46 protein-coding genes and 1 pseudogene (2 of these 47 running past the window's edge) are annotated in these 56,743 nt (G+C 74.1%); 25 read left to right on the top strand and 22 right to left on the bottom strand.

Annotated elements, in window-relative coordinates:
- Positions 1-269, bottom strand: partial view of a Uma2 family endonuclease gene (locus tag ACIP4O_RS03045; RefSeq protein WP_401570807.1) — the start only. It extends 340 nt beyond the left edge of the window; the window shows 269 of its 609 coding nt (coding positions 1-269); it begins with the start codon at positions 267-269; the stop codon falls past the left edge of the window.
- A gap of 216 nt (positions 270-485) precedes the next feature.
- On the opposite strand from ACIP4O_RS03045, the gene ACIP4O_RS03050 reads away from it, so the two are divergent.
- Positions 486-1,052 carry a DinB family protein gene (locus ACIP4O_RS03050; protein WP_401570810.1) on the top strand — a complete coding sequence of 189 codons (567 nt, stop codon included), beginning with the start codon at positions 486-488 and terminating at the stop codon, positions 1,050-1,052.
- Positions 1,053-1,094: 42 nt separating this feature from the next.
- On the opposite strand, the gene ACIP4O_RS03055 is transcribed toward ACIP4O_RS03050, so the two are convergent.
- The 4 genes from ACIP4O_RS03055 to ACIP4O_RS03070 all read right to left on the bottom strand — a co-directional run bounded on the left by ACIP4O_RS03055 (position 1,095) and on the right by ACIP4O_RS03070 (position 4,347).
- Positions 1,095-1,490 carry a hypothetical protein gene (locus ACIP4O_RS03055; protein WP_401570813.1) on the bottom strand — a complete coding sequence of 132 codons (396 nt, stop codon included), beginning with the start codon at positions 1,488-1,490 and terminating at the stop codon, positions 1,095-1,097.
- A 141-nt stretch (positions 1,491-1,631) separates the two neighbouring features.
- Complete coding sequence (locus tag ACIP4O_RS03060) at positions 1,632-2,453, bottom strand: TetR/AcrR family transcriptional regulator (protein WP_401573787.1); 822 nt, start codon at positions 2,451-2,453, stop codon at positions 1,632-1,634.
- Positions 2,454-2,795: 342 nt separating this feature from the next.
- On the bottom strand, positions 2,796-3,818 hold the full coding sequence (locus ACIP4O_RS03065) for an alcohol dehydrogenase catalytic domain-containing protein (RefSeq protein ID WP_361319819.1): 1,023 nt from the start codon (positions 3,816-3,818) through the stop codon (positions 2,796-2,798).
- Between the two features lie 160 nt (positions 3,819-3,978).
- Entirely contained in the window at positions 3,979-4,347 is a 369-nt protein-coding gene (locus tag ACIP4O_RS03070; RefSeq protein ID WP_401570816.1) for a VOC family protein, read from the bottom strand.
- Positions 4,348-4,750: 403 nt separating this feature from the next.
- Here ACIP4O_RS03070 and ACIP4O_RS03075 point away from each other — a divergent pair, with 403 nt between their 5' ends.
- Both ACIP4O_RS03075 and ACIP4O_RS03080 read left to right on the top strand, forming a co-directional pair.
- Positions 4,751-5,617: an alpha/beta fold hydrolase gene (locus ACIP4O_RS03075; RefSeq protein WP_401570819.1), complete on the top strand. Its 867-nt coding sequence runs from the start codon at positions 4,751-4,753 to the stop codon at positions 5,615-5,617.
- A complete protein-coding gene (locus tag ACIP4O_RS03080; RefSeq protein WP_401570822.1) occupies positions 5,614-6,306 on the top strand; it encodes a hypothetical protein in 693 nt (230 codons plus the stop codon). Before ACIP4O_RS03075 ends, ACIP4O_RS03080 begins: the two co-directional genes overlap by 4 nt.
- A 958-nt stretch (positions 6,307-7,264) precedes the next feature.
- On the opposite strand, the gene ACIP4O_RS03085 is transcribed toward ACIP4O_RS03080, so the two are convergent.
- Together ACIP4O_RS03085 and ACIP4O_RS03090 are read right to left on the bottom strand one after the other, a co-directional pair.
- Positions 7,265-7,558: a barstar family protein gene (locus ACIP4O_RS03085; RefSeq protein WP_401570825.1), complete on the bottom strand. Its 294-nt coding sequence runs from the start codon at positions 7,556-7,558 to the stop codon at positions 7,265-7,267.
- Positions 7,555-7,938 carry a hypothetical protein gene (locus ACIP4O_RS03090; protein ID WP_401570828.1) on the bottom strand — a complete coding sequence of 128 codons (384 nt, stop codon included), beginning with the start codon at positions 7,936-7,938 and terminating at the stop codon, positions 7,555-7,557. Before ACIP4O_RS03090 ends, ACIP4O_RS03085 begins: the two co-directional genes overlap by 4 nt.
- Positions 7,939-8,034: 96 nt before the next feature.
- On the opposite strand from ACIP4O_RS03090, the gene ACIP4O_RS03095 reads away from it, so the two are divergent.
- The 3 genes from ACIP4O_RS03095 to ACIP4O_RS03105 all read left to right on the top strand — a co-directional run bounded on the left by ACIP4O_RS03095 (position 8,035) and on the right by ACIP4O_RS03105 (position 11,853).
- Positions 8,035-9,018, top strand: a complete 984-nt coding sequence (locus tag ACIP4O_RS03095; protein ID WP_401570831.1) for an aldo/keto reductase — start codon at positions 8,035-8,037, stop codon at positions 9,016-9,018.
- 455 nt (positions 9,019-9,473) lie between these two features.
- Positions 9,474-10,523, top strand: coding sequence for an alpha/beta hydrolase (locus ACIP4O_RS03100; RefSeq protein ID WP_401570834.1), 1,050 nt, complete (start codon positions 9,474-9,476; stop codon positions 10,521-10,523).
- Between the two features lie 166 nt (positions 10,524-10,689).
- Positions 10,690-11,853 (top strand): helix-turn-helix domain-containing protein, encoded by a 1,164-nt coding sequence (locus ACIP4O_RS03105; RefSeq protein WP_401570836.1) that lies wholly within the window; start codon positions 10,690-10,692, stop codon positions 11,851-11,853.
- A gap of 148 nt (positions 11,854-12,001) precedes the next feature.
- Here ACIP4O_RS03105 and ACIP4O_RS03110 read toward each other — a convergent pair whose 3' ends face one another.
- Complete coding sequence (locus ACIP4O_RS03110) at positions 12,002-12,706, bottom strand: GDSL-type esterase/lipase family protein (RefSeq protein WP_401570839.1); 705 nt, start codon at positions 12,704-12,706, stop codon at positions 12,002-12,004.
- 143 nt (positions 12,707-12,849) lie between these two features.
- Here ACIP4O_RS03110 and ACIP4O_RS03115 point away from each other — a divergent pair, with 143 nt between their 5' ends.
- Positions 12,850-13,965: a WD40 repeat domain-containing protein gene (locus ACIP4O_RS03115; protein ID WP_401570842.1), complete on the top strand. Its 1,116-nt coding sequence runs from the start codon at positions 12,850-12,852 to the stop codon at positions 13,963-13,965.
- A gap of 286 nt (positions 13,966-14,251) precedes the next feature.
- Here ACIP4O_RS03115 and serC read toward each other — a convergent pair whose 3' ends face one another.
- Positions 14,252-15,370 carry a phosphoserine transaminase gene (serC, locus tag ACIP4O_RS03120; protein ID WP_401570844.1) on the bottom strand — a complete coding sequence of 373 codons (1,119 nt, stop codon included), beginning with the start codon at positions 15,368-15,370 and terminating at the stop codon, positions 14,252-14,254.
- A gap of 375 nt (positions 15,371-15,745) precedes the next feature.
- Between serC and ACIP4O_RS03125 the strand changes: the two genes are divergently transcribed.
- The 3 genes from ACIP4O_RS03125 (at position 15,746) to ACIP4O_RS03135 (ending at position 20,847) form a co-directional block, all read left to right on the top strand.
- Positions 15,746-18,760: an FAD-linked oxidase C-terminal domain-containing protein gene (locus ACIP4O_RS03125; protein WP_401570847.1), complete on the top strand. Its 3,015-nt coding sequence runs from the start codon at positions 15,746-15,748 to the stop codon at positions 18,758-18,760.
- A gap of 89 nt (positions 18,761-18,849) precedes the next feature.
- Positions 18,850-20,127 (top strand): phosphatidylserine/phosphatidylglycerophosphate/cardiolipin synthase family protein, encoded by a 1,278-nt coding sequence (locus tag ACIP4O_RS03130; protein ID WP_401570850.1) that lies wholly within the window; start codon positions 18,850-18,852, stop codon positions 20,125-20,127.
- A 135-nt stretch (positions 20,128-20,262) separates the two neighbouring features.
- On the top strand, positions 20,263-20,847 hold the full coding sequence (locus ACIP4O_RS03135; RefSeq protein ID WP_401570852.1) for a maltose acetyltransferase domain-containing protein: 585 nt from the start codon (positions 20,263-20,265) through the stop codon (positions 20,845-20,847).
- 27 nt (positions 20,848-20,874) lie between these two features.
- On the opposite strand, the gene ACIP4O_RS03140 is transcribed toward ACIP4O_RS03135, so the two are convergent.
- Positions 20,875-21,753 (bottom strand): LysR family transcriptional regulator, encoded by an 879-nt coding sequence (locus ACIP4O_RS03140; RefSeq protein ID WP_401570855.1) that lies wholly within the window; start codon positions 21,751-21,753, stop codon positions 20,875-20,877.
- Positions 21,754-22,796: 1,043 nt separating this feature from the next.
- On the opposite strand from ACIP4O_RS03140, the gene ACIP4O_RS03145 reads away from it, so the two are divergent.
- Positions 22,797-23,783, top strand: coding sequence for an EamA family transporter (locus tag ACIP4O_RS03145; RefSeq protein WP_401573789.1), 987 nt, complete (start codon positions 22,797-22,799; stop codon positions 23,781-23,783).
- Between the two features lie 372 nt (positions 23,784-24,155).
- On the opposite strand, the gene ACIP4O_RS03150 is transcribed toward ACIP4O_RS03145, so the two are convergent.
- Both ACIP4O_RS03150 and ACIP4O_RS03155 read right to left on the bottom strand, forming a co-directional pair.
- Positions 24,156-26,330, bottom strand: coding sequence for a glycoside hydrolase family 3 N-terminal domain-containing protein (locus tag ACIP4O_RS03150; protein WP_401570858.1), 2,175 nt, complete (start codon positions 26,328-26,330; stop codon positions 24,156-24,158).
- Between the two features lie 316 nt (positions 26,331-26,646).
- Positions 26,647-27,756 (bottom strand): citrate synthase 2, encoded by a 1,110-nt coding sequence (locus ACIP4O_RS03155; RefSeq protein ID WP_361319870.1) that lies wholly within the window; start codon positions 27,754-27,756, stop codon positions 26,647-26,649.
- Positions 27,757-28,029: 273 nt separating this feature from the next.
- Between ACIP4O_RS03155 and pdxH the strand changes: the two genes are divergently transcribed.
- Positions 28,030-28,776: a pyridoxamine 5'-phosphate oxidase gene (gene pdxH / locus ACIP4O_RS03160; RefSeq protein ID WP_401570861.1), complete on the top strand. Its 747-nt coding sequence runs from the start codon at positions 28,030-28,032 to the stop codon at positions 28,774-28,776.
- A gap of 1,399 nt (positions 28,777-30,175) precedes the next feature.
- Complete coding sequence (locus ACIP4O_RS03165; protein WP_401570864.1) at positions 30,176-31,528, top strand: PAS domain-containing protein; 1,353 nt, start codon at positions 30,176-30,178, stop codon at positions 31,526-31,528.
- A gap of 88 nt (positions 31,529-31,616) precedes the next feature.
- On the opposite strand, the gene ACIP4O_RS03170 is transcribed toward ACIP4O_RS03165, so the two are convergent.
- The gene (locus tag ACIP4O_RS03170) at positions 31,617-32,489 is read right to left on the bottom strand and encodes an SIS domain-containing protein (protein WP_401570867.1); all 873 of its coding nucleotides are present in this window, start codon (positions 32,487-32,489) and stop codon (positions 31,617-31,619) included.
- A 285-nt stretch (positions 32,490-32,774) separates the two neighbouring features.
- On the opposite strand from ACIP4O_RS03170, the gene ACIP4O_RS03175 reads away from it, so the two are divergent.
- Both ACIP4O_RS03175 and ACIP4O_RS03180 read left to right on the top strand, forming a co-directional pair.
- Complete coding sequence (locus ACIP4O_RS03175; protein ID WP_164283106.1) at positions 32,775-33,467, top strand: metal-dependent transcriptional regulator; 693 nt, start codon at positions 32,775-32,777, stop codon at positions 33,465-33,467.
- Between the two features lie 977 nt (positions 33,468-34,444).
- Entirely contained in the window at positions 34,445-35,299 is an 855-nt protein-coding gene (locus ACIP4O_RS03180; protein WP_361320898.1) for an alpha/beta hydrolase, read from the top strand.
- A 1,821-nt stretch (positions 35,300-37,120) separates the two neighbouring features.
- Here the strand turns inward: ACIP4O_RS03180 and ACIP4O_RS03185 are convergent.
- Positions 37,121-37,789 carry a bifunctional DNA primase/polymerase gene (locus tag ACIP4O_RS03185; RefSeq protein WP_401570869.1) on the bottom strand — a complete coding sequence of 223 codons (669 nt, stop codon included), beginning with the start codon at positions 37,787-37,789 and terminating at the stop codon, positions 37,121-37,123.
- Between the two features lie 1,011 nt (positions 37,790-38,800).
- On the opposite strand from ACIP4O_RS03185, the gene ACIP4O_RS03190 reads away from it, so the two are divergent.
- From ACIP4O_RS03190 to ACIP4O_RS03200, 3 genes are all read left to right on the top strand, one after another.
- Positions 38,801-40,186, top strand: a complete 1,386-nt coding sequence (locus ACIP4O_RS03190; RefSeq protein ID WP_361319886.1) for a transcriptional regulator — start codon at positions 38,801-38,803, stop codon at positions 40,184-40,186.
- Between the two features lie 421 nt (positions 40,187-40,607).
- Positions 40,608-42,053, top strand: a complete 1,446-nt coding sequence (locus ACIP4O_RS03195; protein WP_401570873.1) for a hypothetical protein — start codon at positions 40,608-40,610, stop codon at positions 42,051-42,053.
- A gap of 171 nt (positions 42,054-42,224) precedes the next feature.
- A complete protein-coding gene (locus ACIP4O_RS03200) occupies positions 42,225-42,791 on the top strand; it encodes a hypothetical protein (protein WP_401570876.1) in 567 nt (188 codons plus the stop codon).
- Between the two features lie 106 nt (positions 42,792-42,897).
- Here the strand turns inward: ACIP4O_RS03200 and ACIP4O_RS03205 are convergent.
- Positions 42,898-44,318 (bottom strand): annotated as a pseudogene (locus tag ACIP4O_RS03205) (ABC transporter substrate-binding protein).
- Between the two features lie 118 nt (positions 44,319-44,436).
- On the opposite strand from ACIP4O_RS03205, the gene ACIP4O_RS03210 reads away from it, so the two are divergent.
- Entirely contained in the window at positions 44,437-44,937 is a 501-nt protein-coding gene (locus tag ACIP4O_RS03210) for a hypothetical protein (RefSeq protein WP_361320900.1), read from the top strand.
- 200 nt (positions 44,938-45,137) lie between these two features.
- A complete protein-coding gene (gene purU / locus ACIP4O_RS03215; protein WP_361319898.1) occupies positions 45,138-46,055 on the top strand; it encodes a formyltetrahydrofolate deformylase in 918 nt (305 codons plus the stop codon).
- 36 nt (positions 46,056-46,091) lie between these two features.
- Here purU and ACIP4O_RS03220 read toward each other — a convergent pair whose 3' ends face one another.
- The 3 genes from ACIP4O_RS03220 to ACIP4O_RS03230 form a co-directional block, all read right to left on the bottom strand.
- Positions 46,092-46,481, bottom strand: a complete 390-nt coding sequence (locus ACIP4O_RS03220; RefSeq protein ID WP_361319902.1) for a hypothetical protein — start codon at positions 46,479-46,481, stop codon at positions 46,092-46,094.
- Between the two features lie 132 nt (positions 46,482-46,613).
- Complete coding sequence (locus ACIP4O_RS03225; RefSeq protein WP_401570880.1) at positions 46,614-47,798, bottom strand: maleylpyruvate isomerase N-terminal domain-containing protein; 1,185 nt, start codon at positions 47,796-47,798, stop codon at positions 46,614-46,616.
- 173 nt (positions 47,799-47,971) lie between these two features.
- Positions 47,972-48,553 carry a sigma-70 family RNA polymerase sigma factor gene (locus ACIP4O_RS03230; RefSeq protein WP_401570883.1) on the bottom strand — a complete coding sequence of 194 codons (582 nt, stop codon included), beginning with the start codon at positions 48,551-48,553 and terminating at the stop codon, positions 47,972-47,974.
- A 410-nt stretch (positions 48,554-48,963) separates the two neighbouring features.
- On the opposite strand from ACIP4O_RS03230, the gene ACIP4O_RS03235 reads away from it, so the two are divergent.
- Positions 48,964-49,338 carry an STAS domain-containing protein gene (locus ACIP4O_RS03235; protein WP_401570886.1) on the top strand — a complete coding sequence of 125 codons (375 nt, stop codon included), beginning with the start codon at positions 48,964-48,966 and terminating at the stop codon, positions 49,336-49,338.
- A gap of 399 nt (positions 49,339-49,737) precedes the next feature.
- Positions 49,738-50,205, top strand: coding sequence for an ATP-binding protein (locus tag ACIP4O_RS03240; protein WP_361319914.1), 468 nt, complete (start codon positions 49,738-49,740; stop codon positions 50,203-50,205).
- Here the strand turns inward: ACIP4O_RS03240 and ACIP4O_RS03245 are convergent.
- On the bottom strand, positions 50,136-51,206 hold the full coding sequence (locus ACIP4O_RS03245) for a GlxA family transcriptional regulator (protein WP_401570889.1): 1,071 nt from the start codon (positions 51,204-51,206) through the stop codon (positions 50,136-50,138). The genes ACIP4O_RS03240 and ACIP4O_RS03245 overlap by 70 nt on opposite strands.
- A gap of 70 nt (positions 51,207-51,276) precedes the next feature.
- Between ACIP4O_RS03245 and ACIP4O_RS03250 the strand changes: the two genes are divergently transcribed.
- The gene (locus tag ACIP4O_RS03250; RefSeq protein ID WP_401570892.1) at positions 51,277-52,557 is read left to right on the top strand and encodes an MFS transporter; all 1,281 of its coding nucleotides are present in this window, start codon (positions 51,277-51,279) and stop codon (positions 52,555-52,557) included.
- A 64-nt stretch (positions 52,558-52,621) separates the two neighbouring features.
- Here the strand turns inward: ACIP4O_RS03250 and ACIP4O_RS03255 are convergent, their stop codons facing one another.
- The 3 genes from ACIP4O_RS03255 to ACIP4O_RS03265 form a co-directional block, all read right to left on the bottom strand.
- Positions 52,622-53,776, bottom strand: coding sequence for a flavin-containing monooxygenase (locus tag ACIP4O_RS03255; RefSeq protein WP_401570894.1), 1,155 nt, complete (start codon positions 53,774-53,776; stop codon positions 52,622-52,624).
- A gap of 220 nt (positions 53,777-53,996) precedes the next feature.
- Positions 53,997-54,701, bottom strand: a complete 705-nt coding sequence (locus tag ACIP4O_RS03260) for a pyridoxal 5'-phosphate synthase (RefSeq protein ID WP_401570896.1) — start codon at positions 54,699-54,701, stop codon at positions 53,997-53,999.
- Between the two features lie 140 nt (positions 54,702-54,841).
- The gene (locus tag ACIP4O_RS03265; protein WP_401570899.1) at positions 54,842-55,489 is read right to left on the bottom strand and encodes a TetR family transcriptional regulator; all 648 of its coding nucleotides are present in this window, start codon (positions 55,487-55,489) and stop codon (positions 54,842-54,844) included.
- Positions 55,490-55,762: 273 nt separating this feature from the next.
- Here ACIP4O_RS03265 and ACIP4O_RS03270 point away from each other — a divergent pair, with 273 nt between their 5' ends.
- Together ACIP4O_RS03270 and ACIP4O_RS03275 are read left to right on the top strand one after the other, a co-directional pair.
- Positions 55,763-56,527 (top strand): VOC family protein, encoded by a 765-nt coding sequence (locus tag ACIP4O_RS03270; RefSeq protein WP_401570902.1) that lies wholly within the window; start codon positions 55,763-55,765, stop codon positions 56,525-56,527.
- Positions 56,528-56,729: 202 nt separating this feature from the next.
- Positions 56,730-56,743 carry the beginning of a PQQ-binding-like beta-propeller repeat protein gene (locus ACIP4O_RS03275; RefSeq protein WP_401570904.1) on the top strand. The gene runs 2,335 nt beyond the window's last position, so only the first 14 of its 2,349 coding nucleotides appear in the window; its start codon is at positions 56,730-56,732; its stop codon lies off the right edge, out of view.

Genomic DNA, 56,743 nt, shown 5'->3' on the forward strand with positions numbered 1-56,743 from the left:
CCGGGGAAATCGATCCGTACGTCCGAGGCGATGCGCGTCGGTGGGTAGTGGGCCGTCAGCTGCGTCACGAGCTTGAGGATGATCTCCCAATGCGTCTGGCGCTGCGGTGACATGAAGATGTACCCCTCGACGATCTCTACCCGAAATCCGTCAGGGGTGGCGCGCTCCACGCACTCGAAAAGTCCGTCGAGGTCACTGGTGTGATCGTCAGCGTGATCGCCGTCGTGGTCTGCCATCGTGATCCTGTCCTCGGTGTGTACGAGGGTCATCGTGGCGCTTCTTCCCGGCGGGGTGCTGGAGACCCCGCCGTGTCACCCAACGGTAGGACGAGCGGGCCCGACACGGTACGGGAACGAGCGTGCGGGGGCAGGAGGGGCGCGCCGGCGCGCGGGGCCGGGGCAGTGGGGGTGGCGCCGGGCGCACACGGGAGTGGCGGGGGCGCACGGACGGGGGCGGAGCGTGCGCGGGGAGCTAGCGTTTCTCGTATGAGTGACAACGTGCCTGCGAACCCGAGCCCTCAGGGGCCCCTCCCCGTCCCGCCCACCGAGCCCCCGTGGTCGCTCACCGACCCCGCCGAGCTGCTTCCCGCGTATCTCGACTACTACCGTGCCACCGTGCTCGCCAAGCTCGACGGGCTCTCGGAGGCGGAGTTGCGCGGCAGCAGGCTGCCCTCCGGCTGGTCGCCGCTCGAACTGCTCAAGCACCTCGCGTACGTCGAACGGCGTTGGCTGCGCTGGGGTTTCCTCGGTGAGGAGATGGACGAGCGTACGGCGTGGGGCGACGACGACCCGGAATCGGGCCGCTGGCGTGTGCGCGAGGACGAGTCCCCGGCGCGCGTCCGGGGCCTCTTCGCCGAGGAGTGCGAGTACTCGCGGCGGATCGTCGCGGCGGCCGGACTCCGCGACCGCGCGGCGAGCACGGGCCGTTTCCCGCCCCCGGCCGAGCCGCCCACGCTGTCGTGGATTCTCTTCCACGTACTCCAGGAGTACGCGCGCCACACGGGACACCTCGACGTGGTACGGGAGTTGACGGACGGGCGAGTCGGGGAGTGAGGGCGCGGCGGCGCACCGGCCGGGGGCTTCGCCGACGTGCCGTCAGCCGACCCCGCGTTTCTCCAGGGCCCCGAGGGTCACGACGAGCAGGACCACGGCGCCGCCCGCCCCCGCGAGCAGCATCTCCCACCACACGTCGATCCCGCCCAGGAACCGCAGCGCGAACCGGAACGGCGCCACGGGCAGCACCTCCAGCGCCCACCGCGCCACCGGCCCGAGGACCCACGCACCGACAGCCGCCCCCAGGACCGCCGCCCCGACGAGCAGCGTGAGGATCAGCTCGTCCGATGGTGTGGTCGTCTGCTTTTCCGCTTGGCCGACCGGGTGCGCTTTCCCTGGGTCGGCCGCGTGCGTTTCCCCTGGCCCGGCCGCTGGTGGTCCCGTCCGTCCCTCGCCGGGTGGTGGCGTCTTCTCCGGTTCCCCCGAGTCCTTCGTCATGCTCCGAGTCTTCCGCTTCCCCACGCCACCGCGCGAGACGCGTGGGTCTACGGTGCTTCGACTTTGGTAGGGGGAATCGCCCCCGACTCCGGCGCGGGGCGGACGGCACCGTCCGAGGACCGGCCGAGGGGCTGCCCCCGGTCAGTCCTGGGACGGACCGTGCGGGGGCACCGGGGTGTGCTCGATGCCGTGGAGGAGCGCGCGGAAGGACCACGTGAAGCGGGCGTCCGGGGTACCGGAGAGGAGTCGCGACGAGGCAGCGCGGATGTGCGGGTGGCGGTCGGGGTCGACGCCGTGGACGGCGTGCCGGACCGCCTGCCACTCCTCGTCGGCGACCGGTGAGGCATCGCGGTCGGTCTGTTCGGCGGCCGTCGCGGTGGCGTGCTGGAGAAGCAGGTCCACGCCCCAGGCGGCCCGGTCGGACGCCACACCCCCCTCGGCGAGGAGGGCGAGCATGCGCTCGACGAGGTCGAGGTAGTGCGGGCCGCTGGGGCGGGCCACGAGCGCGGAGCGCGCGAGGCCCGGGTAACGGAAGAGGAGGAGCGTGTACGAGTGAAGGAGGCCGATCAGCCGCTGCTCCCAGCCCGCTCCGTCCTCCTCGGGGAGGACCTCGGGGACGGCCTCGGCGGGCCCGGGGACCTCCACCTCGCCGAGGAGCTGGTCGAGGATCGCCGCGTGCAGCTCCGTCGTTCCCGCGACGTACACGTAGAGCGAGGCGGGCCCGGTGTCGAGCTCCTTCGCGAGGCGCCGCATCGTGACCTTGTCGAGGCCCTCGGCGGCCATGACCCGGATCGCCGCCGCGACGATGCCGGTACGGCTCAGCGCCGGTTTCGCGGGGCGGTCGCGACGGCTGCGCGGGGCGGCGGTACGGGGGGTGGCGTTACGGGGGGCGGCGGCGCGGCGCGGGGACGCGTCGGTCTGGCGTCCGGGCGGCGCGGGGTCCGTGGTCTCGTCGCCGTCCATGTCCCTCGCTCGCCTCGCCATGCCGTCACTGGCCCGGAGCTGCCCCGGGCCCGTTCACTGTAACGAACGGGTTCGGCGCGGGGCCTCGCGACGGCGGGTCGGTGCGACGGCGGGGCGGCGCGATTGCGGGGCGGTGCGACGGCGGGGCGGCGCGCTGCGCGTTACGGCGGGCTGTGCGGTGCGGGCCCCGCAGTACGGGCCTTCCGCGCGGGCGTGACGTCGCGCCCCCGGACGTGGGGCGTGCTCGCGGACCGGGGCAGCCGTCCCCGTATGTCCGCTCCGGCCCGTACCGCCGCCCCGTCCCGCACCCGCGCCGCCTCGCCCGCGCCCCCGGTCCCCGCCTCACACCGTCAGCACCATCCGGAACCGTGCCTCCCCGCGCCGCATGCGGGCGAAGGCCTCGTCCGCCTCCGCGAGCGGCCGTTCCTCCGTCCAGGGGCGGACGCCGGTCTCCGCCGCGAAGCGGAGCGTGTCCTGCGTGTCGACGGCGATCCCGGAGGCGTGACCGTAGACGCGGCGGGCCCTGTCCACGAACTGCGCGGCGGTGAGGTCGAGGTGTTCGGGGGCGACGCCGACGATGACGAGTTCGCCGCGACGGCCCAGCCCCTCGAAGGCGTCGGCCATGGCCTGCGCCTGGGTGACGGTCGCCAGCACGACCTTCGCGCCGCCGAGCGCCTGGAGCTCGGCAGCGACGTCCTGCGTAGTGCTGTCGATGTAGTGCGCCGCGCCCAACTCCGTCGCGAGAGAGCCCTTCTCCGTCCCTCGGGCGATGGCCACCGTGCGGAAACCCATCTTCGCGGCGAACTGCACGCCGAGGTGCCCGAGCCCGCCGAGCCCCAGGATCGCGACCGTGTCCCCGGCCCGCGCCGCGCTGCGCCGCAAGGCGTTGTACACGGTGACCCCGGCGCAGGCGAGCGGTGCGGCGTCGACCGGGCTGAGCCCGTCGGGGACGGCGGCGAGCGCGACGGCGGGCACGATCACGGACTCCGCGTACCCGCCCGGGTAGGCGACGCCGGGGATCTCCGCCTCGGGGCAGAGCACTCCGTCTCCGGTACGACAGGCGTCGCAGTGCCCACAACTCCCGCCGTACCACCCGACGGCGACCCTGTCCCCGACCGCCCAGCCGCCGACCCCCGCGCCGAGCGCGTCGATCCGGCCGGCGATCTCGTGCCCGGTGGTGACAGGGAAGGGATTGCCCATGGCGCCGCTCACGACGGCCGTGTCCGAGTGGCACACCCCGCACGCCTCCACGGCGATCCGCACCTGCCCGGGTCCCGGCTCCCCGGTCTCGACCCGCGCCTCGGTGAAGGCCCCGCCGGCCGCCTCGACCCGCATCGCGCGGTGCGTGCGCTGCTCCTGGCTCATCTCGTACGTCCCTGTGTCTCGGCTGAGTTGTCCTCCTCACTCCTACCGCGTCGTCCTCGCGGCCTACCACCGAGGAGGGACCCGTCCGCCGACCGGCCCGCGCACCCGCACGCCGTGACGGCCCTTCGCCGTCCGGCCGCTTCCGCCGTGCGGCGGCTCCTCACCGCTCGGCCGCGCTCCGTTCCACGCACACCTCGTTCCCCTCGGGGTCCCGCAGCGTGACCCAGCCCCCGTCGTCCGCGCGCCGGTGGTCCTCGTGGAGCGTGGCGCCGAGGGCGAGCAGTCGCTCCACCTCCTCGTCGCGTGTGCGGTCCTGCGGCTGGAGGTCGACGTGCCAGCGGTTCTTGGTGGTCTTGGGCTCGTCGACGCGTACGAAGAGCAGCGCCGTGCCCGTCGAGAGCACCGTCGCCTCGGGGTCGCCGGGGAAGTCGTCCTCGGCGAGCGAGCCGTCGAGGACGGTGGCCCAGAAGGTGGCGAGCGCGTGGGGGTCGGCGCAGTCGATGGTCAGGTGCCTGATGAGAGATGCCATGGGGGGAGGGGAACACGGTGCGGGGGCAGCGGCCAGCGAATTGCCAGGCGTGCGAGGGGCGTTGGCGGGAGAAGGGGTGCGAAGTGCGGGGCGCGGGGCGGGCTGCCGCTGGGGTGGGCGGAGGGCGGGGAGCGGGGAGCGGGGAGCGGGCGGAGTGTCGGGCGGGATCTCGGGCGGGGGTCGTTCCGTCAAGGCGATGAAGTTCCCGTTCGCCCGTGTTTCACTCGATCGGGGGCTTGTGTGTGACGTGGGGGTTTGGTGGTGCGGGAGCGGGCATGACGTCCGGCGAGGGGCCGGGCGGCGGTCGACGGGAGGCGCGGGGTGAGGTCGAGGGTGAGGGTGCGGGTGGGTGCGGGCGAAAAGGGTTCGCGGGCGCGGGGGCGGGTCCGTAGCCTCGCGGCTCATGGAGACGAAGGAGTACGGAGCGGGAGGGGACGGCCAGGACGGCGGGGTGGGTGACCCCGCGCGTCCGCGGGTCGGGGTGCTGCCCGTGCCGGGCGCGCGCATCCACTACGAAGTACGGGGCAGCGGTCCGTTGTTGGTTCTGCTTCCCGGCGGCGGGGGAGACGCCGGGGTGTACGACGCGTTCGCGCCGCTGCTGGCCGAGGTCTACATGGTCGTCGCGCTCGACCCGCGTGGGTACTCGCGCAGCGTGCTCGACGGGCCGCCCGTGACACAGACCGTGGAGCGGCAGGCCGACGACGTGGCAGCGCTCGTCGCGCACCTCGGGGGCGGGCCCGCCGACGTCATCGGCGGCAGCGACGGAGCGCTCGTCGGCCTGGACCTGCTCGCCAGGCACCCCACCCTCGTACGGCGTGTCCTCGCTCAGGAACCCCCGGCCTTCGGCCTGTTGCCGGATGCCGAGGAGCACAGGGCGTTCATCGCGTCGGTGCACGAGACGTTCGTTCGGGAGGGGCTGGGCCCCGCAGGGGCGCGGTTCGCCGCGTGGGCGGGGGCGGGCGGCGACCCGTGGGAGCCGACACCGGAGCTGGCGGCACGCCTGTTCGCGAACGGCCCGCGTTTCCTGGAGCACGAACTGCGTTCCTTCACCTCGTGGGTGCCCGACGTCGAGGCGCTGCGCGGACCGGCCGCCGCGGGCCGGCTCGTGCTCGCCGTCGGGCGCGAGACGAGGGGCGCGCTGTGCCGCGAGCCCGCCGTCACGCTCGCCTCCCGCCTCGGCCTGGACCCCGTACCGCTGCCGGGCGGGCACGGGGGCTGGCTCGCTGCGGCGGAGGAATCGGTGTCAGTCATCCGGGAGTTGATGAAGTGAGCGGGGCGACCGCCGAGGACGAAGGGGCCCGCTGGGCCGACGACGTACGGGAGATGGTCGCCTGCGCCGTCGCGGCGCTCGCACCCGCGGCCGCCCCCGAAAGCACCGCCCTGTGGTCGGTCCCCGCGGGGCCGTTGACCTGGAGCTGCTGGGAGACGGGAGAGCACCTCGCCGACGACCTCTTCGCCTACGCGGCCCAACTCGCCCCCGCGAGTCCGCCCGGCGACGACGACGTGCCCTTCCGCTGGGAGAGTACGACGCCCGGCGGCCCCGCGAACACGATCCGCGCCGACCCGGCACACGGCCCCGCCGGACTGCTGCGCGTGATCGACGCGTGCGGCGGACTGCTCGCGGCGATCGTCCAGGTCACGCCGCCCCACGCCCGCGCCCATCACGTCTTCGGGCGGTCGGACGCGGCCGGGTTCGCGGCGATGGGCATCGTGGAGACACTGGTGCACACCGACGACCTCGCACACGGCCTCGCCCTGGACTGGACCCCGCCCGAGCCACTCGTCGCCCGGTCGCTGGACCGCCTCTTCCCCGACGCCCCACGCGACCTCGCACCCCCGTGGCCCACCCTCCGCTGGGCCACGGGCCGCGCCTCCCTACCGGGCCAGCCGGACCGCTCGAACGGCTGGCGCTGGGACGGGAGACCGGTGTTGGAGCGGGGGGAGCGCGGGGCGGGGTAGCGGGCGGGGAGAACGGGAGGGGAGGCGGCGGGGGCGCGGGACGGTGGGGGGCATGGGTGCGAGCGTTCGGGGTCGATTGGGGCGGACGCACTGGCGAGGGGGGGCGGAGCCCGAGCGGGGCGCGAGCGGAGCCCGAGCGGGCGGGCTCGGGGCGGGCTGAGGTGTGGGCTCGGGGCGGGCTGAAGCCGACGCGTTGGGGACGGTGAGGTGTGGGAGTTCGGGGCGCGCTGGGGCGGACGTTTGGCGGGCCGGGGCGGTGCGCGGGCGGGGGTGTTCCGAGGGGGCGCGGGGCGGGCTGAGGCAGAGCGGCGGGAGAGGTTGGGGTGCGCTTCGGAGTGGGGTGAAGTGGCGCGCGTGGGGTGGCTGAGTAGTCGGGGACGAGTCGGGGCTGATGCTCTGGCGAGGCCCGAGCGGCACGAGTGTGGGGCGGGCTGAAGCGGTGCGCTGGGGACGTGAGCTGCGGGAGTTCGGGGCGCGCTGGGGCGGGCTCGCGGAGGCCGGGGCGGTGCGCGGGCGGGGTGTTCCGAGGGGGTGCGGGGCGGGCTGAGGCGCGGGTGCTCGGGGCGCGCGGGGGGCGGACGCCTGGCGAGGCCGGTGCGATGCGCGGGCGCGAATGTTTTGAGGGGGCGCGGGGAAGGGGCGCGGCCGGTGGGCCGGGCCGGGCTACGGGGTGCTGCGCCGTAGCGGGGTGGGTGGCGCCCGGCACCGGGTGCGACGACTGATGACGGGCGGCGAACCCGCTCGCGGAGAAGGGAGGCGCCAATGGCGTACGCAGGCCACGGTTTTGGGCACTCCAGCGCCCGCCCCACCCCCGCTCGGGCCGCCCGGCCCTGAACGAACCGGTCGGGACAGGTTCCGGGTGCGGTGCCTCGGGGTGACGCCGGGGCGCGGGCGCTCCTGGGGCGGCGGGCCCGTGGTGCGGGAGCGTCCGGGCGGGGGAGTCCGCCGCCGAGGGGTGTCAGGGGTGGAGGACGAGGCGGTTGCGTACGCCGTCGAATGTCGCCGCCAGTGCGCGCGCCTTCGGGTCGTCGGTGCTGGCGAAGAGGCCCTGGCGGTCGGCGTGCACGGTCAGGGTGGCGTGGCGGTCGATCACCTCGGAGACTCCGCGCGCGTCGATCGCGTCCGCCCAGGCGTCGAGGTTGCGGCCGAACCAGGCGGGCAGGCCGCAGGGTTCCCGTACGGCCTCCCAGAAGTCGTCGAGCGTCGCGATCGGCCGCCCGCGCAGGTCGACGAGCAGCTCGGTGACCGTCATCGCGCGGACTCCCCGCGCGCGGTGACGTCGGGCAGGTGCCGCAGCGCGGCCTCCACGCTGTCGCCGCCGCTCGTGTTGAAGGCGATCGCCGCTTGCGGGGCGTGGCGGCGCACGAGGTTGACGGCCGCCTCGAAGAGGGGCAGCAGCGGCTCCGCCTTGCGCAGCCCGCCGCCGATGACGACGACGTCCCACGCGCGGCTCGCGAGCGCCCTCGCCAGGGTGGGCTCGGCGCGCTCGTCGTACTCCACGAGGACCATGCCGGCGGTGACGCCGTACGTGGCGAAGCGGGCGAGTTCGGCGTCGAGGAGCGCACGCAGAGCGGGACCGTCCGCGCCGGGGATTCCCTCGGGGTCGTAACCGACGACGAGTGTGTGGGGCATCCAGGCACACTAATGACGTCCGCGCCGCGCGCCAAGGGGGCCGCGTCCGCGCCGGTCAGCGGCCGTGGCCGCCCCACCGAGTGCCACACTGGCCCCATGGAATCGCGTGAATTCAGCAGGCTCGGCCGTTCCGTCTCCGTCGTCGGCCTCGGTACGTGGCAGCTCGGCGCGGACTGGGGCGACGTGGACGAGAAGGACGCCCATGCCGTCCTGGAGGCCGCCGCCGACTCCGGCGTCACCTTCTTCGACACCGCCGACGTGTACGGGGACGGCCGCAGCGAGCAGACCATCGCCGCCTTCCTCAAGGACCACCCCGGCTCCGGGATCACGGTCGCGACGAAGATGGGCCGCCGCGTCGACCAGCTCCCCGAGAACTACGTACTCGACAACTTCCGTGCCTGGAACGATCGTTCGCGCCGCAACCTCGGTGTCGACCGCCTCGACCTCGTACAGCTGCACTGCCCGCCGACGCCCGTCTACTCCTCCGACGAGGTCTACGACGCGCTCGACACGCTCGTCGCGGAGGACCGCGTCGCCGGGTACGGCGTGAGCGTCGAGACGTGCGCGGAGGCGCTCACCGCGATCGCCAGGCCCGGCATCACGAGCGTGCAGATCATCCTCAATCCCTTCCGTATGAAGCCGCTCGACGAGGTGCTGCCCGCCGCGCGGGCCGCCGGGGTCGCGATCATCGCGCGCGTGCCGCTCGCCTCGGGTCTGCTGAGCGGCAAGTACACGGAGGACACGACCTTCGCGGCCAACGACCACCGCACCTTCAACCGCCACGGCGAGGCGTTCGACCAGGGCGAGACCTTCGCCGGGGTCGACTTCGCGACCGGCGTCGCCGCCGCGCGCGAGTTCGCCGCGCTCGCCCCCGAGGGTGCGACCCCGGCCCAGGCCGCGCTGCGCTGGATCGTCCAGCAGCCCGGCGTCACCACCGTCATCCCCGGCGCCCGCAGCCCCGAGCAGGCCCGCGCCAACTCGGCGGCGGGCGAACTGCCGCCGCTCAGCGAGGAGACACTGACGGCGATCCACGAGCTGTACGCACGGAAGATCGAACCGCAGGTCGCGGGGCGCTGGTAGGCGGGGTGGCGCGGGGCGCGGCGTGGTGCGGGGTGCGCGGCGTGTCGGCGGACGGCGGGCGGCGGGTGCGGAGGCGCGCGTAGGCCCAGGTCCGCGCGGGGCTTCCGTCATCAGCCGAGAGCCGCAGGGCGTCCCGCCGTCTGGCCGTAGGTGGCGAGGCGCGCGCCGTCCGGCCGAAGGCTGCGAAACGTAAGCCGACCGCCCGGCGTCTGCCGGGCGTCCCGCCGTCCGGCCGAAGGCCGTGTCCTCGCACCCCGCCGTCCGGCGGGTCATCCCCGCCGGACGGCGCCTGCGCTCCCGCCCTCCGTCCCGGCAATCTGGCTCAGGCCCGGAAGGGTTCCGGCCGTCCGCGTGGGACAGAAGGCGGTCGGGTCCCCGCCGGTCCCGCGCGCGGCGCCACGCACCGTGCGCCGATCCTTCCGCTGTCGCCGTACGTCGTAGGGAGAGCCGTTCGTATGACCGCACACCCCGAGCCCACTCCGGCCGCCACCCCGGACGCCGGGCCCGTCACGCCGTCGCCGCTCACCGCTCCGGCCCCGCTCGGACCCCCGCCGCCCTTCGACCCCGAACTCGCGGCGGCACTTGAGGCCCTCGGCCCGGTGCGGATACCGCCGCTGGAGGAACTGGCGAACTCGCGCGAGTCCGTCCTGAACTTCCCCTCGCCCACGCTGGAAGAGCTGCGCGCGGGCGGCGCCTACGAGGTCGAGAAGCGGACCGTGCCCGGCCCCGCGGGCAACCCCGACATCACCCTCTACGTCTGCCGTCCCGCCGGTCTCACCGGCGAGATCCCCGTGCTGTACCACACGCACGGCGGCGGCATGATCCTCGGCGACGCGCTCATCGGCCTGCCGCAGCTGCTCGACGAGTGGGGACGCGGCCTCGGTATCGGGGTCGTCTCGGTGGAGTACCGGCTCGCTCCCGAACACCCCGACCCCGCACCGGTCGAGGACTGCTACGCGGGCCTCGTGTGGACCGCCCGGCACGCCCGGGAACTCGGCTTCGACCCGGAGCGGATCATCATCGCCGGCGGCAGCGCGGGCGGTGGCCTCGCGGCCGGCGTCGCACTCCTCGCGAGGGACCGGGGCGGCCCGGCGCTCCTCGGCCAGCTCCTCATGTGCCCGATGCTGGACGACCGCAACGACACGCCGTCCGCCGCGCAGATGGCCGGGACCGGGGTGTGGGACCGCGAGGCGAACCACACCGGCTGGACGGCGCTGCTCGGCGAGCGACGCGGCGGCCCGGACGTCTCCCCGTACGCGGCCCCGGCCCGCGCCGTCGACCTCTCGGGGCTCCCGCCCGCCTTCGTGGACGTCGGCTCGGCGGAGACCTTCCGCGACGAGGACGTCGCCTACGCGAGCCGCCTGTGGGCCTGCGGCGTCCAAGCCGAACTGCACGTCTGGCCGGGCGGCTTCCACGGCTTCGACGGCATGGCACCGCAGGCCGCACTCTCCCAGTCGGCCCGCGCCGCCCGCACGGACTGGCTGCGGAGGCTGCTGGCGGCATGAGCGCCCGGCAGTGGCCGGGAACGGAAACCTCCCCGCCACTGCCGCCCACCTCCTCCCCGCCCGCACGCGACCGGCCCGCCCGCCGCATACGACCGAGCCCACCCCCTTGCCGCGGGGCCCCGGGCGAGGGCTTCCCCAAGACCGGCCAAACAGGGACGATGGCCGCATGAGAGAACTCGCCGGGCGGCTCGCCGCTCTCGACCCGGACGCCGGTGAAGCCGTCCGGGTCATCGCCTATTTCGACCGGCTCACCGCCGAGCGCGCCGGCCTTGAGGCGCTCGTGCGCGGTGCCGCCGTGCTCGGGGGCAGCGCCGCGCGACTCGCGGACCCCGTGCACGGCGTGCGGATACGGGTCGAGCCCGACGGCCGCCGCGTCGACGGCCCCGCCCTCACCCCCGTACCGCCCGGAGCCGACTGGCCCGGCGTCCCCATCAGCCCCGGCGGGGCGCGCGTCCTGTGGCTGGAACGGCCCGGGGAGCCCGGTCCCGTCGGCGCGATGGTCCTGGAGCGCGCCGCGACCGCCGTACGCGCCGCACTCGACCGCACCCGGGGCCGGGCCCCCACCCCCGGCCCGCCCGCCCCCGACGCCGCCTCCGTCGAGGTGCTGCTCGACGCCGACGCCCCGCCCCGCGCCCGCGAACTCGCCGCCCGCCGCCTGGGCCTCGGCCCCCTGGCCCGCGCGCTCGCCCGCGCGGACGGCACCGCCGACATCGCCGACGCCACCAACGAACACGCCGCACCTCCCCAGGCCCCGGTCCACGAAGGCCCGGCCCCGATCCACGAGCGCGCGGCGCGACGGGACGCCGTCCACGAGCGCGCGGCGCGCCAAGGCGCCGTCCACGGGCGCGCGGCGCGCGAAGCCACCACTCCCGAGAGCGCCCCGGACGTCCCCCGCACCGGGATCGGCCCCGCCGTCGCCCCGCTCGACCTCCCGCACTCCTACGCGCAGGCCCGCGTCGCGCTGCGGTTCACGGCCGAGGGAACGGCCGCAGACCCGGGCCAACGCTGGGTCCGGGCCGAGGAACTGGGCGGCCTGAGCGTGCTCGCGGCCGCCGTGGGTCCGCGTACCGTCCCCGTCCCCGACGTGATCGCGCTGCGCCGCGCCCACGCCGCCGCGCCCTGGGCCCTCCTCACCCTGCACGCCGTCGCGGCGCACGCGAGCCTGCGCACGGCCGCCGCCGCGCTCAACGTGCACCACTCGACGCTCCAGGAACGCCTCGCCCACGCCGAGCGCCTCCTCGGCTGGAACGTCCGCGAGCCCGCAGGCCGCCTGCGCCTCCAACTCGCGCTCGCCCTCGACCGGCTGCACCGCTCGGCGACCAGCACCTGAGGTCGGGGTCCGTCGCGCGGCGCCCAGCGTCCGTCGCCCGACGCCCGACGCCCGACGCCCGACGCCCGTCGCCCGACGCCCGACGCCCGAGGACCGACGCCCATCGCCCGACGGCGTCGCGCACCACCGGCCCTGCGCGCGGCTCCCCTCACACCCCCGTATACGGCCCCCCGATTCCCCAGCCCTGGTGGAGCGCCGTGGCGAACGCGGCCGCGAGCTTGTGCTCCCCCGCCGGTCCCGGGTGCGTCCCGTCGTAGGTGTCGCGCTCAAGGTCCCAGTCCGCCGGAGCCGTCGCGAGGAGCAGCGGCGACGCGGGCGAGTCGAGGTCCGCGACGAGCTTGGCGAGCAACTCGTTGAACCGCTCCACCTGCACCCCGAACTCCGGCTCCCGCACGGCCCGTACGTTTGCCACCACGGGCAGCACCACGGCCCGCACCCCCGGCCTCGCCTCCCGCGCCGCCGTCAGGAAACGGCGGGCGTTCTCCGCCGTCTGCTCCGGGTCGGTGTAGAAGCCGAGGTCGATCAGGCCGAGCGCGACGAGCAGCACGTCCGCCCCGCTCTCGCGCACCGCCGGCCCGACGAGCGGCGCCATGTGCTGCCAGCCCTCACCCCAGCCGGCGAGGTGCCGCCGGGCGTGCGGCGGGAAATCCGCGTCCGGGTACGCGTACGAGACGGCCGCGTCGGCTTCGGCGTCGTACAAGGCCTCGCGCGGGCCGACGAAAGCGAAACCGTCCTCGCCGAGACAGCGGCCCAGGTGCCGCCACAGCCGGTACCTCCAGGTGTGGTCACCGGCCTTGCCGATGGTCTGGCTGTCGCCGACGAGGAGGAAACGCGGGGGGACCGAGACACGCATGGAGCCCATCATCGGGCAGCCCCGCACCGGCCGTGCCCGCCGGTGACCGCCTTGTGACCCCGGGTCCGCGTGAGACGCGCCACGTACCGGCGGTCGCGGGGCGGCCCGCTCCTCCCCGTCACGGATCTTGCGAGACTGGCCCCATGACAGGTCCCCGGCGCCGCCACCCGCTCCCGCCCGTCCGGCGCCCCCGCGCGCGCTCCCTCGCACCGCTCGCCGCGATCACCGCCTTGTGCGGCGCACTGCTCCTCGGCCCCGGAGCGCCCGCGTACGCCACCGACCACCCGGCGTTCACGATCCAGGACGCGCGCGTCACCGAGTCCTCCGGCCTCGCGGCGAGCCGCCTGCACCCCGGCGTCTACTGGACGCACAACGACAGCGACGACGGCCCCTACCTCTACGCGATCGACGGCCGCTCGGGCCGCACCCTGGCCCGGATCACCCTCAGCGGCATCGGCTCGCCCCGGGACGTCGAGGCGATCTCGCTCGGCCCCGACGGCCGCCTCTACGTCGGCGACATCGGCGACAACCTCGACGGCACCTGGCCGCACGTGTGGATCTACGCGCTGCCGGAGCCGAAGCGACTGCGGGACCAGACCGTGCGCGCGACGCAGTACACCGTCCAGTACGAGGGCGGCCCGCGCAACGCCGAGGCGCTCATGGTGCACCCGAAGACCGGGCGGGTGTACATCGCGTCCAAGCGGGAGAGCGGCGGAAACCTCTACGAGGGCCCCGCGAAGCTCTCCCCGACGGGCACCAACGTCTTCCGCAAGATCGCCCCCGTCGACCTGTGGGTCACGGACGGCAGCTTCTCGCCGGACGGCCGCACGCTCGCCCTGCGCGGCTACTTCGGCGGCACGTACTACGACTGGAACGACGGGCGCCCCAAGGCGGCCGGCCGGCTCTCGGTGCCGCTCCAGCGCCAGGGCGAATCGCTCACGTGGACCACGGACGGCACGACGCTCATGTACGGCTCCGAGGGAGCCCGCAGCGAGGTACGCCCCGAAGAGGCCCCCGTACAACCCTCGCCGAGCCCCGGCGCGACGGAGCCCACGCCGGGACAGGGCAAGGGGCAAGGACAACAGCAGGGCGACGGCGCGGACTCGGGCCGGTCCGGCGCGGGCCAGGAGGACGGCGACGAGCACGGCGCGGGCAAGGACGGCGGCGGCACGACGGGCAAGGCCGTCCTCGTCGTGGTGCTCGCCGGAGCCGTGCTGTACGGGCTGCGGCGCCTGCGCGGGAAGCGGGCCCGGAAGTGAGGCGCTGACTGCTTGTGTCTTCATGGTTGCGAACGGTAGTCGACGCCACTGACAATCACTGATTCGCGCGGTTCACCGACCGACGCACGACCGAGGCACCGACCGACGCACCGACCGATTCGGCCGCGCGGTCGGCCCGCGGCCCGGCACGGCGAAGGGGCGCCCCGGCAAGGCGGGGCGCCCCTTCGTGCGTAGCGAGGTGGGTACGTGGCGAAGCCCGGTGTGTACCGGACCGTACGTGCCGTTCCGCGCGTACCGGACCGCGGTCGCTGCCGCGGTCAGTCGCTCAGAGGTGGTCGATGACGTAGTCCACGCAGGCCGTCAGCGCCTCGACGTCCGCCGGGTCGATGGCCGGGAACATCGCGACGCGGAGCTGGTTGCGGCCCAGCTTGCGGTACGGCTCGGTGTCCACGATGCCGTTGGCGCGCAGCACCTTCGCCACCGCCGCCGCGTCGATCGACTCGTCGAAGTCGATCGTGCCGATCACCGCGGAGCGCTGCGCCGGGTCCGTGACGAAGGGGCTCGCGTACGAGGCCTTCTCCGCCCAGCCGTAGAGCGCCTGCGCCGAGGCGGCGGTACGCCCCGTCGTCCACGCGAGGCCGCCCTGGCCGTTGAACCAGTCGAGCTGCTCGGCGAGGAGGAACAGCGTCGCGAGCGACGGGGTGTTGTACGTCTGGTTCTTGCGCGAGTTGTCGATCGCGGTCGGAAGGCTGAAGAACTCGGGCACGTGCCGGCCGGAAGCGTGCACGCGCTCGGCGCGCTCCAGCGCGGCCGGGGAGAACAGGCCGATCCACAGCCCGCCGTCGGAACCGATGTTCTTCTGCGGTGCGAAGTAGTAGACGTCCGTCTCGGAGACGTCGACCGGGAGACCGCCCGCGCCCGAGGTGGCGTCCACGAGGACGAGCGCGCCCTCGTCGGCACCGTCGACGCGGCGCACGGGCGCGGCGACACCGGTGGAGGTCTCGTTGTGGGTGAGGGCGTAGACGTCGACGCCGGGCTCGCCCTTCGGCTCGGGGTGCGTACCGGGCTCGGAGGAGATCACGCTCGGCTCGGCGAGCCACGGCGCGAGCTTCGCCGCCTTCGCGAACTTGGAGGAGAACTCGCCGAAGCTGAGGTGCTGGGACTTGTTCTCGATGAGCCCGTGGGTCGCGACGTCCCAGAAGGCGGTGGAGCCGCCGTTGCCGAGGACGACCTCGTACCCCTCGGGGAGGGAGAAGAGCGAGGAGAGTCCCTCGCGGACCCTGCCCACGAGGTTCTTCACGGGAGCCTGGCGGTGAGAGGTCCCGAGGAGAGAGGTGCCGGTCGCGGCCAGCGCGTCCAGCGCCTCCTTCCGCACCTTGGAGGGACCCGCGCCGAACCGGCCGTCGGCGGGCTTGATGTCAGCGGGAATCTGGATATCGGCCACGGGCCGAGCGTAACCCGCGCGGAAGCGGGGCGGGGCGGGGGTTCGTTGGGTGAGACGGGAGGGGGTGGGGGTGGGTCGGGTGGGGCGCAGGGGGTGCGGGTGAGGGCGTGGTGCGGGGTGGACGGGCGGGGCGCGGGCGGACTCGCGGGGCCTCGGCGAACCCGCCCCCGGACAGTCCCCTCCCTCCCGGGGGCTCCCCTTCATACATTCTTCCGCAAATCCACCACCCCCCACCCCCACCCCAGCAAATCTGTGGATAACTCCCGAAAATAAAAAATCCGCTCACTCATCCCGGTGAACTCAAGCCCCTCCGGTAGACGGCGCTCGCTCTTTCCCCCGCGTACTTCCTACTCCGCCCGGGAAAGATGACACCCCATGAGCCCGCACCCCCGCCCCGCCCCCGACGCCCTCGCCGCCCTCCACCGCACCCTGACCCGCACCGTGCGCGGCACCGTCGACTTCTCGCCCGGGGCCCGCGCGCTCACCACGATGGACGCCTCCAACTACCGCCGCGTCCCGCTCGGCGTCGTCGCCCCGTACGACAGCGACGACATCGCGGCGACCCTCGCCGCCTGCCGCGAGCACGGCGTCCCGCTCGTGCCGCGCGGCGGCGGCACCTCGATCGCCGGACAGGCCACGGGCACCGGCATCGTCCTCGACCTCACGCGCCACATGAACCAGCTGCTCGACCTCGACCCGGGCACCCGCACCGCCCGCGTCCAGCCCGGTCTCGTCCTCGACACGCTCCGTGCCGCGGCCGCCCCCCACGGCCTCACCTTCGGGCCCGACCCCTCCACGCACGCCCGCTGCACCCTCGGCGGCATGATCGGCAACAACTCCTGCGGCGCCCACTCCGTCGCCTGGGGCACGACCGCCGACAACACCGAGACCCTCGATGTCCTCGCCGCCGACGGCACCCCCCACCACCTCACGCGCGGCTGGGACACGCGCCCGCCGACCGGGCCGGACCATACGCCCCCCGAATCCGCCCGTACGCCCCCCGAATCCGCCCGATCCGCCCGTACGCCCCCCGGCCCGGCCGGACCGGCAGAGACGCCACCCGTCCCCGACGCCCTCCGCTCCCTCGTCGACACCCACCTCGCCCTCCTGCGCACCGCCTACCCCACCCTCCCGCGCCGCATCTCGGGCTACGCGCTCGACGCCCTCCTCCCCGAGCACGGCACCGACCTCGCCCGTGCCTGGTGCGGCAGCGAGGGCACGCTCGGGGTGCTCACCGAGGCGCGCGTACGACTTGTCGAAGCGCCCCCGGCGCGCGCCCTCGCGGTCCTCGGGTACGCGGACGAGAGCGAGGCCGCCGAGGCCGCCGCCGGACTCCTGTCCTTCTCCCCGCTCACCGTCGAGGGCATGGCCGCCGACCTCGTACCGGACAGCACGTCGCTGCCGCGCGGCGGCGCGTGGCTCTTCGCCGAGACCGGCGGCGCCGACCGGGCCGAAGCCGCCCACCACGCCCGTCTCCTCGCGGGCGCGGCAGGCGCACTCGACGCACGCGTCGTCACCGACCCAGCCGCCCAACGCGCCCTGTGGCGGGTCCGCGAGGACGCCGCGGGCACCGCGACACGCGGCCCGGACGGCGCCGAGGCGTGGCCGGGCTGGGAAGACGTCGCCGTTCCGCCCGCCCGGCTCGGCCCGTACCTCCGCGAGTTCCGCGCACTCCTCGCCGGCCACGGCCTGCACGGCACGCCCTACGGACACTTCGGCGAGGGCTGCGTCCACGCCCGTATCGACTTCGACCTGCTCAGCGCGCCAGGCATCGCCGTCTTCCGGCGTTTCTCCGAAGAACTCGCGCACCTCGTCGTCGCGCACGGCGGCTCCCTCTCCGGCGAGCACGGCGACGGCCAGGCACGCGCCGAACTCCTCCCCGTCATGTACGGGCCCGAGCTGACCGCGCTGTTCGCGCAGGTCAAGGCCGTGTGGGACCCCGACGACCTCCTCAACCCCGGCATCCTCGTCCGCCCCGCCAAGCTGGATGAGAACCTCCGCTTCGCCGTCCTGCCCCGCGAACCCGTCGACGTCGCCTTCGGATACCCGCAGGACGGCGGCGACTTCTCCGCCGCCGTACGCCGCTGCGTCGGCGTCGCCAAGTGCCGCGAACCCGGCGGCACTCACGGCACCTCCGTCATGTGCCCCTCCTTCCGCGCCACCGGCGCCGAGGAGCACTCCACGCGCGGTCGCGCCCGCCTGCTCCACGAGATGCTCGCGGGCGAGGTCGTCACAGGCGGCTGGCGCGCGCCCGAGGTCCGCGACGCCCTCGACCTGTGCCTCTCGTGCAAGGGCTGCCGCAGCGACTGCCCCGTCGGCGTCGACATGGCCACGTACAAAGCCGAGTTCCTCCACCACCACTACGCCGGACGCCTCCGCCCCGCGAGTCACTACGCCCTCGGTCGGCTGCCCGCCTGGCTCCGCGCCGCCGCGCCCCTCGCCCGCCCCCTCAACGCCGTCGCCCGCCTGCGCCCCCTCACCTCACTCGCCCTCCGCCTCGCGGGCCTCACCCCCGAGCGCCCCCTTCCCGCCCTCGCCACGCGCCCCCTGCGCCCCGGCGAAGAAGGCGCGCCGCCACCCGGCACCCGCCCCCTCCTCCTCTGGCCCGACACCTTCGGCCGCCACCTCGCCCCCCACATCCCGCGTGCCGCCCGCCGCGTTCTCGCGGACGCGGGACTCCACGCGACGACCCCGCCCTCCTGGCTCAGCGGCGCGGGCGTCTGCTGCGGTCTCACGTACGTCTCCACAGGCCAACTCGACGCGGCGCGCCGGGTGATGCGACGGACACTGGACGCGGTGGACGGCATGACGGCCGCGGGCGGCACGACGGCCGCAGGCGGCAGCCCGAGCGCGGGTACGGGTACGACGCCGAGCCCGGCCTCCGCCTCCACCCCGGTCCTCGTCCTCGAACCCAGCTGCGCCGCCGCCCTCCGCACCGACCTGCCCGAACTGCTCCCCGACGACCCGCGCGCCGCCCGGCTCGCCGCCCGCGTCCGCACCTTCGCCCAGGTCCTGGAGGAGGAGGCCGCGCCCGGCTGGGAGCCGCCCCGTATCGCGGCCTCCGCCGTCGGCCAGACGCACTGCCACCAGCACGCCGTACTCGGCGACGCCGCCGAACGGCGCCTGCGCGCGCGGGCCGGCCTCACCGGCGAACTCAGCGGCGGTTGCTGCGGACTCGCGGGCAACTTCGGTTTCGAACGCGGCCACTACGCCACCTCCGTGGCCTGCGCCGAGGACCAGCTCCTGCCCGCCGTCCGCGCGGCGGGAGCCGACACCGTGGTCCTCGCCGACGGCTACTCCTGCCGCACCCAGCTCTCCCACCTCGGCCCTCGCCCCGGCCGCCACCTCGCCGAAGTCCTGGCGGACGCCCTCCCCGCCCGCACCCTGTAGCCCACGGCTGCGACCCGGCGGACGGGGCAGACGAGGGGAGCCGGGGGCAGTTCCACGCGCCCCCGGCGGACACCTGGGAGGGGACGAGGATGACGACGAGCACGACGGAACGGGACGGGGCGAGCCGGGTCGAGGCGACGAGCACTGCCCACGACCTCACGGACTCCACCGCCACCACGGGCGCGACGGGCTCGACGGGCTCCACGGACCTCGCGGCGCGCGGGGCCGAGCTGCGGAGAAGGCTCGAACGACTCCTCGGCATCGCGATGTCCGAGGGAAACGGGCTGCACGCGCTGCGCAACGGGGACGAGATCTTCCCCGCCATGCTCCGCGCCATCGCCTCCGCACGCCGCACCGTGGACATGATGACCTTCGTCTACTGGCGTGGCGAGATCGCCCGCGACTTCGCCCGTGCCCTCGCCGAACGCGCCGAGGCGGGCGTCCGCGTACGCCTGCTCCTCGACGGCTTCGGCGCCCGCACGATAGAACGCGACCTCCTCGACCTCATGGAGAACGCGGGCGTCGTCCTCACCTGGTTCCGTAAACCGCTCCTCATCTCCCCCTTCAAACAGAACCACCGCTGCCACCGCAAAGCCCTCGTGATCGACGAGTCGGTCGCCTTCACGGGAGGCGTCGGCATAGCGGAGGAATGGTGCGGCGACGCCCGAGACTCCTCCGAGTGGCGCGATACGCACGTCGAGGTACGCGGCCCCGCCGTGGACGGCATCGCCGCCGCCTTCGCCCAGAACTGGGCCGAGTGCAACCCCGAACTCTTCGACGAACAAGACCTCTTCACCCCGCAGGAACCGGCCGGCGACGCCGTCGTCCAGGTCGTACGGGGCTCCGCGAGCTTCGGCTGGCAGGACATGCAGACCCTCCTCCGGGTCACCCTGGAATCGGCCCGCGAACGCGTCCGCATCGCCACCGCCTACTTCGCCCCCGACGACTACTTCATCGACCTCCTGTGCGCCGCCGCCGCGCGCGGAGTCCGCGTCGAACTCCTCCAGCCCGGCCCCCACACCGACAAACGCGTCTGCCAACTCGCCGGCCAGCGCCACTACTCCCGTCTGCTCGACTGCGGGGTCCACGTCTGGCAGTACCAGCCGACGATGCTCCACACCAAGATCCTCACCGTCGACCGCACCCTCGCCCTCGTCGGCTCCACCAACTTCAACCGCCGCTCCATGGAGCACGACGAAGAGGTCATGCTCGCCGTCCTCGACCCCTCCTTCGTCGCCGGTCTCGACACCGACTACGACCACGACCTGAGCCGCAGCACCCGCATGAACCCCACCCGCTGGTCCCACCGCTCCCTTCCCCAACGCGCCCGCGAATCCCTGACGCGCCCCCTCGGCCGCTTCCTCTGAACACAGGGGACCAGTCGCCGGTACGGGTTCGGAGCGGCGGCACGGGCCCGGGACGCCGTTACGGGGCCGGGCGGCGGTACGGGTTCGGAGCGGCGGTACGGGGCCGGGCGCCCCCGAATCCGTACGCTCGCGCTCATGACGCACCCTTCCGACGCCCCCGCACCGGGGCCGGACATCTTCGACCGCATGCGCGCCGGTGAGCTGTACCGCGCGGAAGACCCCGAGATCGAAGCCCGCCAGCGCGCGGCCCGTAGGCTCGCCGCCCGCTGGGCGACGGCCTACAACGAGGACCCGGACACCGCTCGCCCCCTCCTCGCGGAACTCCTCGGCTCACTCGGCGAGGACGCCGAGGTCCGCCCTCCGCTCCACCTCGACTACGGCTCCCACCTCCGCATCGGCCCCCGCACCTTCGTCAACTACGGCCTGACCGCCCTGGACGTCGCCGACATCACGATCGGCGCCGACTGCCAACTCGGCCCTCACATCCAGCTCCTCACCCCTACTCACCCCTTGGAACCGGAGCCCCGCCGGGAGAAGTGGGAGGCCGCGCGCCCCATCACCATCGGCGACAACGTCTGGCTCGGTGGCGGCGTCCTCGTTCTGCCGGGCGTCACCATCGGCGAGAACTCCGTCGTCGGCGCCGGCAGCGTCGTCACCAAGGACATCCCCCCGAACACCGTCGCCGTCGGCAACCCGGCCCGCGTCGCCCGCACCCTGTAGCCCCGCACCGCCGTACCCGGCGCCCCCTCAGTCCGTCTCCCCGCCCCGTGCCATCGCCGTCACCTCCCGCGCGAGCGCGACGAACTCCCGCACCTCCTCCCGTTCCCGCCCCGCCCGCCGCACGAGCGAGACCGAGAGCGGCGGGGCATCGCTCAACGGGACGAAGACGACGCCCGGATAGGCATGCATCGCCGCCGTGGCCCGAGCGGTCACCCCAAAGGCGAGCCCCGCCGCGATCGCCGCGAGCCAGTCGTCGGTATTGCCCACGGTCAACGTCGACACCGGCCGTGCCCCGGAGGGCCACAACTCCGGAGTCGTCGAGCCCGAGACGGTGTTGAGGGCGAGCGTCTCCCCGGCCAGCTCCCCCAACCCGATCCGCGCCCGCCCCGCCCACACGCTGTCCTCCGGCACCGCCGCCACTCTCGGTTCCGCGTACAACTCGACCGCCACAAGCCCCGGTTCCGTGACCGGCCCGCGCAACAGCGCGAGATCCACCACCCCGCGCGACAGCCCCGCCGTCCGGTCGTCCACCCGCAGCAGCTCCAGCGGCACATCGGGCCGCCGCTCGCGCCACCTCCGCAACAGCGGCGTCGTGAACCGTCCTGCCGCCGACCAGGCATGCCCGAGCCGCAAGGCCCTCGGCGCCCCGACGAGGGACACGGCCTCGTCGAAGGCGGCGACAGCCGCCCGTGCCCGCACCCGGAACGCCGCCCCCTCGGCCGTGACCGCGAGGTGATGCGTGGACCGGTCCACGAGCCGTACTCCGAGCCCCCGCTCCAGCGCCGCCAGCGTCCGCGAAACCGCCGGCTGCCCCACCCCCAGCCGCGCCGCCGCAGCCGTCACCGACCCCTCCTCCGCCACAGCGAGGAAACACCGCAGGTGCCGCACCTCCACACCACCCCCCACCCCCGCGCCGCCGTACCCCCCGCCACGCGAAGACCCGGAGCGAAGAGCCGGGCCGGGGGAGCGGTGTCCCGGGTCGGGGGAATGGTGTCCCGGGTCGGAGGGCCGGTGCCCCGGGTCGGGGGAGCGGGGCTCTCGGCCGGGGGAGCGGTGTCCCGGCTCGGGGGAGCCGGAACATGCCGTGGGGGGTCCGGTCGCCAGGGCGGACCGGACCGCCCCGGAAGCGGGCCGAGCGGTCCAGGGGCCGGACGGCCGGGCGGCTCGGGAACTCGACCGGACTGGGCCAACGCTGGAGTCCGCTCCGTGGTCAGGACCCGGCCCGGAGCCCGCCTCCGAGCCGGAATCGCGGACGGACATGGGGTACCTCCCTCTCCTCTACCGCGCGCCTCTCCCGCGCTGCGGCGCTTCGCTTGGCCGCGTGGTTGCTGTCATCCACTCGCCCGGCCGGACGACCTGAGCCCGCCTGAGCCCGCGCCGCCGCGCCTGGCCGGCCTGCCGCGATCCGGTGCCCGGCAGCAGGGGCGGCGCGGCGCGGGAGGTGCGGTCCCGCCGGCGCAGAAGCGACGTAGCTGCGATCCACGTCCCTCGCTTATGCGCGCCGAGCATAAGCCCGCCCTCGGCGCATTTCACGGCAGCCGGCTCCGGGCCTACCGTGGGTGGACGCGAGCGCGTCGACGGCAGGTTTCGACACGACCGCGCTGCGGCGGACGGCGGGCGACGGCAGGCGGGCCCCCGGTGGCTCCGTGTGCCTCTCCGCGCACGGACGCACCTTCTCGCGCTCGCGCGGCGACCGGGCTCGAGTCAGCGGAGGGCTAGCGCCCCGGGCCTCTCGGATGCCCGTCGCCGCTGCGGAGGCTCGCAGCGGCGTGCACCTCGGCCACCGGCTGGTGAGCGGTGACCGGAAAGTTCATTTCAGTGCACGCTTTGGTACAACAGGCTGATCGATGCTGCGGTTCGATCCCTACAGGTGACTGACCTCCTGGGTGACGTGGACGTGGACGAGAAGGAGCGGGTTGACGGTGGCTGAGTGGGGCGAAGCGGGAGCGGTGGCGGGTACTGGGCGGTCGGCCGGCTCCGGTCTCCCTGTCCCGCAAGGTCCCGCCGAGGCGACGGTTCCCTCGCTCTCCGCCTCCTCGGTCCCCGTGACCGAGGGGGGCGCTCCTGCCGGCGGTGCCCCGCGCGCCACCCCGCGTGGCGCGCTCGGACCGGTCGGCCTGGTGCTGGCCGGATGCGTGTCGGTCCAGTTCGGCGGAGCGCTCGCGGTGAGCATCATGGGGCGCACCGGGCCCCTCGGCGTGGTGGCGATCCGGCTCGCCGTCGCCGCGCTCGTGCTGCTGCTCTTCTGCCGGCCGAGGCTGCGGGGGCACTCCCGGGCGGACTGGGGCACCGTGATTGCCTTCGGGGTTGCCATGTCCGGCATGAACGCGCTCTTCTACCAGGCCGCCGACCGTATCCCGCTGGGTCTCGCCGTGACCTTCGAGGTGCTGGGTCCGCTGGTCCTGTCGGTTGTCGCCTCCCGTCGTCTCGTGAACTTCCTGTGGGCGCTCCTCGCGCTGCTCGGTGTCTTTCTGCTCAGTGGCACCGGGCTGAGCGACATCGATCCCGTGGGCGTCGTCTTCGCCCTCGGCGCGGGCGTCATGTGGGCCGCGTACATCGTGTTCAGTGCCCGGACCGGTCGCCGCTTCCCGCAGGCTGACGGCCTCGCCCTCGCCATGGCCGTGGGCGCTGTCCTCATCCTGCCGTTCGGTATCGCGCAGGGCGGCGCGACGCTCGTCGTGCCCTCCACGCTCGCTCTCGGTGCCGGTGTCGCTCTCCTTTCCTCCGTGCTCCCCTACACCTTGGAACTCATCGCACTGCGCCGTATCCCCGCCGCCGCCTTCGCGGTGCTGATGAGTCTGGAGCCGGCCATCGCGGCGCTAGCCGGCTTCCTCGTACTGCACCAGGACCTGAGCTGGATCGAAGGGCTGGCCGTTGCCCTCGTCATCGGCGCCAGCATGGGTGCGGTGCGTACGAAGAGTGAACAGCACGACTGACGCCCAACATGCCCAATCCGCGAAATCTTCACTCTCGGGAGTGAAGATAGGGCTGTTCGGGTGTGAACGCCCGTTCTGTTGGCTACGCTCCGTCATGAATTCGATGGCCGTATGTCACCAACGGAGGTCCCCATGTTCGCACGATCGCTACGTTCCGTGTTCATCCCCATGTTCGCGGGCTGGTTGGCACTCTTGCTCGCGACGGCATCCGGGGAGCGTCTCGCCATCGTCCTTCGCCGTGTTCGGGCGTTCATCCACCGGGGCGGCGCCTGCGGCACCGGAGCCGTGGGTGCTGGTCCCCCGCCCGAGCCCCCGCCCATGCGAAGTACGCGACGGACGGGGGCCGATGGCTTGGCGGGGGTGTCGCGACCGTCAGACGACCCGCAGCGTCACGCGCGCGGCGGCGGTCGAGTCGGTGCCCGCGTAGATGTCGAAGGCACCTGTCTCGACGCGGTAGTTCCCGGCCGGGTCGTTGTCCCAGAAGCCGAGGTCCTCGGAGCCCAGCCGCAGCACGACATCCTCGCTCTGCCCCGGCGCCAGCTCGACCCGGGCGAATCCACGAAGCCGCCGTACCGGCTGCACGATCGAGGCGGCCCGGTCGTGCACGTAGACCTGCACGACCTCCGCGCCCGTCACGTCCCCCGCGTTCCTGACCGGCACCGTCACCTCGACCGATCCGCCCTCACCGAGTTCCCGCAGCGAGATCTCGGTCCGGCTCAGGACAGGCGCGCCCGTCTCGAAGCGGGTGTAGCTCAGCCCGTGGCCGAAGGCGAAGCGAGGCCCGTGCTCCAGGTCGAGGTAGAAGGAGCGGAAGGGCACCTTCGGGTCCGTGGGGTCGGCGGGACGGCCGGTGTTCTCGTGGTTGTAGTAGAGCGGGATCTGCCCGACCGAACGCGGGAAGGTGACAGGGAGCTTGGCACTTGGATTGACCTTCCCCGTGAGGACATCCGCGACGGCGTGACCGCCCTCCAGCCCGGGGTGCCAGGCGAAGAGAACGGCCGGCGCCTCGTCGATCCACTCCTCCATGGTGAGCGGCCGACCGCCGAAGACCACGACGGCGAATGGCTTGCCCACGGAGGCCACCTGGCGGATCAGTTCCGCCTGCCCCTCCGGCAACGAGATGTCGGCGCGCGTCGAGGCCTCGCCGCTGATCTCGCCCGGCTCACCGACCGCGACCACGGTCACCTCGGCCTCGCGTACCGCCGCGATCGCCTCCGCCTCGCCCTCGGCGTACAGCACCTCGGCACCGGGAAGCGCCTCGCGCAGGCCCTCCAGCACCGTGGTGGCCGTGAACCGGGCCGCACCGGGACCGGCCCACGTCCCGTGCAGGTCCGTCGAGTGGGCGAACGGCCCGACGACGGCCACCGACGCGGCCGAGGCAACCAAGGGCAGCATGGAGGCTCCGTCCGCGTCCGCCTCGTTCTTGAGGAGCACGAGGGTGCGCGCCGCTGTCTCCCGGGCGGCGCGCCGTGCCTCCGGACCGGGCTCGGTGATCTCCGCGGACTCCTCCGCGTACGGGGCGGTGAAGAGACCGAGGCGTGCCTTGAGGAGCAGGACACGGGTCACCGCTTCGTCCAGGCGTGCCGGGTCGATCGCCCCGACGGCGAGGAGCTTCTCGCCGTGCTCGGTGATGTGGGTACTCACCATCTCCATGTCCACGCCCGCGCCGAGGGCCTGGCGGATGGCGTCGGCCCCTTCCTCCGCGAGCCCGTGCGCGATGAGTTCCTGCACGCCGGTCCAGTCGCTCACGACCATCCCGTCGTACTGCCACTCCTCGCGCAGCACCTCGGTGAGCAGGTGGGAATTGGCGTGCGCGGGGATGCCGGAGACGGTGTTGAACGAGGCCATCACCGTAGCAACGCCGGCATCGAGCGCCGCCTTGAAGGGCGGCAGGTAGACGTTGCGCAGGCGCTGCTCGGAGACGTCCACGGTGTTGTAGTCGCGCCCGCCCTCAGCACCCCCGTAGGCGGCGAAGTGCTTGGCGCAGGCGGCGACCTTGCGCGGGTCGGACGACAGCGCCGGCCCCTGGTAGCCGCGCACCTTGGCGGCAGTGAGAACCGAGGTGAGGTACGGGTCCTCTCCGGCACTCTCCGCGATGCGACCCCAGCGCGGCTCGTGGCACACGTCCATCATCGGGTTGAACGTCCAGTGCACGCCGACCGAGCGCGCTTCCTCGGCGGAGACCTCGCCGTCGCGCGCGGCGACCGCCGGGTCCCAGGAGGCGGCCTGGGCCAGCGGGATCGGGAAGGTCGTCCAGTAGCCGTGGATGACGTCGAGGCCGAAGATCAGCGGGATGCCGAGCCGCGACTCCTCGACGGCGAGCCGCTGGAGGGCGTTGGTGTGCGCGGCGCCCGTGATGTTCAGGACCGAACCGAGCCGTCCCTCGCGGGCCGCGTTCTCGATCTCTTCGGTCTCACCGCCGCCCGGACCGGTGGCGCTGTTCCAGGAGAGCTGCTGGAGCTGACCCAGCTTTTCGGCCACGGTCATTCGGGAGAGGAGGTCCCGGACGAGTTCCAGGTGGTCATCGACGGTGCGTTCGACAGTCATGGCGGTACACGCTAGGCCTTGTGCCCGGGGTTTTCCATGTCGTCCCGTCGCTGTGGGTGTGACAGCGAGAACGGACGGCCGAGGCGCGGAGAGCGCTGGGGGGACAGCCGGGCGCGTCGACCGGGCCGGCGCACGGCGCGGCAGGTCGCCCGGCTCGCGCCGAGGCCGCGGAATGGCGCCTGCGGGGGCCAGGCCACAGGCTGCGGAGTGACGCATCCCCGCAGCCTGTGGAGCCCGCACACCGAACTCCGCGAAGCCCGGGGCCTCGCAGAACCGGGAGCCCGCGAGGCCGGCGCCCAGCTCGGGGGCAGGAGTGTCAGCCGTCGAGGCGCACCGCGTCCCCGTACCCCTCGATGTCCTCGGGCGCGCGGCTGCCGGGTCCGGTGTAGCGGGCGGAGGGGCGCACCAGGCGACCGGTGCGCTTCTGCTCCAGGATGTGCGCGGACCAGCCGGCCGTACGGGCACAGGTGAACATGGAGGTGAAGAGCGGGGCGGGGACCTCGGCGAAGTCGAGCATGATCGCCGCCCAGAACTCGACGTTGGTGGCGAGCACGCGATCGGGCCGGCGGGAGTGCAGCTCGTCGAGAGCGGCCTTTTCCAGGGCCTCGGCGACTTCGAAGCGGGGAGCGCCGAGCTCCTTGGCCGTACGGCGCAGCACGCGGGCGCGCGGGTCCTCGGCGCGGTACACGCGGTGGCCGAAGCCCATGAGGCGTTCGCCGGAGTCGAGGACTCGGCGGACGTAGGCCGTGGCGTCTCCCGTGCGCTCGACCTCCTCCAGCATCCCGAGCACGCGGGACGGCGCTCCGCCGTGGAGCGGCCCCGACATCGCGCCGACCGCTCCCGAGAGCGCCGCGGCGACATCGGCACCTGTGGAGGCGATGACGCGTGCGGTGAAGGTCGACGCGTTCATGCCGTGCTCGGCCGCCGAGGTCCAGTAGGCGTCCACGGCCTTCACGTGGCGGGGGTCGGGTTCGCCGCGCCAGCGGATCATGAACCGCTCGACGATGGAGCGGCCTTTGTCGATCTCGCTCTGCGGAACCATGGGCGACTGCTGACCGCGCGCCGCCTGGGCGACGTAGGAGAGCGCGGTGACGGCGGAGCGCGCGAGGTCGGTACGGGCCTGGGCGGCGTCGATGTCGAGCAGTGGCCGCAGGCCCCAGATGGGTGCGAGCTGCGCGAGCGCGGACTGGACATCGACGCGGATGTCACCCGTGTGGACCGGCAAGGGAAAGGGTTCGGCCGGTGGGAGGCCGGGCGTGAAGGAGCCGTCGACGAGGAGCCCCCATACGTTGCCGAAGGAGACCTTGCCGACCAGGTCCTCGATGTCGACGCCGCGGTAGCGCAGTGCGCCGCCTTCCTTGTCGGGTTCGGCGATCTCCGTCTCGAAGGCGATGACCCCTTCGAGGCCGGGCACGAAATCGGACATCTCGCTGCTCCTCGTCTCACAGTGACCTCGCGGTGACCGCGTTCCTGACCGGACGACCCGGCCTCGCAGCCCCGACGCTCCTGGTGGCCCTCGCGACCGTACGACTCGGCCGGAAGAGCCGCGCCACGTGGACGGACCCGCCGGCGGCGGCCGTCGCCCATCGGGCGCGTTTCTGCGTCATGCCCGGTACGGGGGCGAGTCACCCCTCCCAGCGACGGGTGCTCCCGTGACGTACGCGACACATGGGTGGGGGCGGTGCGGCAGGATGGCGCCGTGAGCGAGGAGAACGCGCCGGAGGCGCGAGACGGGGACGCGGAGCGGGAGCCGGACGGGAGCGCGCGGCGGGGGCGCGTACCGCACGTACTCGATCCCGCGGGGATGCGTGAGCAGTACCGGGCCGAGGGGATCGAGGCCGAGAGGCTCGCGGCGGAGCCGATGGAGCAGTTCGGGCGATGGTTCGCGGACGCGGTGTCGGCGGGAATCTACGAACCCAACGCCATGGTCGTCTCGACCGCGGACACCCGTGGCAGGCCCAGCTCAAGGACGGTGCTGCTGAAGCAGTACGCGGCGCGCGGGTTCGTCTTCTACACCAACCACACCTCTCGCAAGGGCCGTGAGATCGCGGAGAACCCGCACGTCGCGTTGCTCTTCCCCTGGCACTCGATGGCCCGCCAGGTCCTTGTCACCGGCACGGCGGCGCATCTGGACCGCGCGGAGACCGCCGCGTACTTCCACAGCCGGCCGCACGGTTCGCAACTCGGGGCCTGGGCGAGCGATCAGTCACGGACCGTCGCGTCCCGCGAGGTGCTCGACGAGCAGTACGCGCGGCTCGCCGCCCGCTACCCGGAGGGCAGCGAGGTGCCTGTGCCGCCGCACTGGGGCGGTTATCTCGTCACACCCGAGTCGGTCGAGTTCTGGCAGGGACGGGAGAACCGCCTTCACGACCGTCTGCGCTATCGCCGTGCGGGAGGGGAGCCGGGCGCGGAGCCGGAGTGGACGCTCGAACGACTGAGCCCCTGAGGGGAACGTGGAATCCCCCGAATGGCTGTGGAAAACCCCTGCTCAGCCGATGCATCGGAAACTTCGCTCACTCTGAGGAGTGGGGCGTTGGAAAACTTCGGCGGGGTTATCCACAGATGCGGTTGGGTGGGGGTGGGCGGGGGCGGGCTTGCGAAAGAATGGTGTTGGGGCCGCCCCCTGGGAGGGCGGGGGCTGCCCTGGGTGAGGCATGGGCCGGACGGGCACCTCTACGCCACCACCTCGCGATCCCCGCTCCCCGCATCAACACCGGCGCTCGCCCCAGCCTCAGCGCCCGCGCCGCGCGTAGCCCTCGCCCCAGCGAAGTCCTCCTGAGAAACCCCAACGCACGCCGCCCGAGCAGGCCGCCACGCGGTCACCCAACGCGGGCCGCTCAACGCAGCCCCCCACGCGGTCACTTAACACGAGCCGTCCAACCCAGCCCCCCACGCGGTCACGAAGCCAGGCCCCCGAAACGCAGTCGACCCGCAAGCCGTGGTCTCCCTTGCGGGAGAGCCGGCCGGACATACCGGCGGCTTGCGGGTCGGGTGTACTGCTTGGATTGGGCCGGCGGCGACGTGAACTGGCCCGGTTTCCCGGTCCGGCTCTTCCACACGCTTCCGGCCACCGCACAAGAGTGCGGGGACAGGGGCCGCTAGCCCGCAGTCACCTCACGCGTCCGGTAGTCATACATTCTCCGAACCACCTCCCTTCTCATGTGCTGACCACTGTAAGAACCCTCCGGGTCAGAGGCAAAGGTTTTTCGCCGGAAACGAAAACCCGCATTCGGCTCCTCCACCGGGAATGAATTCCGCTTCCGCCCTCACGCGACCCCACCCGCCGCACCTCCAAGGCCGCGACCACATCCGGCACAGCCGAGCCCACTCCTACGCCCGTCCCCGCGCCGCGCGACTCCGCCCGCCGCCCATTTCCCGCCCCGCGCAGCTCCTCCCCCCCCACCACCTCATCCCCCCACCCCCGGCACGCCCCCTGCCCACTCACCCGTCCCCTCCCCACCCCTCCCCCCTCCCCACCCCTCCCCCCTCCCCCCTCCCCCCCGACCCCCCTCCGTGGCGACCCCACCCCGGACCGTGAACGCGCCCCCGAACACGCCCCCCACGTGCACCTCGCCGCCCCTCACCCGCATCACTGCCGCGCAACGATTTACGCGAAGCCGCTGTGTGCTGTGTCACGGTGGAGTTCAATTCAGCGCAGGCAAGGCAGACGTACGAATGACGTACGTACGGCAGGGGGTGCCAGGGTGAGTGTTTCCCGGCGCGGTGGGACCACGGACGATCCAGGTGCTCGCGGTGGGACCACGGACGGGCAGGGTGCCGCGGAGCCGGCGCACGGCGCTCCCGGGCGTGATGACTCGGAGCTTCTCGCCGCGCTTCTCGACGGCATGGACGCCGCTCTGTGCGCGCTCGACACGAACGGTGTCGTCACGCACTGGAACCGTGAGGCGGAGCGCATCCTCGGCTGGACCCCCGACGAGGCGGTCGGCCGGGAGGGCTTCGGCGGCTGGGCCGCGCGCGAGGCCGACGCGGGCGAGATGTGGCGTTCCCTCGCCGCCGCGATGCGCGCGCCGGGCCGTCAGGTCCACGAGTTCGCGCTGCTCACGAAGGACGGCGGTCGCGTCCTCGTCCGCGTCCAGTCCGCCGCCGTACGGGACACCGACGGCCGTCCGGCCGGGGTGTACTGCGCCTTCAGCGAGGTCCACACCCAGATAGACCTGGAGCGTTCGATAGCGCTCGGCGAGGCCCTGTTCGACGACGCCGCCTGGGGGGTCGTGCTCGTCGACGCCGACCTGCGGCCCGCCGCGGTCAACACCTACGCGGCCCGCGCGCTCGGCACCGGCCGTACCGCGCTGCTCGGCCGGCCGCTCGCCGACCTCCTCGGCCAGGGCGTCGAGGAGCTGGAGAGCGCGCTCACGCACGTACTCGCCGAAGGCGCCCCGCCCGCCCCCGCGGAGCTGTGGGTGACGGTCCGCGGGGAGGCGGAGCGCGCGCGGCGCTGCTGGCGCTCGGGATTCGTACGGCTCTCCTCGCCGCTCAGCGAGGAGCCCGTGCCGCTCGGCGTCGGCTGGTTCTTCCAGGACGTGACCGAAGCGCGGCTCGCCGAGCAGGAGAGCGCGCAGCTGCGCTTCCGGTCGGGGCAGTCGCAGCGCGCCGCGCGCGCCGCGGCCGAGTGCGAGGACCCCGGCGAGGCGATCACGGTGCACCTCGACTTCGCCCTCGCCGGTTTCGCCGACCACGCACTCGTCGACCTCCTCGACACCCCCGCGGCACACCACGAACCCGAGGGCAGCGGAGGCACGCCGCGCCTCGTACGGGGCGCGACGACCCCCGGCGGCAGTCCGGGCTCGCTGCGTAACGCGCTCGCGGGCGTCGGGCTGCCGGTCGGCTACGGCGAGGCGCACCCCGCCGTACGGGCGGTGCGCCGCTCGGGCGCGGTGCGTACGAGCTGGCACGGCGGCGTCGACGACGAGGAGCGCGAGGACTGGTCGCACCGCCACCGCTGGCCCCGCGAGACCGAGCACGCCCTCTGCGCCGTCCTGCGCAGTCGCGGTCTCACGCTCGGTGTCGTGACGTTTCTGCGCGGCCCCGGCCGCCACGCCTTCGACCGCTCCGACGCCCAGTACGCGGAATCCGTCGCCTTGCGCGTCGCGGCCGCCGTCGATCTCGCCCGCCTCCTCGCCCCCGGCCCCCGCGCCGACCAGGAGCCCTACGCGAGCCATGAGCCGTACGGGGAGTGAGACGGCGGCCCACGGCGCGCGCCGCCCGCGCGATGCGCCCGCGTGATGCGCCCGCGCCCGTCCCACCCCGTTGCCGCGCCCGCCCGCCTCAGTACTGGTAGTAGATCCGCTCCCGGTGCCGTGCGAAGAGTTCCTCGTTCCACTCCAGGCCGCCCGGCACGTTCCCCGAGCGCAGCAGGGGTGGTTCGGTGCCTTCGGCGGCGAGGAGTGCCGCCGCCGTCGCGGTCGTGGCCTGGAGGAGCGCACTGGTCACGGCCGTGGAGGCCGGGCCGAAGGGGGCGACGATGCCGTCGCCGCTCAGCTCCGCGTCACCCACGGTGATCTTGTTGTCCAGCACGACGTCGCAGTGCTCGGCGAGGAAGGAGTTCCAGGGGTTGTTCGGGCGGCTCTGCCCGGCGTACGCGGCGGAGGTGACGCCGATGACCTTGAGCCCCTTCTCGCGCGCCCGCACCGCCATCTCGACGGGCAGGACGTTGCGTCCGGAGAGCGAGATGATCACCAGCAGGTCGCCGGCCGCGGCGGGCGACTGATCGAGCACGGTACCCGCGAGCCCCTCGACGCGTTCCAGCGCGGAGCCGAGCGTCGCGGGCCGTACGTCCACGCCGAGCGTGCCCGGCACCGTGAGGAGGTTCACGAGAGCGAGACCGCCGGCCTTGTAGACGAGGTCCTGCGCGATGAGCGAGGAGTGCCCCGCCCCGAAGGCGAAGATCCGCCCGCCCGCCGTCACGGTCGCGGCGAGCAGCCGGGCCGCGCGCTCGACGGGACCGCCTGGAACGGCCTCCTCGTCACGTACGCGCGCGAGAAGCGCGGTCACGGCGTCGAGGTAGCGGCGGGCGGTGTCGGGAGCCGGTCCGGTGGGCGCGGTGCCGGGGTGCGCGGGGGCGGTCGCGGGGCCCGTGGGCGCGGTCGCGGGGTGCGCGGGCGCGGCGGCTTCGGTGGAAGTGGTCTCGGCGGCGCTCATCCGTGCCTCGTGCCTCCTGCTCGGGCGCCCGTGCCCCGGGGCGGGGGTGGCGCTGTGGGTGGCACGGCGGTGTGCCGTCGCTCACGGTGCGGCCCCGGAACCTGGGCTGTCAACAGTGCGCAGGTGGGGGCTCGGGGGAGAGGCGGGAGGGGTGGGAAGGGTCGACGGAAGGCCCCCACCGTTCGGCCCGGGCCGGTTGTCGGTGGGATGCGTCAGAATTGACGGCAGGGCCAGCGCACACCGATCGCCGGGACCCCTCGGCGGTCACAGCATCAAGGGGCACGGATGTCCGGACTGATCGACACCACGGAGATGTATCTCCGCACCATCCTCGAACTGGAGGAGGAAGGTGTGGTGCCCATGCGCGCCCGCATCGCGGAGCGGCTCGACCAGAGCGGCCCCACCGTCAGCCAGACGGTGGCGCGTATGGAAAGGGACGGCCTCGTCGCCGTCGCCAGCGACCGTCATTTGGAGCTGACCGAGGAGGGCCGTCGCCTCGCCACGCGGGTCATGCGCAAGCACCGGCTCGCCGAGTGCCTCCTCGTCGACGTCATCGGCCTGGAGTGGGAGCAGGTCCACGCCGAGGCGTGTCGCTGGGAGCACGTCATGAGCGAGGCGGTCGAGCGCCGCGTCCTCGACCTCCTGCGCCACCCGACCGAGTCCCCCTACGGGAACCCGATCCCGGGCCTTGAGGAGCTGGGCGAGCAGTCCGAGGCCGATCCCTTCCTCGACGCGGGCATGGTCTCGCTCGCCGATCTGGAGCCGGGCGACGAGGGCAAGAACGTGATCGTGCGCCGCATCGGCGAGCCCATCCAGACCGATGCGCAGCTCATGTACACGCTCCGTCGCGCGGGCGTCCAGCCCGGCGCCGTGGTGAGCGTGACGCGCGCGGCGGGCGGCGTTCTCGTCGGCAGCGGCGGCGAGGCCGCCGAGCTGGACACCGAGATCGCCTCGCACGTCTTCGTCGCGAAGGGCTGAGACGGCACAGCGGGGGAGCGGGCGCCGACCGCACAGGCGCGCGGCCCCCGCGCGCCCGGCAACCGCCGGGCGCCTCTTCGCCATGCCGTCCCGCAGCCGCGCGAGGTGAGCGGTGGCGGGTCGCGGGCTGAAGCCGCTGGCGGTACGAGTACGGGGCGGCGTGAAGCGGTACGGGCACGGGAGCCGCGCGAGCCGGACGGCCAAGGCGCGTGGGGCGGTGCGAAGCGGGGCCACGCGGAACGGTGTGGGTACGGGGCGGCCCGGAGCTCTCGGCGCGGCGGAGTGGCGCCGTGGCCGGTGGGCGATGGCCGGTGAGCGTTGGGCGGGCCGGGATGCGTCGCCGCGTACCGAGGGCGTTGACACGTGCCGGGCGAGATGGGCGGCGCTGCTCGGTGCTTCTCCGGCCGGTCGTGGCCGGTGAGAAGCGCTGGCCGGACAAGCGGATGGCCGGGTGGCCTGAATCTGTCCGGTCCGTCGTGGTGTCGGGCGGGTATTTTCTTCCTTTTCGTGGCGTTTTGGATGGGCGGGAAGCGGATCGGGGGCGTCCGGAGTGCGGGGAGTGTTCCCGGTTTTGGTTTTTTCTGGGCCGGATGGGCAGCGCTGACCGGCTAGACGTGTCAGTCTGACGCGATGGGACGGTCGAGGGCGGAGGCGGCTCATCGGGGAGGCTCCGCGTGCGCGCCGGGTCCCGGCGCCTTGCTGCGCCGGGACCCGGTCCCCCCTGCACTGACCCGGAGCCCCGAGCTCTCAGGGTCACCCCCGGGCGGGTCCGTTCCGCGAGGAACCCGCCCCTCGGCTGAGATCTCCCCCGTGCCACGGGCGTCAACCTTCCTCGGCTGTCACTCGTACGAGGGGTCTTGGGTGGAAAACCGTTGTTTTCCGCCGGAAATCGAATGATGTTTCGATAGCGTGCATGTCGCGGGGTTCGGGGGCGCCGCGCGGGAGTTGGACAGGAACGACTGGGGGTGCCGGGACCGATGGTGCGCCGGATCGATGTGACAGGGGCGGGCGGAGTGCGGCTCGCGGCATGGGAGCACGAGGGGGCGGTGCCGGGGAGCGAGGGGTTACGCCCGGGTGTCCTCCTGCTGCACGGGCTCCTGGGGCGCGGCTCGCACTGGGCGGGCAGCGCGGGCTGGCTCGCGGAGCGGCATCGCGTGATCGCGCTCGACCAGCGTGGCCACGGAGCCAGCGAGCGGCCGGCCGGGGCGTACTCGCGGGCGGCGTACGTGGGGGACGTGCATGCCGTGGTGGAGGGTCTGGGGCTCGGGCCCGCCGTGCTGATAGGGCACGGGCTGGGGGCGTTGACGGCCTGGCAGTTCGCGGCGCAGCACCCGGAGTCGGTGCGGGCGCTGGTCATCTCGGACATGCGGGCGTCGGCGCTGGGTATCGCGGCGCAGCGGGAGTGGGTGGACTGGCTGCGCGGCTGGCCGCTGCCCTTCTCCTCGCTCGCCGAGGCGGAGAAGTGGTTCGCCGTGAACGACCCCTGGCTGGAGCGGCCCAACGCGGCACGGGGGGCCTACTACGCGGAGGTCATGGAACGGGCGGGGGACGGCTGGCGGCCCGTCTTCGAACCGGAGCACATGATCACCTCCCGCGAGGCGTGGGTGCACGACTCGCACTGGGACGAGCTGGGCCAGGTGGCGTGCCCGACGCTGGTGCTCCGGGGAACGGCGGGGGAGTTGGGCCGGGCCGAGGCACAGGAGATGGTCCGCGTGCTGCCGCGCGGCCAGTACGCGGAGCTGAGAGGAGCGGGCCACCTGGCCCACTACGAACGACAGGAGGCATGGCGAGAAGCGGTGGAACCCTTCCTAGCCGGCGCGTTGACGGCCTGAGCGGTTCCCGCCGATGGCCGACGGGGGCGGGGGTAGAGGGCGGAGGGGGTGTACGGGGCCAGGTTCGGCCACCGGGCCACCGGGTCACCGGGTCACCGGGCCGACCGTTTTCAGCGCGCCGGGCGCCCGGCGGTCGGCGGTCGGTGCCCGGCGCGCGGTGCGCCCCTCCCGCCGCGACCGCTACGGCACGGCTTGTCGCGCTCGTCGTCCTCGTGTGCGGAGCCCGGCTCAGGGCGGGGCGGACGTGGACAGGTGGAACTGGCCTGTCCCGGGGCGGACTTCGCTTCTGGGCCGCTCGGTCGGCGTTCGAAGACCTCCGCAGGGTCCACGGCCGGGGCGTCGGGGCCGTCGGTGTCTGTCGGCATCTCGGGCCTGCGGTAAGCGCGGTGTGTCGTGCCGGGGGCGGCTGCTGTGCTCGGGGAGGGCCGGCGTGACTCCCGGGATGGCTGCCGTGATCGGTGCGGGGCGGCTTGTTCTGGTTGCGGCCCGCTGGTGGGCCCGGGTGTGGTGCGGGGCTGAAACGAAACGGACGGTACGAGGGGCGAGTTCGGACCCGTACGGCTTGGCCGATGCTCGTTGGCGCCTCGTCGCGCTGCGGTGAGCGCGTATCCGCCGTGGGCGTCACTCGGCGGCTTGTCGGGCGCGAGGCCAGGTCGCGGGCTTCCGGCCGGGCAGGGGTATCGCCGCCGGTGAGGGTTGAGTTTCGGCCGCGTCGGGGCCGGAGTCAGGTCGATGCCGCTGGGTCTGGGGGCCCCGTTGGGTGCTGGGTCGTTTCCTGTGGCGGGAGTTGAGATGGGGGGCGACCCGATCGACGGCCGTCTGCCCAGCCAGCTCAACGCTGACGGGGGCCTGCCGCGCGCCCCCGCGCACAATCGGCGTCCGGGGGCGCACGGCCGCGACGCGGACCGCCTCCGCGCCTCACCCGCAAGCCCCCGCGCCGCTACCTCAGCGATGCGGCTCCGGCGGCCCCGCACCTGCCGCCCCGCCAGTCCCCATCCCCCATCGTGACGGCCCCTGAGGAAACGGCCCCTTCACGCCGCTCGTGACGCCTCGGGCGCCCGCCGCGCGCCCAGGAGCTACTGGGCTGTCTGTACGTGGCCGTACAGCCTCCGAGCTCTACTCCCAGCCAACACGCGCGTCTCCACGCCCACCGTCGGGCCACGCGTCCCCCGGCGCCTCTCCCCACTTCCCCGCAAGTCGCCGTGCCAAGCCGCAGGCCAGCGCCCTCCCCGGTTTTTCCCCACGGTCCCTTCGGACCGGCCCTTTGACGTTCATACGACTGCGGCTGTGGATAACCCGGCCGGAATGCCGGCATCGCTCACTCGCGCGAGTGAGGCCGTGTGCGGGTTTCCCGGAGTTGTCCACAGATGTGGGTGGAGTGGTGGGGACGGGGGTGCCGGATGCGGAAGAATTGATGTCGGGGAGCCCCCCCTTTGGGTGGGTGGGGGCTGCCGTTTTGCGGGACCTGGAAAGCCTCCCCACCCCGCGCCCCCTCGCCCCAGCATTCGCAGCCTCGGCGCCAATGCGCAGCCTCCGCACCAATCCGCAGCCCCGCTCACCCTCTCCCCGCAGCCTGCCGCCACTCGGCCCTACGGCCCCGACCGCCCCAGCCCACGCCCCCCCACCCCGCCCTCAGCACCTCGCCGACAGCCGCCTCGACCCGTCCCCCGGCCCTCATCCCAGACGCCCCCAGCCCGGCCACCACCCACCACCCCCCACTGATGCCGGCCCCCACCGGCCCCCACCGGCCCCACCAAGGCCGCCCCCACCGGCCCCCACCCACGCCTCGCCCCCACGGCCCCCGTCAGACTTCCCGCCCTGTCAGAAACTCTCCGCCCTCTCCCTCCCGCACGCGTACGCCAGCGGGCTGATCAGTTCTTCCGTGTCGGGGAGCCAGCGGTTGGCGGGGGTGGGGCGGCGGGCCCACTGGACGGCGCCCTGGCCGCCGAAGCGGGTGGGTGGGGCGGCGATCCAGGCGCCCTCGGCGAGGGGGATGAGGCCCAGGGCCTGGGGGGACCAGCCGAGCCTGCGGACCAGCTCGCCCGCCTTCGCCGCGCCCCCCGGCAGGACGAGGAAGCGCATCCGGCGGTCGGGGGCCCGGGTGACGGGGCCCGGCGTCACGCCCATGCGTTCCATCCGGGCCAGTGCGAGGAAACCGGCCGTCTCCGGTACCTCGATCGCGTCGAAGGTACGGCCGGTCGGCAGCAGGATCGCCGCGGTGGGCCGCTCCGTCCAGAGCTTGCGGGCCACGGTCGCGCTGCCGGTCGCCTGCGTCGCCCAGTTCTCGTCCGCCGGGTGGGCTCCGGGGGCCGGACAGTCGCGTTCCCCGCAGGAGCAGCGTGCCCCGCCCTCGGCCGTTTCCAGCCAGACGCCTGGGACGACGTCCCAGTGCCGGTCCTCGGTGTACCGCACCGCCGTATCGGGCAGCGGCTCACTGTGCTGCTGCGAGGGGATCTTGCCTGCTCCGGTCACGCCGAGGGTCTCTTCCACGCACAGCACAACTCCCGCCAGGAGCCGGGGTTACGGGGCGGGGGCGACCCCGGCGGACGTGCCGCGCGCGGGGAGGGGCACCGACCCGGCGTGCGGGGCGCACGGGGGCATCGCCGGGGGCGCGCGGGAGCCGCCGGAGCCGGGGGCGGGTACCCAGGAGGGAGTGGTTTTCCGGAACCCCGGGGGGTGGACCCCGCCCCGGGCATATGCGGACTCCGGTAGGGGGTCCGGGAAGGAGGAGAAGGGAAAGCGGAACGCCGCCGTACGCACCGCCCGCCAACCCGTGGACCCGGCGGATCGCGACCCGCGACCCGCGAACCCTCGGACCCGCGACCCGTGAACCCTCGGACCCGCGAACCCGCGGACCGCCCGGCCAGGCAGGCGGGCGGAGGGCAGACGACCGGGGGAGGAACCGCACGGCACCAGGCGCGGCAGCCCGTACGAGACGCGGCCCGGCCCCGCCCCGTACGACGCACGCCACACCTGTACCACCGCACCGCACCCCGTACCACCACACCGCACACCGCACACCGCACCCCGTACCGCCGCACCGCACACCGCATCCCGTACCACCGCCCCGCCCGTCCAGCGCCACCCGCCCGCCCCGCGCGACACGCCGACAGGGGAGAAGTAATACCGGATTGGTCCCCTTTGGGGCGCATCTTCGCTTTGTCCGCAGGGCAGTGATCAGCCAGGTGGCGCAGCGCACGCCGCCCAGCAGGTCAGCCATACGGTCCGGACCGGCCCGGCGCCCGCCTCGCGGGTCGCTCGCCGGGGCGGGCCCAGGTCAGTAAGCCAGGTCAGTAAGCCAGGTCAGCAAGCCAGTCCAGCACCCAGTCCACGACCACGCCTTTCGGCTCCGTGACCGGGACCGCGACCGCGACCGCGACCGCACGACCGACCCCGTGAACCGAGCACCAGCGTGCTCGCGAGCGACGGAGGAGGCCGCGCGGGCCGTGCGAGGGGCGCGTACCGGTGACGGAACACGGCGTACCTATTGGGGGTTTCACCATGGCCGCGAGGCCGCTAGTCGCACGCCAGCCGAACGAACGGCTCCAGGCGCTCATCCAGGAAGCCGGCTGCTCCAACGCCGGTCTCGCCCGCAGGGTCAATCTCTGCGGGGCGGAGCACGGACTCGATCTGCGGTACGACAAGACGTCCGTGGCCCGTTGGCTGCGGGGTCAGCAGCCGCGGGGCCGCGCGCCCGCCGTCATCGCCGAGGCCCTCGGGCGCAAGCTCGGGCGCACGGTGACGATCGACGAGATCGGCATGGCCAACGGCAAGAACCTCTCCTCCGGCGTCGGCCTCCAGTTCTCGCCGACCGTGCCGGGGGCGATCGAGCAGGTCTGCGAGCTGTGGCGCAGCGACGTGGGACGCAGGGACTTCCTGACCGGCTCCTCGGTCGCCTCCTCCGCGCTCGTCGAGCCCAGCAGGGACTGGCTCATCTCGATGCCCGACAGCCAGGTCGCGCGCAGCGGCGGGCCGCGGGTGGGCGCCACGGACGTCGCGGCGGTACGGGCCATGACGACGGCGCTCGACCGGCTCGACCACCAGTACGGCAGCGGGCACGTGCGGCCGGTCGTCGTGCACTACCTCAACAGCGTCGTCTCGGGCCTGCTCTCGGGTTCGTACCGGGAGCCGGTGGGGCGGGAGTTGTTCGCCGCCGTGTCGCGCCTGACCGAGCTCGCCGGCTACATGGCCGTCGACACCGGGCAGGCGGGGCTCGCGCAGCGCTACTACATCCAGGCGCTGCGGCTCGCGCAGGCGGCGGGGGACCGGGCCTACGGCGGGTATGTGCTCGCCGCGTCGATGAGCCACCTCGCCGCGCAACTCGGCAATCCGCGCGAGATCGCGCAGCTCGCGCGGGCCGCGCAGGAGGGCACGCGAGGGCAGGCCACGCCCCGCGCCCGTTCGATGTTCCACGCCGCCGAGGCGCGCGGGCACGCGCTGCTCGGCGACCGGCGCGCGGCGCACGAGGCGATCGACCGCGCCGAGAACGAACTCGCGCGCTGCGACCGGGACAGGGACGGCGACCCGGAGTGGATCGCGCACTTCGACGAGGCGTACCTCGCCGATGAACTCGCGCACTGCCACCGCGATCTGGGCGAGCCGGAGCAGGCGGTGCGCGCGGCATCGCGGGCCCTCGCGGGCCACCCCGAGAGCCGCACGCGGCGCCGCGCGATCGGTTACGTGCTGCTCGCGACGGCGCAGGTCCAGCAGCGCGAGATCGAGGAGGGCTGCCGCACCGCGCTGCACGCCGCCGAACTCCTCGCCTCGCTCCGCTCCGACCGCGGCGCGGAGTACCTGGAGGACTTCCGGCAGCGGCTGGACCCCTACCGGGAGGAGTCGGTGGTGCGGGAGTTCGGGGCCCGCCTCGACCTGCGCGCGGCGGCCTGAGCGGAAGGACGGCCGTCCGCCCGGAGACGGGCGGACGGCCCGCTTCGGCCGTGCGGGGTGGCCTCCCGCCCACCGCACGGTGGCCTCCCGCCCACCGCACGGTGGCCGCCCACCGGGCCCGGTCGGCGACGGGCCGCGCGCCGTCCACGGCTGGCTCGTCAGCTCGTAGTACCGGCCCGGCTGTTGACACGTACCGCCCACGCCTTTGACGCGTACCGGCCGCGTTGTTGACGCGTACCGGCTCGGCTGTTGACGGCGCCGCGCCGCCTGTCGGACGCTCTCCGTTCCTCCGCCGTTTCCGTGCCGCCTCTGCCCTGACCTGCGGCGAAGGTCCGGGGCGGGTGCGCGCGTGGCCGGGGTGAGGAGAGACCGGGTAGCGTGAGCCGACGATTCCCAGGGTCCCCCATTCGTAGGAGTTCCGGTGGCGCAGAGCGGTCATGGCGGGCAGCCGCATCCCTCCGAGGGCGAAGGCGCCCCGTACCCCGGCACCTCGGGGACGCCCGCCGACGGCACACCCTGGGGACCGCAGCCCGGCTACGACCCGTACGGGAACCCGCAGCCGCCCGCGCACGCCGGCGGCTACGGCTACCCGCACGCCCCCGCCCCCACGGGCGGCTACGGCTACCCGCCGCCCTTCGAGTCCCCGCACGGCCCCCAGGGCGGCGGCGACGCGGAGGCCACGCAGTTCATCCAGCCCCTCGCGCCCGGTGGCGCCGACAACCAGGCCACGCAGTACATCGCGCCCGTGCCGGGGGCGGGCCCCCTGCCGCCCGAGTCGGCGGGCCAGGACAACCCGTACTACGGGGCTCCTCAGCCGCCCCTGCCGGGCGGGGCGGGGCCCGACGCGCAGGCCACGCAGTACATCGCGCCCGTGCGCGGTGGTGGCCCGCAGTTCCCCGGGCAGCCCGCGCAGCCCCCATCCCAGCCCCAGCCCCCCTCCCCGTACGAGGAAGCCCCCACCCAGCCGCCCGCCGAGTTCGACAGCCTCTTCCGCACGGAGGGCGAGGGTGCGACGACGCAGATGCCGGCGATCACACCGCAGTCGCCGCCGCCCCCCGCCTACGGCTACCCGCAGCAGCCCGGGGCCCCCGGGCAGACGCCGCCCCCCGCCGCGTACGGCAACGGCTACGGCGCTCAGGGCTACGGCTCGGGCGGCGGCTACGACAACGGTTACGAGAAGCCCCCGCGCGGGGGCGGCGGCAACCGCAACAAGGGGCTGCTCATCGCGATAGGCGGCGTCTGCGTCGTCGCGCTCGGCCTCGGCGTCGGTGCGCTCGTCGGGGGCGGCGGGGGCGACGACGAGGCGAAGAGCTCGCCCGTCTCGGCGACCGCGTCCGCGTCCGCGGGGCAGCAGGACGGCGACGACGCGAAGAGCGAAGGCGGGAGCACGAAGCCCTCGCCCTCCGCCGACCCGGTCAAGGACCAGGCGGTCGGCCTCGACAAGCTCCTCGGCGACTCCAACAACAGCCGTGACGCCGTGGTCCGTTCGGTCGGCAACATCGGCTCCTGCAAGGACCTCGGCAAGGCGGCGGCGGACCTGCGCGGCGCGGCGCGGCAGCGCAATGACCTCGTCAAGCGCCTCGGCCAGCTGCCGGTCGACAAACTGCCCCAGCACGACGAGCTCAAGACCGCCCTCACCCGCGCCTGGCGCGCCTCCGCGACGGCCGACAACCACTACGCGGCGTGGGCCGACCAGACCGCGAAGCACGGCGGCTGCCCCGGCGGCCACGCCCGCTCGACGAATCAGCGCAACGCGGGCGACCGCGCGAGCGGCGAGGCGACGAGCGCGAAGGGGCAGGCCTCGGGGCTGTGGAACGCGATCGCGTCGAAGTACGAGCTGACGAAGCGGGACAAGAGCCAGCTGTAGGGGCGCCGGGGACAGGGGCGACCAGCCGGCGCAAGCGGCGACGACCTCGGGGGAGAATCCCAACTCCTCCGGCTCGCCGTTTACTTCGGGATCACGGGGCAACGCGTAGCGCAGCCGCGACCACGCCTTTTCCACCGGGCTGGTCCCCCGCCGAGCCGTCCGAGGAGCCCCATGACCCGCAGCCCGCGCCTCGTGCTTTCCGTCGTCGCCCTGACGGCGACGACCGCCCTGCTCACCTCCTGCCAGGACGACGACTCCGGCGACGGAAAGGCAGGGAACGCCGCCGCCGCGTCCCCGGCCTCACCCTCCGCCGCGTCCCCGGCCTCACCCTCCGCCGCGTCCCCGTCATCGCCCTCCGCCGCTGCCCCGGCATCCCCGTCCGCCTCGCAGCCCGCCGAGTCCCCCGACGCCGCGAGCAGCGCGACGGCCGAGGCCACCGGGGGCTCCGGCGGGGGCACCGACGACGACCAGCCGAAGAAGGTCTACTGGGAGGGCGTGTCGCACTACCTCGCCCCCGGCAAGTACTCCGTCACCGACGACACGACCAAGAAGGAGCGGGCCTTTTTCACCTCCACCAAGACCGTCATCAACGGCAACGGCTGGATCTGCGGCACCGAGGAGAAGACCCAGCGCTGCACGACCGCGCAGCTCGACGCCGCCACCAAGAAGGGCAAGCGCCTCGTCGTCAAGATCGCCGAGGACGGTACGGCCGTCACCATCGACGAGCAGCACAACTGACGCGCGCCCCGGGCGGAACCCCGCCACCCCGGTGGCCGGGGCCGCGCGGTCCCCGCCCCCTCACTCCTCCGGCCCCGCCCCCCCCACTCCTCCCGGCCCCGCCCCCTCACTCCTCCCGGCCCCCCGCCGGCTCGCTCTCCAGGGCCTCGCGTACGTCTCCCGTCGCGCCCGGGCCGTCTCCTATGCCCTTCGCCGCGAGGAGTTGGCCGTCCCGGACCTTCAGGTGGGTCACGCGGGTGTTCGCCGTGCGGGGGTAGCCGATGACCGAGCGGGCGTAGTCGTCGCCCCGGCTCAGGGTGGGGGTGAGGCCGCCCGTCGTCACCTTCGTGCCCTTGTCGAGCGCGTCGCGCACGGTCCGCGCGGTCACCGGGCCGTCACCGAGGGACTCGACGATCCGGCGCAGCGCGGTGTACGCGATCCAGGTCGTCTGCACGCCCGCGTCCGCCGGGTCGATCGCGTTGTCACCGAAGGCGTGCCGCGTGATGACTTTCCGCATCGCCGCCCAGCGCGGGTCGGACGCGGGCGGGTACCAGCCGGTGACCGCCGCGCCCTCGTACGGCCCGACGCGCCCCCGGACCGGTCGACGAGCCGCTGGCTCACGCTCCCGAGCACCGAGCCGACCCGCACGCCGGGCACCGCCCCAGCCGCAACCACTGCCCCCGTACCCGTCCCCGCCCCCGTCCCCGTACCGCCCGAAGGTGCCACGCGGCGGAAGGAGTCGATGAAGACCGCCGTGCTGTCGCCGAGCGCCACGCTCACGCAGCGGCGCCCCGCCGGGGCCGGGGCGAGTCGGCCGAGTACCTGCCCCGCCTGCGGGGTGTAGTCGCTGGAGGCGGCGGGCACGGGCAGGTCGACGACCTCGCCCGTACCGCCCGCGCCCCGCAGCCCCGCGCGCAGCAGGTCCGGCCAGGTGTCCCCGGTGACCCCTTCCGGGCGTACGAGCGCCACGCGGTCGCAGGGCGGGGCGATTTGCGCGCCCTCGGCGGCGATGAGCGCGGGCAGCCCGCCGTTGACCGGGTACGAGTCCGGGTTGACGAACTCCTCGTGCGTGATCCCGTACCCGCCGAGGTAGGGGATGCCCGCGAGCGAGATCGGCGAGAAGATCGCCGCGTCCTGCTCGCTGTACGAGCCGACGACGGCGACGGCCTTCTCGCGCACCGCGCGCCGGGCGCACCGCCCCGCCGCGACCGACTCGTTCCCCTCGTCGCACACGAGGACCCGCAACTTCCGGCCCCTGATGCCGCCCTGGGAGTTCACCCACCGCTCGTAGGCGCGCGCCATCGCGGTCATCCCCGGCGCGTTGGTCCCCGTCGTGTGCAGCGGCGCCCACGTCATGACGGTGACGGGACGGTCGTCGTCGTGCCCGCCGCCCGGCAGCACCCCGCAGCCGCTCACGAGCAGCCCCCCGAGCGCCGCCACGAGCGCGGCGCGCGAGGCCGCGCGGAAGACGGTACGTGCCCCGGGGCGCCGGGCGGGCGCGGGGCGGGGCCTGGGTCGGGTGCGTATCGGGAGCGGGCCGGTGGTCATGGCGCCGCAGCCTTGCCGCCGTGCGCCAACCGGTGCGCTACCCACGGTCAACGGGTGGTGACGGCCGGGTGAACAGCGGGGGACCGGTACGGCGCGTTCCGGGCGGAACGTACGATCACTGACCGTGCAAAGCCCGGAGAACCCTTCACGCCGCAGCCGCCGCTCCTCCACCATGGGAGGCATGCCACTCAACGACATGCCGTGGTGGCGCTGGCGCAGCACCGTGCGTTCCGCGCTGCACATGCTCTCCGACCCGGCGTTCCAGCAGGAGTACTGGCTCGCGGGCCGCGAGGAGTACGGGGACGTGACCGACGCCGTGTACCGGCTGGTCGAGGACACCTGGCTCGACAACTGGCCCGCCGAGCGCTACCTCGGCTCGGTCTTCCGCGACAGCGAGGAGACGACGCTTGTCGACGCCGCCGTACTGCGCGTGCTGCGCATCCTGCACCAGGTCGGCCCCGACGCCCCCGCGACGGCCTACCTCCAGCACCCCGACTGGCCCGAGGCCCTCGCCGCCTGCCGCGCCGCCCATGTCCGCCTCGCCCTCGCCGACGGCGACGACCCCGACCAGCCCCCGCGCACGCTGGGCGAACTGCGGAGCCTGTTGCGCACCGCCTGAGGGAGCGGGCGGGCGGCCCCGTGCCGCCCACCCCGCCTCCCGCGACGCCGCGCCGTTCGCGCGCCGCCCACCCCGGACCCCGCTCCTCGCGACGCCGCCCGGGCCCGTGACACTCGCCCCGGGCCCCCGCGTCACCCGCCCCGGTCCCGCCTTGCGGACATCCGTCCCGCGCGCCCCCGCGGTGTGCGACCCTGGCGGGCATGACTGAGCAGCCCGCACCCGTTGTCGGCTCCGCCGCCCCCGCCGCGCCCACCCCCGGCTACGTACTGACGCTGGCCTGCCCCGACAAGCAGGGGATCGTGCACGCCGTCTCCAGCTTCCTCTTCATGACCGGGGGGAACATCGAGGACAGCCAGCAGTTCGGGGACGCGGACACGGGGCTGTTCTTCATGCGCGTCGGCTTCTCGGTGGAGGCCGCCGGGCAGGACGGGGAGCCGACCGGGCTCGACAAGCTGCGCGCGAGCTTCGCCGCGATCGGCGAGGCGTTCCGGATGGACTGGCAGATCCACCGGGCCGGGGACCGGATGCGGGTCGCGATCCTGGTGAGCAGATTCGGCCACTGCCTCAACGACCTGCTCTTCCGCTCCCGCAGCGGCGCGCTCCCCGTCGAGATCGCCGCCGTCGTCTCCAACCACACCGACTTCCGCGAGCTGACCGCGAGTTACGGCGTCCCCTTCCACCACATCCCCGTCCCCAAGGACGGCAAGGCGGAGGCGGAGCAGCGCTTCCTCGACCTCGTCGCCGAGGAGGACATCGAACTCGTCGTGCTCGCGCGCTACATGCAGGTCCTCTCGGACGACCTGTGCAAGAAGCTGAGCGGCCGGATCATCAACATCCACCACTCCTTCCTGCCGAGCTTCAAGGGCGCCAAGCCCTACCACCAGGCGCACGCCCGGGGCGTGAAGCTCATCGGCGCGACCGCGCACTACGTGACCGCCGACCTCGACGAGGGCCCGATCATCGAGCAGGAGGTCGAGCGCGTCACGCACGCGGCGACCCCCGCCCAGCTCGTCGCCACGGGCCGCGACGTCGAGTGCCAGGCGCTCGCGCGCGCCGTCAAGTGGCACGCCGAGCACCGCATCCTGCTCAACGGCCGCCGCACGGTCGTCTTCGCCTGACGTGGGGGAGGCGGGGACGGGCCGGACGCGCACCGTTCAGCGCGTCTCGCCCACCACCGTCACCACCGCCGTCACGAGGGCGACCGCGCCGAGCCCGTAGACCCACAGCCGCACGCGCGCCGGCCTGCGGAACATCTGCTCGCTGAAGTACACGCGGGCCGGCTTCTCCGGGTCGAAGACGAGGCCGCGCTGCCGGGCCGGTTCCGTCGTGCGGCCGCGTTCCCACACGGTGCGCTGCTCGTTCGCGGCGACCTCGTAGGCCCACAGGACGTCGATCCTGCCCTCGTCCGGGATCGTGCGCCGCACCTCCCAGCCCACGGTGTGCGTCCCCCGGCTGCGCAGCGGTTTCTGCCGCAGGTACCGGGGCGCGAGGTACAGCAGCGGGATCACGGAGAGGAACAGCAGGGTCTCGCACAGATCGAGCACGGAAGCTTCCTTCGGGGAGCGCGCGCGGCCCCCCGGTCGCACGTCTGTTCTGCCGGGGAGTCTATGCCCGCTCACCGGCAGCCCGGCGGGACTTCGCGGGCCGGGGCTTCGCGGGCCGGCCCGGGGCGGGCTCTACAGCCTGCTCAGCGCCGCCGTCGCGCGCAGGACACGCAGGATCGTCGCGCGGTCCCCGTCCTGCCCGAGCGCGGCCTCCTCGGGGGCCAGGTGGCCCGCCGCGAGCTCGCAGAACTCGACGCCGTCGAGGCGGACTTCGGCCACGTCCTCGTACGGGACCGTCTCGCGCTCCGCCTTGGGATCGACGCCGATCCGCCAGACCCCGCGCGCGGGCCCCTCTATCTCCAGCCGGAGCGTCCTGCGCACGCCCACCGGGGCGGCCTCCTCCGGCGCGGGGAAGGCCGCGAGGGTCTGCGGGACGAGACGCGAGGCCAGCTCGATGAGCTGCTTGAGGTGCGGGCCGGCCGGGGCCGCGTACGGATAGTTCACGGCCGTCGCGACGTCCCAGGCGTGTATCCACGTCTCGAAGGCCCGCTCCAGGAGGGCGTCCCGCAGCGGGAGCGAGAAACCGCCGTACGGGACCGGGTAGCGGCCCGAGCCGACGCCCTCGCCGTCCGTGAAGCCGACCGTCCGCACGAGGGCGTGCGTCTGCTCGCGCCAGGGCGCGTGCTCGGCGCGGGTCGGCGGGGCACCGAGCGCGGTCAGGTACCGCTCGGTGCGTTCCTCCGGCGGGACGGGCATCCCCGGCGCGTGCGCGCCGAGCGGCTCGGGCAGGCCGATCGCCGCCGCGACGAGCCCGTCGACGGCGAGCAGGTGCGCGATGACCCCGGCGACGGTCGTACGGCGCCCGGCGGGCCCTTCGGGCGTCCACCAGCGCAGCCGCACCGGGGCGTGCCAGTCGGCGTCACCGAGGCTCTGGAGGAGCGCGTCGAGCCGGGCCGTCTCGGTGTCGTACGGCTCCGCCCAGGCCGGTACGGGCACCCGCGGCGGCCGCCGCTCCAGGCAGCGCGCGAGCACGCGGGCGCGGAGCGAGGGATCGAGGTCGAGTGGTTCCTGCGGGTGCAGCAGCCCGACCGCGTCGCGCAGCCGCAGCGCCTCGTCGGCGCAGGCACCGCACACCCCGAGGTGCGTCTCGACGGCCAGGGCCTCCTTCGCCGAGCACGCCGCGAGCGCCCACGCCCCGAGCAGGGACCGCAACAGCCGGTGGTCCCCGAGCAGCGGATCGATCCCCGAGACCCCGAACGAGGTGTACGTCACGCACGAGGGCTCGCCTGCGCCGTCTCCTTCCCGGTGCTCACCCATACCTCCCACCTGCCCACGCGCCCCGCCCCCCACGCCGGACGCGCTCCCCGAGCGGGAGCCGGAGCCGCCCCCCGCGCCGGACCCGCGCCCGCTGCTGCCGGCCGCCTCGCGCAAGCCTCCCGCGACGCCGCTCGCCTCCCCGCCCTCCTCCCGCCCGGCCCGCCCGGACCCGCTCACGTGGAGGGCTCCCCCGCGCCGGGGACCGGGAGGTCGTGGGCGGTGGAGAGGAGCTGGAGGCCCAGGCGGAGGCGGCGACGGGCCTCCTCCTCGGTGATCCCGAGGTCGGCGGCGGTCTGCCGGTAGGTCCTGCGGCGCGCGTAGGCCTGGTCGATCGCCTCGCGCAGCGGGCGCGGCATCGCCCGCGCGATGTAGTCCGCGCGGGCGGCCGCGGCGGCCCGGTGGATGCGGGTCTCGGCCGCCTCGGCGCGGACCCGGCCCTCCTCCGTACCGGCCCCCGCGCCCATCAGCGCCTCCGTCTCGGACTGCCGCAGACGTCGTACGGCCTCGACGCGGGCCGAGGCCGCGAGGTGGGAGCGGAGCGGCTCGCGCGCGGGCTCGTACCGCTCGGGCGCCTCCCACAGCAGCGCGAAGACGTCGTGCGTGACCTGCGCGGCGGCCTGGTCCTCGCCGAGGACGCGGCGGGCGAGGCCGTGCACGAGCGGCGCGAAACGGTCGTACAGCTCGCCGAGCGCCGCCGCCTCCCCGCGTTCGAGCCGCTGCCGCAACCGCGCGTCGCGGCGGCGTGCCTCCTCCATCGGCCGAAGACCCCCTGGCTGTCCGGGTGCGACCCCCGGGGACCGGCTCCGCACCGCTGTTCAGCCCATCATCCCCTTCCGGGCCCCGAATGGAAGGTCCCCCCGTGCTTCCATGCGCTCCTTTACGGCAATGTGCGCCCTCTGCGAGCCTGGAGGTGGTAAAGGGCGGACGAATTGCCCGGTTCACCCCCGCACGCGACAGAACGGGGGAAGTTCGATGAACCAGGCCCTCGCTCCATGCGTCCTTCACAAGGGGGACGGGGGCGCAGGGGGGCGCGCGGGGGAAGTGTGACGGCGTACACGGCGGTTTCGGGGAAGGTCCCCGGGGTAGCGGCGGGTTCACCGAAGAGCAGAAGCGGAACGGGAGCTTCCGGAGCGCGGAGGCGGAAGTCGAGCGGAAGGCGTAGGACGTGGAATTCCAGGTCACCGACGAGGAGCGGGACGGCTGGGCCGTGCTGCGCGTCGCGGGAGAGATGGATCTCGTCTCCTCGCCGTCCGTGCGGCAGCGGGTGCACGAGGCGGTGGCGCGCGGGCGGCACAGCGTCGTGCTGGACCTGTCCGAGGTCCACTTCTGCGATTCGAGCGGGGTCGGCGTGCTCATCGCCGCGCGACGCCTCATGCGCTCCTGTCACGGCCGCTTGCGGATCGTGCTGCCGGCGCGGGGCGCCGAGGAGGGCTCGCACGTGAACCGGGTGCTCGCCGCGCTGGGCGTGCGGCGGCTCTTCGAGGTGTACCCGGACGTGGCGAGCGCGCTGCTGGAGGACGTGAGCCCGCTCTCGGCGTGACCGGGCGGCCGCGTGCCCCCGTCGTGTGGCCCTGCCGGGTGGCCCCCGTCACCTGGTGAACACCTGCGCGCTTGGCCGCTCTGTCCTGCGAGGACGCGCACCGGGCGGCGTCACCGTCCGGAACCGGGTGGTCACTCCGGTACCTTCGGTGCAATGCGAGTGGTGTGGGCTTCCCCGGGGGACCGGGCGGGGCGGAGTGGCGCGGCGGCCTGTTCGACTGCTCGCGCGGGGCGTCGCACAGTATGCCTCAGACGTACTCCTTCGTGCGGGAATATGCCCGAAGCGCTTGTTGGGGTGACAGAACGTCAATCATGCTGTCTCTCCCCGGGATCACGGTCGGTGATCCACAGTGCCCAGCGGCGGCGGACCCCGTGCCCGCCGGTTCGGATGGTGTGAGCGGTGCAGGTGCTACAGGTGCAGCTCGAAATCGGTCCCGATCCCGCCGAGGTGGGCCGTGCCCGCAGATGGGTGCGCTCCCGGCTCGCCGGTTCGGGCATAGGGGCGGACGAGCCGGTCGCCGAGACCCTCGTACTGCTCGTCTCCGAACTCGTCACGAACGCCGTCGTGCACACGGGCCGCCCCGCGCTGCTGCGCATGCGCCTGCCGGACATCCCGCGGCCCGCCGTCAGTACGGTACGGGTCGAGGTCTGCGACGAGTCGACGCGCGCCCCGCAGCCGCGGCACGCCGCCGAGGCGGACACCAACGGGCGCGGCCTGGAACTCGTCGAATGCCTCGCGGACCGCTGGGGGTGGAGCCCGGCGCGGGCCGGGAAGAGCATCTGGTGCGAGGTGGACCGTCAGGCCCCCGCCGCCTGTCTGCTCGCGGCCCGCGCGCTGTCCACAGGCTGTGGACGCGGCCCGTCGTGACCGCCGGGGGGCGGGGCGCCCCGGAAGGTGCGGCGGTACGCGGTCGGGGTGACGCCGAGCGTCGCGCGCAGGTGTTGCCGCAGTGACTGCGCGCTGCCGAAACCGCAGCTGTCGGCGACGCGTTCCATCGGCAGCGCGGTCGTCTCCAGGAGGTAGCGGGCCTGCTCGACGCGCTGCCGGGTCAGCCACGTGCCCGGGCTCTCGCCGGTCTCCTCGCGGAAGCGGCGCGTGAAGGTGCGTACCGACATCGCGACCCGGGCCGCGAGCCGGTGCAGCGGCAGCGGCTCGTGCAGCCGCTCCAGCGCCCAGGCGCGCGCCGGGGCCGTCGAATCGCCGTGTTCGGTGGGCACGGGCCGTTCGATGAACTGCGCCTGCCCGCCCTCGCGGTAGGGCGGTACGACGGTGTGCCGGGCGACGTCGGCCGCGACGGCCGCGCCGTGGTCGCGCCGTACGACGTGCAGGCACAGGTCGATCCCGGCCGCGACCCCCGCCGAGGTGAGCACGTCGCCGTCATCGACGAAGAGGACGTCCGCGTCGACGGCGACGCGCGGGAAGAGACGCTGGAAAAGGGCCGCCGAGCTCCAGTGCGTGGCGGCGGGGCGGCCGTCGAGGAGGCCGGCGGCGGCGAGCACGAAACCGCCCGTGCAGATCGACATCAGGCGCGTGCCGGGGCGTATCCGGCCGAGCGCGGCGGCGAGTTCGGGCGTGAGGCGGCCCTCCTCGTGGACGGGGCCGAGTTCGTAGCTCGCGGGGATCAGCACGGTGTCGGCGGTCGCGAGCGCCTCGGGGCCGTGGGCGACCAGGATCGTGAAGTCCGCCTCGGCGCGGACCTCGCCGGGCGGGCGCACCGAGCACGTCACGACCTCGTAGAGCGGGGCGCCGCCGGCGTCCTTCGCGCGGCCGAAGATCCGCTGCGGGATGCCGAGTTCGAAGGGGAGGACGCCGTCGAGGGCGAGGACGACGACGCGGTGCGGGCGGGGGGTGCCGGGCGTGCTGCGCATGGCCCGATCCTAGCGAAGGGTGTCCCTCGGGCCAATGGTTCCGGGTGCGCGCGCACGCGAAGCTGGCCGCATGACGCAGACAGAGGACCTCGCGCCGCTCCCCGCGCCCCCCAAGTCACCGCATGTGCACCGGGCTTGGTGGGTCGCGGTGGTCACCTTCGTGACGATCGTCGGGGCCGCCGCCTTCATGTCGGTCCCCGGGCTGCTCATCGACCCGCTGCACGGCGAGTTCGGGTGGTCGCGCGGGACGATCGGCTTCGCCGTGTCGGTCAATCTCGCGCTGTACGGGCTGACCGCGCCCTTCGCCGCCGCGCTCATGGACCGCTTCGGCATCCGCCGGGTCGTGGCGCTCGCGCTGCTCGTCATCGCGGGCGGCTCGGCGCTCACCGTCACGATGACGACCTCCTGGCAACTGATCCTGTACTGGGGCGTACTGGTCGGCCTCGGCAGCGGTTCGATGGCGCTCGCCTTCGCCGCGACGGTCACCAACCGCTGGTTCCTCGCGCGGCGCGGCCTCGTCACGGGCATCCTCACGGCGGCGGGCGCCTCGGGCCAGCTCGTCTTCCTGCCGCTGCTGTCCTGGATGATCGAGCACCACGGCTGGCGCCCGGCCTCGATCACGGTGGCGCTCACGGCGGCGGCCGTTGTCCCGCTCGTGTGGCTGCTGCTGCGCGACCACCCGGCGGACGTGGGGCTCGCGCCGTACGGGGCGGGGGAGTTCGTCCCCAAGCCGCCGCCCGCCGTGGGTGCGGCGCGGCGCGCGCTGACGATCCTCGGACGGGCCGCCCGCACCGGCCCCTTCTGGCTCCTCGCCGGTTCCTTCGCGATCTGCGGCGCCTCGACGAACGGCCTCGTCAAGACCCACTTCGTGCCGGCCGCCCACGACCACGGCATGCCGGTGACGGGCGCGGCCTCGCTCCTCGCCGTGATCGGCCTCTTCGACGTCATCGGCACGGTCGCCTCCGGCTGGCTCAGCGACCGCTTCCCCGCTCGCCGCCTCCTCGCCGTGTACTACTCCCTGCGCGGCCTGTCCCTCCTCTTCCTCCCGCTGCTGCTCCGCGCCTGGGACGAGCCGCCGATGCTGCTCTTCATCGTCTTCTACGGCCTCGACTGGGTCGCGACGGTCCCGCCGACGGTCGCCCTGTGCCGCGAGCACTACGGCGAGGACAGCGCGATCGTCTTCGGCTGGGTCCTCGCCGCGCATCAACTGGGGGCGGCCCTGGTGGCATGGCTGGGCGGCGTGGCCCGCGACACCTTCGGCTCGTACGACGTGGTGTGGCTGGCGTCCGGGGGGCTGTGCGCGGGGGCGGCGCTGATGGTGCTGGCGCTGCGGGCGGCGGCGCGGGACTGACCCGGAGGTGGGTGCGTCCCGGAGCCGTGGTCTTCGGGGCGGCGCGGGTCCAGTCGGTTGTCGTTCAGCGGGACTTGGCGATTCTCTTCGCGATGCGCTCGGCGTCCAGGGCGAGTTCGCGGAGCATGCCGGTGATCGGGTTGGTGTAGCCGGTGAAGTAGAGGCCGGGGGCATGTCGCGCGGTGTGTGAACCGTGCGTGCGGGGGCGGCCGTTGTCGTCCAGGACGCCGAGGTGGCCGACGAGTGGTTCGAGGCCGCGCCGGTAGCCGGTGGCGGCGATGACCGCCTCGGGCCGTATCCGTGAGCCGTCCGCGAGCACGACCTCGCCGTCCGCGAACTCCGCCATGGCGGCGACGGGTTCGACCTTCCCGGCGCGCACGGCGGCGATCAGTCCGACGTCCTGCACGGGGATCGCGCCCTGCCGCACCCGCGTGTACAACCCGCCGCTCGGGCGCGCGAGACCCTTGTCGGTGAGGTCGGGCACCGAGAGGCGGCACACCGGGTCCGCGAGCACGTCGACGAGCTTCGCGGGCAAGCGCCGTACCAGGATTCCCGTGCGCTGCGCGGGCCAGCCGAGCGTTGAACGGCGCAGGATGTAGGGGGGAGTCCGTACCGCGAGCCGTACGCGCGCGGCCCCGCCCTCGGCGAGGTCCACGGCGATCTCGGCGCCCGTGTTGCCGACGCCGACGACGAGCACGTCCTTGCCCCGGAAGGGCTCAGGATCGCGGTAGGCGCGGGCGTGGAGCACCTCGCCCCCGTACGAGTCGGCTCCGGCCCAGTCCGGCACGTACGGCGTGTGGTTGAAGCCCGTCGCGACGACGACGGCGCGTCCTTCGAGCACCCGGCCGCCCCCGGCCCGCAGCCGCCAGCCGCCCCCTTCGGGAAGCGCCTCGATCCGCTCGACGGCGACCCCCGTGAGGACGTCCAGCTCATGGAACTCGGCGTACTTCTCCAGGTATTTGACGACGTCGTCCCTGCCGACCCAGCGCCCGAAGCGGCGCGGTATCCGCAGCCCGGGGAGCGAGGAGAGCTTGCGGGTGGTGTGCAGGTGCAGCCGGTCGTAGTGCCCACGCCAGGAGGCGCCCACCTCGTCGGCCTTCTCGACCACCACGGCGGGCACCCCGCGCCCGCGCAGTGCCGCCGCCACGGCGAGCCCGCCCGGCCCCGCCCCGATGACGTAGACGGGAGCGAGCGCGGCGGCGGTCGAGGCTTCGGGCATGTACCGGAGAGTAGTGTCCGGTGGGGCGGAGGGGACCGGCGCTGCCGCGAAACCGGTTGCGAATGGGTCACGGTCGTGCGGACGATGCGCCATGACGACCGCGACCGCCCCCGCCTGGCACCTGCGGCGGCTGGGGTACGAGCCGGTGCGGGACTTCCAGTCGTGGGCCAGGGGGTGAGGGCGGCAGTCGCCGGCCGGGTACCACGCGCGGGCGGCGGCGCTACGGCCAGAGCAGCTCGCGCGCCCATCCGTCCGCGTGCAGCGTGTACCGCACCCGTACGTGCCGCCGCGACTGCTCGCCCTGGAAGAACTCGATCTCCTCGGGGGCCAGGTGGTAGAGCGTCCAGTCGGGGGCGTCGGCCTCCGGTTCGCGCTGGGCGCGGGCCCAGGCCGCGTCGGCGGCCGTGCGGAGGGCGGCGGGGGAGTCGAGGGGCTCGCTCTGGTGGGTCGTGAGGGCGGCGGCGAGGGCACCGGGGGAGTGGGCGTGCAGGTCCGCGAGCGCCTCGGCGTGCGGGGCGGGCGCGACCCGGCCGCGGACGCGGACCTGGCGGCCGAGTACGGGCCAGTAGAGGCACAGGGCCGCGTACGGGCGCGCGGCGAGCTGGCGGCCCTTGCGGCTGCCCGCGTGCGTCGCGAAGGAGAAGCCGGCGTCCTCGTCGGCGTCGTGCAGCATGACGATGCGGACGTCGGGCAGACCGTCGGCTCCGGCGGTCGCGAGCGAGACCGTGTGCGGCTCGACGGCTCCCGCGTCCGCCGCCTCGGCGAACCACTGGCGGAAGAGCGGCAGGGGGCGGCCCGGGACCTGGTCGGGGTCGAGCGCGGGGAGCGTGGTGCGGCGGGGGTCCCACACGCGCTGCTCGTGGAGCAGGGCGCGGAAGGCCTCGGGTCCTGGGTCGACGGCGTCGTCGTGTGCGCTGGCGGACATGGCCCGATTGTGCGGTACCCGGGGGCGGGGTGGAGGTAGCCGGGGGGCGCGGCCCGGTGTCCGTGCGCTCTCGCGCGGCCCGGCCGGTCAGGGTGGCCGCTCGCGCGGCCCGGCCGGGCGGAGGGACCTGGGGGCGGCGTTCAGCGCGTCGGCTTGCGCCCCGTGACGCCGAGGTAGACGAGTTGCGAGAGCGCGGGCCGGATCTCGGCCTGCTTGGCGCCCCAGGAGCTGAAGCCCTTCTGGTGCGAGGCGACGCCCGCGAGCATCGTGACGAGCGCGCCCGCCGTCGCCGCCGGGCTCACGTCCTTGTCGACGCGGCCCTTCGACTGGAGTTCCTTGATCGCGGTCGTGAGCGCGGAATGCACGGAACCGAGGATCTTCACGCGCAGTTTGCTGAACCGCTTGTCGCCCTCGGCCGCGCCGAGATCGACGACGCGCAGCAGTGCCTCGTTCTTGCGCCACAGGTCCATGAACGAGTCCACGAGCTCCTGTGCGGTCTGCCAGCCCGTCTTTCCTGCCCAGCTGCGGCCCTCCAGGGAATCCGACAGGCCGGAACTCTCGGTCGCCAATTCATCGGCGAGTTCCAGTACAGCGCCTTCCACGTCGGGAAAGTACTGGTAGAAGGTGGCGGGAGAGGTGCCGGCCCTGCGGGCCACATCGATGACCTTCACATCGCGGTAGGGCGATGAGCCGAGCATCTCGCTGAGGCAGTCGAGCAGCTTCTGACGCGTCGCCTGCCCGCGCTCTCCGGCCACGCGGCCGTCGACGGTGCGTACGTGTGCTGTCATACCGTCAGCTTACCGAGACCGGCGTGTCGCGCTATTCGGCCGACTGCAAATGGGGAGCGAGCCCCGAATTGCGTGCCGGTCGGCCACTCAATTCACCTGCTGGGTAAGGGAGAAGAGCAGGTGACGTGATTTCTGGGGATCTCGGGCAGGTAATTCGGGAAGGCGGTCGGCGGGGGTTTTCGCGGGGTCCGCCAATCGGGTTCTCCGGGCCGGGATGCGGGAATCGGAAAAGGCGAATAACGTGGAGAGGATCTGTGCCGGGAGGTGGTCGGGATGCCGGATTTCGCCGAGGGCGTGCCGTGCTGGGTGGACTGCGCGCTGCCCGACGCGGCCGCAGGGCGCCGTTTCTACGGGGCCCTGTTCGGCTGGACCTTCCGCGAGCCGCCGGGGGCGGGCGAGTCGTACGCCCACGTGGGCCCGCACCTCGCCGCCGGGCTCTACCGCAAGCCGGACGGCCGCCTCCCGACCACCTGGACGGTCCACTTCGCGACCCCGGACGCGCGCCGCCTCCTCGACCGCGTCGTCGCCGCGGGCGGTAGGGCCGTCAGCGGCCCCCAGGCGGTCGGGGACCTGGGCGTACGGGCGCTCGCCGCCGACCCCGGCGGAGCGGTCTTCGGGCTGTGGCAGCCCGGCACGGACAAGGGCTTCCGCGAACTGACCGCGCCGGGCTCGTACGCCTGGAGCGAGGTGCGGACGAGGGAGAGCGCCGCCGTCGACCCCTTCTACGAGCACGTCTTCCGCTACGTGGGCCACGACGTGCCGGGGGCGAGCGGCGAGCGCCTGTGGTCACCCGAGGGGGCCGGGCCGGGGGTGGACACCGCGGTGCTCGGCCGCGCCGTGCTCGACGCCGCCGAGGCCCCCGCCGAGCTCCCCGCGCACGTGCTCGTGCAGTTCCGGGTGGCGGACTGCCCGCGGGCGGTCGAGGCGGCGCTGCGACTCGGCGGTCGGCTGCGGCGGGGACCGAGCGGGACGGCGTACGGGGAGTTCGCCGAGCTGGCGGACGACCAGGGCGCCGTGTTCGGGGTGGTCGCGGTGTAGCCCGTACCGCCCGGTAGGCCGGACCCCCGCCGCCCCGCCCCGCCCCCTTCCCGTAGCTCAGGACACTCCGGGACGCCACCCCGGTTAGCCAGGGCGGGTTTCGGAGGGAACAATCAGGGGGCACCGTGTGGCGGTGCACCGGGGCGGGCGCTGCGCAGGTGCCGCGCTCGTGGTCCCGGACGGGGAGGCGGCTGAGGAAGAGATGGACCAGCTCAC

This window comes from Streptomyces sp. NPDC088923 (assembly GCF_044749745.1).
Taxonomy (GTDB): domain Bacteria; phylum Actinomycetota; class Actinomycetes; order Streptomycetales; family Streptomycetaceae; genus Streptomyces.

Coding starts and splice junctions, on each gene's coding strand:
- ACIP4O_RS03050 (WP_401570810.1), top strand. CDS start 486: ATGAGTGACAACGTGCCTGCGAACCCGAGCCCTCAGGGGCCCCTCCCC.
- ACIP4O_RS03055 (WP_401570813.1), bottom strand. CDS start 1,490: ATGACGAAGGACTCGGGGGAACCGGAGAAGACGCCACCACCCGGCGAG.
- ACIP4O_RS03060 (WP_401573787.1), bottom strand. CDS start 2,453: ATGGACGGCGACGAGACCACGGACCCCGCGCCGCCCGGACGCCAGACC.
- ACIP4O_RS03065 (WP_361319819.1), bottom strand. CDS start 3,818: ATGAGCCAGGAGCAGCGCACGCACCGCGCGATGCGGGTCGAGGCGGCC.
- ACIP4O_RS03070 (WP_401570816.1), bottom strand. CDS start 4,347: ATGGCATCTCTCATCAGGCACCTGACCATCGACTGCGCCGACCCCCAC.
- ACIP4O_RS03075 (WP_401570819.1), top strand. CDS start 4,751: ATGGAGACGAAGGAGTACGGAGCGGGAGGGGACGGCCAGGACGGCGGG.
- ACIP4O_RS03085 (WP_401570825.1), bottom strand. CDS start 7,558: ATGACGGTCACCGAGCTGCTCGTCGACCTGCGCGGGCGGCCGATCGCG.
- ACIP4O_RS03090 (WP_401570828.1), bottom strand. CDS start 7,938: ATGCCCCACACACTCGTCGTCGGTTACGACCCCGAGGGAATCCCCGGC.
- ACIP4O_RS03095 (WP_401570831.1), top strand. CDS start 8,035: ATGGAATCGCGTGAATTCAGCAGGCTCGGCCGTTCCGTCTCCGTCGTC.
- ACIP4O_RS03100 (WP_401570834.1), top strand. CDS start 9,474: ATGACCGCACACCCCGAGCCCACTCCGGCCGCCACCCCGGACGCCGGG.
- ACIP4O_RS03105 (WP_401570836.1), top strand. CDS start 10,690: ATGAGAGAACTCGCCGGGCGGCTCGCCGCTCTCGACCCGGACGCCGGT.
- ACIP4O_RS03110 (WP_401570839.1), bottom strand. CDS start 12,706: ATGCGTGTCTCGGTCCCCCCGCGTTTCCTCCTCGTCGGCGACAGCCAG.
- ACIP4O_RS03115 (WP_401570842.1), top strand. CDS start 12,850: ATGACAGGTCCCCGGCGCCGCCACCCGCTCCCGCCCGTCCGGCGCCCC.
- ACIP4O_RS03125 (WP_401570847.1), top strand. CDS start 15,746: ATGAGCCCGCACCCCCGCCCCGCCCCCGACGCCCTCGCCGCCCTCCAC.
- ACIP4O_RS03130 (WP_401570850.1), top strand. CDS start 18,850: ATGACGACGAGCACGACGGAACGGGACGGGGCGAGCCGGGTCGAGGCG.
- ACIP4O_RS03135 (WP_401570852.1), top strand. CDS start 20,263: ATGACGCACCCTTCCGACGCCCCCGCACCGGGGCCGGACATCTTCGAC.
- ACIP4O_RS03150 (WP_401570858.1), bottom strand. CDS start 26,330: ATGACTGTCGAACGCACCGTCGATGACCACCTGGAACTCGTCCGGGAC.
- ACIP4O_RS03155 (WP_361319870.1), bottom strand. CDS start 27,756: ATGTCCGATTTCGTGCCCGGCCTCGAAGGGGTCATCGCCTTCGAGACG.
- ACIP4O_RS03165 (WP_401570864.1), top strand. CDS start 30,176: ATGGACGCCGCTCTGTGCGCGCTCGACACGAACGGTGTCGTCACGCAC.
- ACIP4O_RS03170 (WP_401570867.1), bottom strand. CDS start 32,489: ATGAGCGCCGCCGAGACCACTTCCACCGAAGCCGCCGCGCCCGCGCAC.
- ACIP4O_RS03175 (WP_164283106.1), top strand. CDS start 32,775: ATGTCCGGACTGATCGACACCACGGAGATGTATCTCCGCACCATCCTC.
- ACIP4O_RS03180 (WP_361320898.1), top strand. CDS start 34,445: ATGGTGCGCCGGATCGATGTGACAGGGGCGGGCGGAGTGCGGCTCGCG.
- ACIP4O_RS03190 (WP_361319886.1), top strand. CDS start 38,801: ATGGCCGCGAGGCCGCTAGTCGCACGCCAGCCGAACGAACGGCTCCAG.
- ACIP4O_RS03200 (WP_401570876.1), top strand. CDS start 42,225: ATGACCCGCAGCCCGCGCCTCGTGCTTTCCGTCGTCGCCCTGACGGCG.
- purU (WP_361319898.1), top strand. CDS start 45,138: ATGACTGAGCAGCCCGCACCCGTTGTCGGCTCCGCCGCCCCCGCCGCG.
- ACIP4O_RS03225 (WP_401570880.1), bottom strand. CDS start 47,798: ATGGGTGAGCACCGGGAAGGAGACGGCGCAGGCGAGCCCTCGTGCGTG.
- ACIP4O_RS03230 (WP_401570883.1), bottom strand. CDS start 48,553: ATGGAGGAGGCACGCCGCCGCGACGCGCGGTTGCGGCAGCGGCTCGAA.
- ACIP4O_RS03245 (WP_401570889.1), bottom strand. CDS start 51,206: ATGCGCAGCACGCCCGGCACCCCCCGCCCGCACCGCGTCGTCGTCCTC.
- ACIP4O_RS03250 (WP_401570892.1), top strand. CDS start 51,277: ATGACGCAGACAGAGGACCTCGCGCCGCTCCCCGCGCCCCCCAAGTCA.
- ACIP4O_RS03255 (WP_401570894.1), bottom strand. CDS start 53,776: ATGCCCGAAGCCTCGACCGCCGCCGCGCTCGCTCCCGTCTACGTCATC.
- ACIP4O_RS03260 (WP_401570896.1), bottom strand. CDS start 54,701: ATGTCCGCCAGCGCACACGACGACGCCGTCGACCCAGGACCCGAGGCC.
- ACIP4O_RS03265 (WP_401570899.1), bottom strand. CDS start 55,489: ATGACAGCACACGTACGCACCGTCGACGGCCGCGTGGCCGGAGAGCGC.
- ACIP4O_RS03270 (WP_401570902.1), top strand. CDS start 55,763: ATGCCGGATTTCGCCGAGGGCGTGCCGTGCTGGGTGGACTGCGCGCTG.